Below are 57,671 nucleotides of genomic sequence, written 5' to 3' on the forward strand. Positions count from 1 at the left end.
GCGCGCTTTCCAGCACTTGCAGCAGGCCGCCGATACGCGGCAGGCGCAACAGCCATTGATCGCGGCGCAGGCACCAGTGCGCTTTGCGCAGCAGCCAGCGGCTGATCACGCTGAATAGCACGACCGCCGCCAACAGCCAGGGCCCGGCGCTGACCAGGCCCTGGCTGAGGCCGATCAGGATCGAGGTCACCAGCGGCAGGCTCTGTCCGGAATGGGCAAATTGTTCGGTGAGTTTGGGCACCACGAAGGTCATCAGGCCGACCACTACGGCCAGCGATACACCCATCAGCACCGCCGGATAGATCAACGCCGTACGCGCCTTGTGTTGCTGGCGCTGGACCTGTTCGAGGTGATCTGCCAGCCGCGTCAGCACCTGCGCCAGCCGTCCGGAACGCTCACCGGCTTCGACCAGCGCGCAGTAGAGCCCAGTGAACGGCGCGCCCTGCCTTGCCAAACTCCGGGCCAGCCCAAGGCCCTCGGCCAACGCCCCGCGCACACCGACCAGTACCGCTTGCAGCGCCGGCTGGCGCAACTGCCGCTCCAGCGTGGCGAGCGCATCGACCAGAGGGATACCGGCGCCAGTCAGGGTTGCCAGTTGGCGGGTCAGCTCGCACAGCTGCGCCCGGCTGAGGCGCTGGTGACGGGAGCGTCCGGGCGCGTTGTCGTGACGCTTGAGGTCTTTGGCGAACAAGCCCTGCTCGCGCAACAACTGCCGTGCATGGCGCTCGCTGTCGGCCTGCAAAGTGGCGGCGTGGCGTTTGCCGGCAAGGTCGACGGCCTGGTAGCGATAGGTCGGCATAGGTTAGCCCTGGACCACGCGCAACACTTCGGCAAGGCTGGTCTGGCCGCGCTGCAGGCAGTCACTGGCCATGCTCACCAGGCTGCGCCGACGGTCGCTCAGGTAGGCGTGCATGGCCACTTCGCTGGCGCCCTCGTACAGCAAGGCAATCAGCCCGGCATCCAGTTCAACGAATTCGTACAGGCCCATCCGCCCGGCATAGCCGCTGCCCTGGCAGGCTTCGCAGCCGACCGCGTGAAAGGTCTCGCGCAACGCGCCCAGTTCGGGGAACAGTTGTTTTTCTGCGGCCTGCAGCGGCTGCGCGACAGCGCAGCTGCACAGTTGCCGGACCAGCCGCTGGGCCAATACGCCGCGCAGGCACGAGGCAATCAGAAACGGCTCGATGCCCATGTCGCGCAGACGGGTAACGGCGCCCACGGCGCTGTTGGTGTGCAAGGTCGACAGCACCAGGTGGCCAGTGAGGCTGGCCTGCACGGCAATTTGTGCAGTCTCCTGGTCGCGGATTTCGCCGAGCATGATCACGTCCGGGTCCTGACGCAGAATCGCCCGCAGGCCGGCGGCAAAGGTCAGCCCGGCGCGTGGGTTGATCGCGGTCTGGCCAATGCCGGCGATGGCGTATTCGACCGGGTCTTCCACGGTGAGGATGTTGCGGCTGCCGTCGTTGAGGCTGTTGAGGCTGGCGTACAGGGTGGTGGTCTTGCCCGAGCCGGTCGGGCCGGTACTGAGGACAATGCCATTGGGCCGCGCCAGGCAATTGCGCAAGCCCTGCAACACGGCGGCGGGCATGCCCAGATTGTCCAGCGCCAGCAGGCTGGCCTGCTTGTCGAGCACGCGCATCACCACCCGCTCACCGTGGATGCCGGGCAAGGTCGAGACCCGCACATCGATCTCGCGACCAGCGGCACGCAGGGTGATCCGGCCGTCCTGTGGCTGGCGTTTTTCGGCGATATCGAGGCGGGCCATGACCTTGATCCGCGACACCAGCATCGCCGACAGTGCCCGCGGTGGGCGCAGCACTTCGCGCAGGTGGCCGTCGACGCGCAGGCGTACCACCAGGCTTTGCTCGAAGGTTTCGATGTGGATGTCCGATGCACGCAGGCGCATGGCCTGGCCGAACAGGCCGTTGATCAGGCGGATCACCGGCGCTTCGTCATCGCTTTCGAGCAGGTCTTCGATGCGTGGCATTTCGCTCATCAGGCTGTCGAGATCGACCTGCTCGCCGATGCCTTCGATCAACGCCTGGTTGGCCGCGCTGCCAGCTTGATAAAGCTGGCCGAGGCGTTGATCGAAGTCTGCCGCCGGCAGGTACTCGACCGCTACCGGCTGGCCGTGCACGCGCAGCAGTTCCTGCAACTGCGCGCTGTCGGCGTCGGCCCGCAGCCACAGCTGCCAACCTTCGGCGAGTGGCGCCAGGGCCAGGCCGGACTGGCGCGCCAGGCGATAGGGCAGCATCACCAGTTACCGCCTTCGAGCCGCGCGCGGCTGGCCGGAAACACCTGCAACAACTGCGAGCCTTCGGCCAACGCTGGCAATTGCAGCGGCGTGCTCTGCTGCAGGCTGCGGTACTTGTCCTGGCTCAGACCGGCGAGGCTTGGGCCGTCACGCAGGATGCGCGGGCGGATGAACACCATCAGGTTCTGCTTGGTATTGCGGCTGGCATCGGAGCGGAACAAGCGGCCCAGCACCGGGACATCCCCAAGCAGCGGCACACGCTGGTTGCTGGTGCTCAATTCATCGCTGATCAGGCCACCGAGAATCACCAGGCCGTTGTCCTCGACCATGACCTTGGTCTTGATCTCGCGCTTGTTGGTAATGACGTCACTGGCGCTGCTGCTGTCGGCAATCGACGAAACTTCCTGGACGATATCCAGGCGCACACTGTTGTCGACGTTGACCTGCGGTTTGATCCGCAGCTTGACCCCGACCTCCTTGCGCTCGATGGTCTGGTACGGGTTGGCGTTGTTCTGGGTTACCGAGCCGGTCACGAACGGCACCTCCTGACCGACCAGGATCGACGCCTCGGCGTTGTCCAGGGTCAACAGGGTTGGCGTCGACAGCAGATTGAAGCCGCTCTTGCCCTTGAGTGCGTTGACCAACATGGCGAAGTTGAAGCCGCCGCCGAAGTTGCCGATGCCGGCAGTCACCCCGGTGGTGGCCGACAGCAGCTTGCCCAGCGCACTGGTATCGCCCTCGGCGGCCGCGCCGGCAATACCAGCGATGTTCACTCCGTTGCTGCCAAAGTTGACCACGCCAGCGCCAAACTTCTCGTCGGCGAACAGCCACTGCACACCCAGCTCTTGGGCCTGAATGTCCGAGACCTCGGCAATGATCGCCTCGACCACCACCTGCGCACGGCGGATGTCCAGCTGCTCGACGATGTTGCGATAGGCCGCCAGCTCGCTGTCCGGGCCGACCATCACCACAGCGTTGGTGCCCTCCTCGTATTCCAGGCGAATACCAGAGTCACTGGCCATCGCCACAGGCTGATCCTTGCCCTCGCCCTGCCCTTCGGCCGGCACCGCGCCGGTCTGGCTCAGGCCGCGCAAGACCTTGACCACTTCGCTGGCATTGGCGTGGCGCAGGTAGATCACCTGGGTATTGCTGCTGTGCAGGTTGTCACCGGGCCGATCCAGCTGCGCCAACAAGGCGCGCACGCGCTCACGGCTGTCGGCGCTGCCGCGCACCAGCAAGGCATTGCTGCGCGGGTCGGCCACCACCTGGGCACGGTCGGCGGCCTGTTCACTGGCCAGCAGCCGCGTGACCAACTGAGCGGTATCGGCAGCGCTGGCGTGCTGCAGTTTCATCACCTGCAGTGGCTCTTCGCTGACCTGGTCGAGTTCGCGCAGCAGGCTGTCGATGCGTTCGAGGTTGCTGCGCCAGTCGGTCACCACCAGCAGATTGGCCGCAGGGTACGGCGTGATCACGCCCACCCGGGGATCGATCAGCGGCTTGATGATGCCTAGTATCTGCTCGCTGCCCGCATTGCGCACATTGAACACGCGGGTGGCGACACCATCGCTGCCGGTATTCTTGCTGGCGGCGTTCTCGACCGGCACCGGCTCGAGCCGCGCGGCTTGATCGGGGACGATCTTGACGCTGCCATTGGGCAGGTCGACTGCGGCGTAACCCTGCGCGCGCAACTGGGCGAGGAAGATATCGTAGATGGCGTCAGCGTCATGCCGGTCGACGGTGCGCACGGTGACCTTGCCTTTGACCCGCGGGTCGACGATGAACGTGGTGCCGGTGATCCGCGACACGCTGTCGATGAACTCGACCAGGTCAGTGTCGACGAAATTCACTTCGTACATCGGCGTGCCGCCTTCGTCGAGCACCTCGGGCTCTTCGGCCCAGGCCAATGACAAGCTCAGGCTCAGGCTCAATGCAGCCGCTGCGCAGTATCTAGCAAACATCAACTCATCCTTGCCGCTTGAAGCCGGTCACGGCGGGCCGTGGCGGCCAGGGCAGGCGTTCGCGCCGCCCCTGGTTGTCGATAATCAGGCCTGCGCCATCGATGTCCTGCAGCACGATCCCCGGCGCGAGCCGCTGACCGCGGCCCAAGGTGCGAATCTGCTCGCCGAAGCGCAGCACCACCACCGTCGCCGACAGCGGCTGGGCACGCAGCCCGCCGAGGTACTGCAACGGCAGCCGGGTCAGAGGGATCTCGCCTGTGTCGAGCGGGGCTTGCCAGTGCCCCGCCATCAGCCCTGGAATGGCCGCGTGTTCAGGCTGGGCCGTCGTGGCCGGCAGCGGCTGACGGCTAAGCTGCAGCACACATTGCGCCGCCAGCCAGCCGGCGAGGGTCAACAGCAAAAACGCGCCGAAGCGACTGCTCCAGCTCACGCCGCGGCCTGCCGTGGGTGCCAGCCGGGGTGCCCCTGTACATAGCGCACCTCAGGCAACTGCAGCGGTGCCAGGCGCCAGTCGCTGGGCTGACGACGCAACCAGGCTTCGAGGGTTTGCCACAGCGGTTCACCGGCATCGGCGGCGAACTGCAGGCCGAAAGTGCGGCACTGGCCCTGCACGGTGGCAAAGTCAACGATACGTTTGCCCTGCGGGCTGTAACTGACGCGCCAGGCCTGGCCTTGCCAGCGTGGTAGATCCTGGCTGTTGTCGAGCAGCAGCGGGTCGCCGAACAACTGCTCGGCGGCGTTTTCCAGCACCTGTTCAACCTGCCGTGCCGGCGCCTCGACCACGGGCGCCGGGTAGCCACCGGTAAGGCTTATCAGGTGCTCGCGGGTGATCATTTCACCGCCTGCCAACGGATAGTCGTAGCGCAGCCCCGGCAACAACACCGGCATGGCGCTGCTGTCAGACAACGCTTGCTGGAGCAAGGCATCCCAACTGCCGCCGCGCGTATCGCGCCGCCACAGGGCTTGCGGCGCTCGCGCCAACGGTAGGTCGAGCCAAGCGGCATGGCCGGCACGCTGCGCCCGCACCACACTGCGCAGTTGTGCGGCACGCGCCTGGGCAGCGGGCGTCAACTGCTGCTCGAAGGCGGGAAAGAAACGCGCCTGAAACTGCCATTGACCCGCCACCTGCTGGCAACGCAAACGGAACGCGCCGCTGCCACGGCAACCGGCGAACAGCACCGGCACCTGCCGGCCGCTCGCCTGGCTGGCCAGCACTGGCGCCGGCCACAAGTCCTGGCCACGGGCGCACAGCAGCACGTCGATTTCAGGCACGCGCTCGGCCAGCCACAGGCCCGGGCCGGTGCCGACATCGGCCAGCGCGACGACCAGATCAGCCTCGCGCCGCGCCTGCTGAAAGACCGCCTGCAGTGACTGATACCATTGCTTCAGAGAGGCTTTTTGATCCTGCGCATAAGGGTCGGTCACGCCGACCACCGCAATCCGCACACCTGCGCGCTGGAACACCCGCAGGCTGTCGATGCCCAGCGCCTTGCTCTGCTCGGCAGACAGGCCTGCGCCCAGTGTCGCCGCGGCAGACTGCTGATACAGCGCCGCACAGCGCTGTGGCCAGAGCACACGTTCATCGCTGCTGACGCGGACATCGCTGCACAGTAGCTGGCTGCCCTGCACGCCGCTTTCGCCCTGGCTTAGATAAGCCAGGCCGCTGCCATTCCAGCCCTGGCCGTTCTCCAGGGTCAGGCAGTTGTCTGCGCCGGCTTCGTTGCGCAGTTGCTCGAGCAACGCGGCCAGCACCGGGTACCCACCCAGCTGTGCACGGCTGCTCTGGCTGGCATCCAGCAAAGGCGCAAGCTCCGGGGATGCGGCACTGGCGCTGGCGCCGGTCATCCACGGCGCGCGGCCGAGGTGGCTGACCGGCCCCAGGCGCGTCGCCGGCACCACCGCCTGGCCGGGTTGTCGGGCATCCAGGGTGTCGGCGAGATACAGCAGGTCCAGCGGCGCGCCGCCGCCACGCTGGCCGGGCAGCGCCGAGCAGGCGCCAAGCAACGGCGTCAACGCCGCGACACCCATCCAGCTGATTACCTCGCGTCTGCCCACACTGCTAACCATCAGGCCCGCATCCTTTTCCGAGTTCACGTTGGGGTTCGGATATTGCGGCGCTCAGATGACAGTTTCATGGCAGATATCCGACAGTAATCGCCGATTGATCTGTAAAGACGTACTGGTAAGAACTGCTAGTTTTAAGCAGACCTTAATATTTCTGCCAAGGAATCATCACACTTGAGCACTACAGTCGCGGTTTCCTCCAACTCAGCCACTATAAGGACACCCTGATGAGTCGAGACACCGGCGACAACCTGGACCGCAACCAAAGCGGCAACCTGCCGATGGCCAGCGTCATGGACACTTACCTGAGCCGTCGCACCGTGATGCGCGGCAGCCTTGGCGCAGCCATCGCAATGATCGCCGGCACCGGTCTGACAGGCTGTTTCGACAGTGGTGGCGGTTCCGACAACGACTCGCCGTCGACCCCGGAGCCGGTCAAGCTCAAGCTCGGTTTCGACTCCATCGCCGGCTCGCGCACCGATGCCTGCGTCGTCGCTGCCGGTTACAGCGCATACGTGCTGGCGCCCTGGGGCACTCCGCTGAACAGCAACGCCAATCCGTGGAAGTCCGATGGCAGCAACACCTCCACCGACCAGGCCAACGCGATGGGCATGCACCACGACGGCATGCACTTCTTCCCTATCAACGGCAGCTCGGATGACGGCCTGCTGGCGATCAACTTCGAGTACATCGATGCCGCCGCACTGCACCCGGCCGGCCCCACCACCGACGGCAGCGGCAAGCGCCCGGTGGAAGAAGCACGCAAGGAAATCAACGCCCACGGCGCCGGCGTGGTCCGCCTGAGCAAGGTCAGCGGGCGCTGGCAGGTGGTCGACAACGACCCGCTCAACCGCCGCTTCACCACGGTGTCGCTGATGGATATCGCCGGACCACTGCGCGGCAGCGACCACGTCAAGACCAAATTCTCCCCAGCCGGTACCCAGTGCCGCGGCACCAACAACAACTGCGGCAATGGCTACACGCCGTGGGGCACCTACCTGACTTGCGAAGAAAACTGGCCAGGCATCTTCGTCAACACTGCGACCCGCCCGGCGGATCAGGTGCGCATCGGCGTCAGCGCCACCCGTGGCCAGTACCGCTGGGAAACCTGTGCCGGTGATGCCAGCGAAGTGGACGATGAATTCGGCCGTTTCAACATCACCCCAAGCGGCGCCAGCGCCACTGACGACTACCGCAACGAAGCCAGCACCTACGGCTACATCGTCGAGATCGACCCATACAACGCCAGCACCCTGGCAGTGAAGCGCACCGCATTGGGCCGCTTCCGCCACGAGGGCTGCTGCCCGGGCCTGCCGGTCGCGGGCAAGCCGCTGGTCTGGTACACCGGCGACGACTCCAACAACGAATACCTGTACAAGTTCGTCTCCGACGCGGTCTGGGACCCGGCGGACGCCACCCCGGCCGATCGCCTGGCTACCGGTGCCAAGTACATGGACCAAGGCAAGCTGTACGTGGCCCGCTTCAATGCCGACGGCAGCGGCAACTGGCTGCTGCTCGACGTCGCCACCGCCACCACCGGCGGCAGCACCCTGGGTGCGCTGTTCGGGGACCTGCCGGGGATCATCATCAATACCCGCGGCGCCGCCGATGCTGTTGGTGCAACGCCGATGGACCGCCCTGAGTGGACCGCGGTACACCCGGTCAACGGTGACGTCTACCTGACCCTCACCAACAATAGCGCGCGCACTGCGGACAAGGTCGATGCCGCCAACCCACGCGGGCCGAACCGTCATGGCCACGTGATCCGCTGGCACGACAGCGACGACCAGTTGAGCTTCAACTGGGACATCTTCGTGTTTGGCGCCAACGCTGCCGGCACTGCCGATATCAACCGCTCCGGCTTGACCGAACTGAACCAGTTCGCCAGCCCCGATGGCATGAGCTTCGACAGCCGCGGCGTACTCTGGATCGAAACCGACAACGGCGAGTCGACCCTCACCGACTACACCAACGACCAGTTGCTGGCGGTGATCCCGACCGATCTGGTCGATGCTGCTGGCAAGCAGATCCCGGTGAACGCGCAGAACCAGTCAGCCCTGCGCCGTTTCTTCGTTGGCCCGAACGGCTGTGAAGTGACCGGGATTGCCTTTGCCCCAGACAACAAGTCGATGTTCGTCAACATCCAGCATCCGGGCAACTGGCCGTACAACGATGTCGCTACCGACGCCACTCCGGCAGGTGCCACGGTGCGCCCGCGAGCTTCGACGGTAGTCATTCAGCGTAATGATGGCGGCGAGATCGGCACTGCCTGATCGAACCTGAGCAACGCCCCGGTTGCAGCGCCGCCCTGGCACTGCGACCGGGGCGTTCTCGATTGTGGGCTCACAACAACGGTTCGCGCGCCTTGACGCGCACCTGCTGCGCCGGCACCCGCGCATGCCACTGCACCACACCCAGAGCCTCGATCTGCAACTGACTGCGCAAGCTCAGACCCTCTTCCTCGAACGACAGCTGCAACAGGTAATGGCCGCTGTTGAGCAGCAAGCCCTCACTCAAGCGCTCGAACGTTTCATCATCGACCGCACCCAGCGCCTGGCGCAGATCCGCTGCATCGGCATAACCGGTCGCAGGCCGGCCACTGACAATGCGGCTGAGCAGTGAACGCGGATACTTGCCTTCGTACAACGCATCGAGCAGCTCCAGGTGTTCCAGGCCCAAGGCGTTGGCGTTCAAGCGCCAGCCGCTGGTCTGCGCGATCGCACACAACATCGGATAGCGGCGCTGGCGGGTCGCGTCCGGCTCCAGCAGCAGGTTCAGTTCGCTGCTGTCGAGCATCGGCTGATTGGCCGCCAGCCGCGGTGGCTGCTGGCGCAGATACTGGGCACTTTCGGCGCCTTGCAGGCGGGCATCGCTGTCACTGTCGAGCCAGTCCGCCAGGCCGTGCACCAGCCGTTCGGCCGCCATGTTGTCGCCCAGCAAGTAGCGCAGCTGGCGCTCGGCGCGCGCGGCGTCGTTGCCAAGCAGGGCATTGACGTTGAAGCAGGTGTGCTGATCGCGTACCCGCAACTGCGCCGTGCCGCCGGCAAAATCGTAATTCAGTGGCTGTCCGCGCAGGGCCTGCCAGAACAGCGGGCTGAGCCGCCAAGCGGGATCGCGCAGGGCTTGTTTGGCATAGGCCAGACCGGCCTGTTGCATCGCCCGCGCCTGCACCCGCTGCTGCAGCAGGCGCACTTCATCGACCTGACGACGGCCACCTTCGACCAGCCAGGTCAAGCCCGCAGCCAGCATCGCCAGCGCCACCATGACCATCAACAGTGCCGCACCCTGCTGTTGCTTACCGCCCATTGCCGCCTGCCTTTTCATCACCGAAAGCCGCCAGTCAACACCGTGCGTGTTGCAGGCAGATGGCAGCCGTTCCACCGTCATCCAGGCGTCATCTAGGACAGGCAGGATTGCTTCTCTTTTCATGGCCTTACAGGAGTGCGCTGACATGGGTGGTATTGGAATCTGGCAACTGGTGATCGTGCTGTTGATCGTGTTTCTGCTGTTTGGCACCAAGCGCCTCAAGGGCCTGGGCAGCGATGTCGGCGAGGCGATTCAGGGCTTTCGCAAATCCATGGGCGGCGATACCAATGCCAACAACGCTGCCAATGTTCAGGCCGAGCAGGCGCCAACGCTGAACGGGCAGAGCGTGCCGCAGGCGCACACGGACCGTCAGGCCTGATGTTCGAGATCGGCTTCACCGAGCTGATGCTGGTCGGCATCGTCGCCCTGCTGGTGCTCGGCCCCGAGCGCCTGCCGGTGGCGGCGCGCGCGGTCGGCCGCGTGCTGGGCCAGGCCCGTCGCGCGATGCACACGCTGCGCACCCAGGTCGAACGCGAGATCGACCTGCCGGCACTGGACAGCGCGCCGCTGCAACGCCTGGAACAGGATCTGCGCCAGGGTATCCGCCTCGACACGCAGCCGGCCAATGATGCCGCTGCGCCGGTCATCGCCAAGGAGAATGCATCATGAGCATTGCTGTGCCTGAGCAGCCTCGCATGCCGATCACCGAGCATCTGCGCGAACTGCGCAAACGCCTGCTGCGCGCCCTGCTGATGATCGGCCTGCTGTTCGCCGCGCTGTTCCCGTTCGCGCAGACGCTGTACACGCTGATTTCCGAACCGCTGCGCAGGTACCTGCCGGAAGGCACCAGCATGATTGCCACCAGCGTCACCTCGCCGTTTCTGACTCCGTTCAAGCTGACCGCGATGTGCGCGTTGTTCATGGCCATGCCATTGCTGCTGCATCAGGCCTGGGGCTTCATAGCGCCCGGCATGTACCAGCGCGAGCGGCGCATCGCCCTGCCACTGTTGCTGTCGAGCATCGTCCTGTTCTACAGCGGCATGGCCTTCGCGTTCTTTCTGGTATTTCCGATGATGTTCGGCTTTTTCGCCAGCGTGACGCCTGATGGCGTGGCGATGATGACCGACATCAGCCTGTATCTGGATTTCATCATGGCGCTGTTCCTGGCGTTTGGCCTGGCGTTCGAGATCCCGGTGGCGACCTTCATCGTGGTCTGGGCCGGTTTGACCGATGTGGCGACGCTACGCAAGAGTCGGCCCTACGTGATCGTCGGCTGCTTTGTGGTGGGGATGATCCTGACGCCGCCGGATGTGTTCTCACAGACGATGCTGGCGGTGCCGATGTGGATCCTGTTTGAAGTCGGGCTGTTGGCCTGCACTTCTCTACCCAAGTCACGCAGCCGCGACTGAGGGGACTGAGGCGCTTACGGCAGGACAGGTTGCCTGCTCCCAGTACCCGGCGAGGGCTCACATGCTAGCGCTGCGCCACTTTCCTGGCCTGCAAAGCGGGATCGCGGCAAACCCGGCTACGGTGAATGAATGTGCCTGAACGTGAAAAGCCCTGGCAGTTGCCCGCCAGGGCTTTTCATTAGTACGACAACGACAGCTCAGAAGTCAGCCAATGGCCAAACCTCATAAGCAGGCGTTTCGTACGGGTGGCTGTGCTTCAAGGCAGTGACAACCTGCTGAATCAGCTCGTCGGCCACCACCAGCTCGACCTTCCACTCCTCGACCTGCTCGACCTCGCCAGCCTGCCCGAGAAACGGCTGGCTGCCGGCCATCGGCCGGAACTGGCCTTGGCCAAGGGTCTGCCAGGCGCAGTGCTCATAGCCACCGATACGGCCGCCACCGGCGGCAAACACGGCGGCCTTGACCACTTCGACATGGCTGGCCGGGACGAAGAAGGCGAGCTTGTACACCGCTTAGTTCACCCAAACCCGCGCGTTGCGGAACATGCGCATCCACGCCGCATCTTCCTGCCAGTCGTCTGGACGCCACGAGTTCTGCACTGCGCGGAATACCCGCTCAGGGTGCGGCATCATGATCGTCACGCGGCCATCGCGGCTGGTGAGACCGGTGATGCCACGCGGTGAGCCGTTCGGGTTGGCCGGGTAGGCTTCGGTGACCTTGCCGTGGTTGTCGACAAAGCGCAGCGCCACGCAGCCAGACTGGTCGGCTGCAAGCAGCGCGGCCGGGTCGGCGAACTCGGCGTGGCCTTCACCGTGGGCGATGGCGATCGGCATATGCGAACCGGCCATGCCCTGCAGGAAGATCGAGTTGGACTTCTGCACCTCGACCATCGCCACACGGGCTTCGAACTGCTCGGAGCGGTTACGCACGAAGTGCGGCCACAGCTCGCTGCCCGGGATCAGCTCGTGCAGGTTGGACATCATCTGGCAACCGTTGCACACACCCAGGGTGAAGCTGTCGTCACGCTCGAAGAATGCCTGGAAGGCATCCCGCGCGCGGCTGTTGAACAGCGCCGACTTGGCCCAGCCCTCACCGGCACCGAGCACGTCGCCGTAAGAGAAACCGCCGCAGGCAACCAGGCCTTTGAACGCTTCCAGGTCAACACGACCGGCAAGGATATCGCTCATGTGCACGTCGACGGCGTTGAAGCCGGCACGGTCGAACGCCGCAGCCATCTCGACCTGGCCATTGACGCCCTGCTCACGCAGGACTGCCACTTGCGGGCGGATGCCTTTTTTGATGTACGGCGCCGCGATGTCATGGTTGACGTCGAAACCAAGCTTGACGTTCAGGCCTGGGTTGTCTTCAACCAGCAGGCCGGCGTATTCCTGATCAGCGCAGTCGACGTTGTCACGCAGGCGCTGGATCTGATAGCTGGTCTTGGCCCACTCGCGCTGCAGCTGGCCGCGATCACCGGTGAATACGGCTTCGCCGGCGAGCTTGATCAGCACTTCGCTGTTGTTGATCGGCTGACCGATCACGGCCACGCAATCATCGCCCAGGCCAGCAGCGCTGAACTGCGCCAGCACGTCCGGGGTGGCATCTTGGCGAACCTGGATGACCGCGCCGAGCTCTTCGTTGAAGAGAATCGCCGCGACTTTTTCGCGCTTGCTGGTCAGGGTGTCGAGTTCAAGGTCCAGACCGCAATGGCCGGCGAAGGCCATTTCCAGCACGGTGGTCAGCAGGCCGCCGTCGGAACGGTCGTGGTAGGCCAGCAGGTGACCATCGGCGTTGAGGCCCTGGATCACGGCGAAGAAGGCCTTGAGGTCTTCAGCGTCGTCGACGTCCGGTGCTTGCGCCGCCAGCTTGCCGTGGGTCTGCGCCAGGATCGACGCGCCCATGCGGTTTTTGCCGCGGCCCAGGTCGATCAGGATCAGGTCGGTTTCGCCCTTGTCCATGCGCAATTGCGGGGTCAGGGTCTGGCGTACGTCGACCACCGGGGCGAAGCCGCTGATGATCAGCGACATCGGCGAGGTCACGCTTTTTTGCGCGCCCTGCTCGCTCCACTGGGTCTTCATCGACATGGAGTCCTTGCCCACTGGAATGGTCAGACCCAGCTCAGGGCACAGTTCCATGCCGACGGCACGTACGGCGTCGAACAGGCGGGCATCTTCACCCGGGTGGCCGGCAGCCGACATCCAGTTGGCCGACAGTTTGATGTCGGACAGCTTGTCGATGCGCGCAGCAGCCAGGTTGGTCAGCGCCTCACCGACCGCCATGCGGCCGGAGGCCGGGGCATCCAGCAGGGCCAGCGGGGTACGCTCGCCCATCGCCATGGCTTCGCCGGTGTAGACGTCGAAGCTGGTCGCGGTTACGGCGCAATCCGCTACCGGAACCTGCCATGGGCCGACCATCTGGTCGCGTGCAACCAGGCCGGTGATGGTGCGGTCGCCGATGGTGATCAGGAAGCTCTTGCTGGCCACCGCCGGGTGGTGCAGCACGCGCTCGACCGAGTCGGCCAGGTCCAGCGTGCTTGGGTCGAACTCATCGCCAAGCTCTTCTTCGCGAGTGACCGAACGGTGCATGCGCGGCGGCTTGCCGAGCAGGACGTCGAGCGGCATGTCGACCGGGGTGTTGCCAAAGTGGCTGTCGGTAACAGTCAGGTGCGGTTCGGCAGTGGCTTCGCCGACCACCGCAAACGGGCAGCGCTCACGTTCGCAGATGGCCTTGAAACGCTCGAAGTTGGCCGCATCGACCGCCATCACGTAACGCTCTTGCGATTCGTTGCTCCAGATTTCGTGCGGGGCCATGCCCGGCTCGTCGTTGGGCACGTTGCGCAGTTCGAAGCGGCCACCACGACCTCCGTCGTTGACCAGTTCCGGGAAGGCGTTGGAAATGCCGCCCGCGCCGACGTCATGGATGAAGGCGATCGGGTTGTCGTCGCCCAGCTGCCAGCAGCGGTCGATGACTTCCTGGCAGCGGCGCTCCATTTCCGGGTTTTCCCGTTGAACGGAAGCGAAGTCGAGGTCAGCCGAGCTGGCGCCGGTGGCAACCGACGACGCCGCGCCGCCACCCAGGCCGATCAGCATGGCTGGGCCGCCGAGCACGATCAGCTTGGCGCCCACGGTGATCTCGGCCTTTTGCACGTGATCTTCACGAATGTTGCCCAGGCCGCCGGCCAGCATGATCGGCTTGTGGTAGCCGCGCACTTCTTCACCGTGAGGGGTCTGGATCGACTGCTCGAAAGTACGGAAATAGCCGGTCAGGGCCGGACGGCCGAATTCATTGTTGAACGCGGCGCCGCCGAGCGGGCCTTCGACCATGATGTCGAGGGCGTTGACGATGCGCTCTGGCTTGCCGTATGGCTTCTCCCACGGCTGTTCGAAGCCTGGGATACGCAGGTTGGACACGGTAAAGCCGGTCAGGCCAGCCTTGGGCTTGGCGCCGCGACCGGTCGCACCTTCGTCACGGATCTCGCCACCAGAACCGGTGGACGCGCCGGAGAATGGCGAAATGGCGGTCGGGTGGTTGTGCGTCTCGACCTTCATGAGGATGTGCACCGGCTCCTGCACCGCGCCGTACTGGCGGGTTTCAGGGTTCGGGAAGAAGCGCCCGGCCACGCTGCCGACGATCACCGAGGCGTTGTCCTTGTAAGCCGACAACACGCCTTCGCTGTGCATCTGGTAGGTGTTCTTGATCATGCCGAACAGGCTCTTGTCCTGCGCCTGGCCGTCAATGTCCCAGGTGGCATTGAAGATCTTGTGTCGGCAATGCTCGGAGTTGGCCTGGGCGAACATCATCAGTTCGATGTCGTTCGGGTTGCGCTTGAGCCCCTGGAAGGCGTTGACCAGGTAATCGATCTCGTCTTCGGCCAGGGCCAGACCGAGGTCGATATTGGCCTGCGCCAGAGCTGCACGGCCACCGCCGAGCACGTCGACCGAGGTCATCGGCTTGGGCTGGGCATGGCTGAACAGATCGCCTGCCTGCTCCAGCTGGGTCAGCACGCGCTGGGTCATGCGGTCATGCAGCGCGGCGGCAACTTCTTGCGCGTCGGCCTCGCTGAGGTCACCGGCCACGTAGAAGGCAATGCCGCGCTCCAGGCGCTGAATGCTCTGCAGGCCGCAGTTATGGGCGATGTCACTGGCCTTGCTGGCCCAGGGCGAAATCGTGCCCAGGCGCGGCACTACCAGGAACAGGCGACCAGTCGGCTCTTGTACCGGCACGCTCGGCCCGTACTTGAGCAGACGGGCCAACACTTGCTGCTGGTCGGCGGTCAGCTCACCATCGACGTCGGCGAAGTGGGCAAATTCGGCATACAAGCCGGTAACAGCGGGGACTTTCTGGCTCAGTTGCTCGAGTAGCTTACCGTGGCGAAAGGCAGAAAGGGCAGGAGCGCCGCGCAGGATCAACATCGTCGGGACAGCCTCAGGAAGGGGTGTGCTTAGAGGCCGTGCATTCTAGCGTAATTCGCGCGATTGGGCACCCGCTGCAAGGCAATGCTGCCGGGCGGCTGAACCGGACTCCGGGGTCAGAAAAGTCAGGGCTTTTTGCCGGTTTTGCTCGGCCATCAATAAATCCCTGGCCAATCTGCTAGCAGACCTGCCCAACGTTGTCGAGATATGGCAGTTGCGGCCCTTTGCGTATACTGCAAGCTATGTTCGCCCCCACTGCTTTGCGCAAGCGTTGCGCCCAATGGCTCTTCGCAACCGGCCTCTTCCTGATGCTCGGTGCCTGTGTTGAAAAACCCAGCACCCTCGAGCGCGTCAAGGAAGACGGCGTGCTGCGCGTGATTACCCGCAACAGCCCGGCCACTTACTTCCAGGACCGCAACGGAGAAACCGGCTTCGAATACGAGCTGGTCAAGCGTTTTGCCGATGACCTAGGGGTGAAGCTGGAGATCGAAACCGCCGACAACATCGACGAAATGTTCGATCAACTTGGCAAACCGTCCGGCCCGGTACTGGCAGCGGCGGGCCTGGTCAGCAGCGAAAAGCGCAACATCCAGGCAAAATTTTCGCATCCGTACCTCGAAGTCACTCCGCAGGTCATCTACCGCAATGGCCGCTCGCGGCCAACCCAGGCCAAGGGCCTCATCGGCAAGAAGATCATGGTGCTCAAGGGCAGCAGCCACGCCGAGCAGCTGGCGGCGCTGAAAAAACAGTACCCGACCCTGGAATACGAAGAATCCGACGCCGTTGAAGTAGTCGACCTGCTGCGCATGGTCGATGAAGGCCAGATTGACCTGACCCTGGTCGACTCCAACGAGCTGGCGATGAACCAGGTGTACTTCCCCAATGTACGGGTTGCCTTTGACCTGGGCGACAGTCGTGATCAGCGCTGGGCAGTCGCCGCGGGCGAAGACAACAGCCTGCTCAACGAGGTCAACGAGTTCCTCGACAAAGCACAAAAAAACGGCACCCTGCAGCGCCTCAAGGATCGTTACTACGGCCACGTCGACGTCCTCGGTTACGTCGGCGCCTACACCTTCGCCCAGCATTTGCAACAGCGCCTGCCCAAGTATGAAAAGCACTTCAAGGCCTCGGCCAAGGTCGAGCAGGTCGATTGGCGCCTGCTTGCAGCAATCGGCTATCAGGAGTCGATGTGGCAGCCTGAGGTGACCTCCAAGACCGGCGTGCGCGGGCTGATGATGCTGACCCAGCGCACCGCGCAGGCGATGGGCGTGTCCAACCGGCTGGATCCCAAGCAGAGCATCACCGGCGGCGCCAAGTACTTCATGCTGGTCAAGGAACAGCTCGACGACAGCATCAAGGAGCCGGACCGTACCTGGTTCGCCCTGGCCGGCTACAACGTCGGCAGCGGCCATCTGGAAGACGCCCGCACCTTGGCCAAGCGCGAAGGCCTGAACCCGAACAAATGGCTGGACGTAAAGAAGATGCTGCCGCGCCTGTCGCAGAAGCAGTGGTACAGCAAGACCCGCTATGGCTACGCCCGCGGCGGCGAGCCGGTGCATTTTGTCGCCAACATCCGCCGCTACTACGACATCCTGACCTGGGTGACCCAGCCGCAGCTCGAAGGCCAGGTCGCCGAGGGCAACCTGCATGTGCCAGGGGTCAACAAGGACAAGCCGGCGGAACAGTCACCGCCGATGTAACCGGCTCAGCTCGAAGCTTTTGCCCGCCGCGCCTTGAAGAAATCGCTGAGTATCTGCCCGCATTCCTGCGCCAGCACCCCACCTTCGAACAGCACCCGATGGTTGAGAAAGCCCTGGGTAAAGAACTGCCCCTGGCTCTGCACGATCCCCGCTTTCGGTTCCAGCGCCCCATAGACCACCCGCGCCACCCGCGAATGAACGATCAAACCTGCGCACATACTGCACGGCTCCAGGGTCACGTACAGCGTGCTGCCGGGCAGCCGGTAGTTGCTGGCCGCCTGCGCTGCGGCGCGAATGGCGACCATCTCGGCGTGGGCGCTGGGGTCGCTGTCGGTGATCGGTCGGTTGAAGCCGCTGCCGATCACTTCGCCACCCTGCACCAGCACCGCGCCAACCGGCACTTCGCCCAACGCCGCACCTTGTGCAGCCAGCTCCAGGGCCATCTGCATAAAGGCCTGATCACGGCTGCGATCGATAATCTGCGCGCGCATCAGACCACCGCAATCGCGGCCATCAGGCCGGTTTCCATGTGGTCGATGACGTGGCAATGGAACATCCAGGTACCCGGGTTATCAGCCACCAGGGCCACCTGGGCGCGCTCGTTCTTGCCCAGCAGGTAGGTGTCGGTGAACCACGGCTCGGTGATTTTGTGCCGGTTGGAGCTGAGCACCTTGAAGCTCATTCCATGCAAGTGAATCGGGTGCTGGTACTGGGTCATGTTCTTCAGCTCGAAGATGTAGCTCTTGCCCTTTTCCAATGTGGCGATCGGGCGGTCGGCGCAGGTCTTGTCGGTGATGTCCCAGGCCTTGCCGTTGATCTGCCAAAGGCTAGGCGGGCGGCCGCTGTCGGTATCGACCGAGACCTTGCCGACCCACTCGAAATTGAAGTTGATCTTCTCGGCGTTGGCCAGGTCTGGTTCGGCGATCGGGTTGGCCGGTAATGCCGGCGGCCATTCGCCAGGGGCGTCGCTGCTGGCAACCGAGCGCAGGGTGCCGAGGCGCACAAAGCCGTCGCGCAGGGAGATCTCCTCGCCGGCTTCAGGGATGCGGATCGCCAGGCAGATGCGCATGCCAGGGCCCAGCCAATAGTCATCGTCCAGTGGCCGCGGCGTGACCGGGTTGCCATCGAGGGCGTAGATCATCGCCTCGCAGTTGCCACGCAGGTTGATGCGGTAGGTCCAGGTATTGTCGAGGTTGAGCAGGCGCACGCGCACGACCTGCCCGGCCGGCAGCTCGGTGACCGAGTCGGCCTGGCCGTTGATGGTGATCAAGCGCCCAGCGGTGCCATTGCGCGCAGCTTCACGGGGGATGCTGAAAGGCAGCCACCCGCCCTGCTCGTCGACGTGCCAGTTTTTCAGGCTCAGCGTGCGCTCATGCTTGAAGCCGGTGGGCTCGCGCTCTTCGACGATCAGTGGGCCGACCAGGCCTCGACCAAGCTCCTCGGAGCTGCTCACGTGCGGGTGATACCAGTAGCTGCCGGCGTCCGGCACGCGGAACTTGTAGTCGAAGTACTCGCCGGGCTTGACCGGCAGTTGCGAGACATAGGGCACGCCGTCCATTTCCAGCGGCAGGCGGATACCGTGCCAATGGATTGTGGTTTCGACCGGCAGGTGGTTGATGAAGCGCACCCGCAGCCAGGTGCCCTGGCGGACCCGCAGCTCGGTGCCCGGCGCCGTTGGGCCAAAGGCCCAGGCCTCGGTCTTGAATCCCGCTACCAGCTCGACTTCAAGCGGCGCGGCGATCAGCTCGTAGTCATGTCCGGCGTTGTCGTCCTCGACCTTGCCCAGCCAGTAGCGCGCTGCGCCTCCAGCGCCCAGGCCAACCACGACCAGGCCAGTCAGGCCCTTGAGCATTTGTCGACGGGTAAAGGACATCGGTGGAGGTACCTCGTTATACGCGATCAGTCTGCCAGCACGGGGCGGGCAATGAAGGGCGAATACGATACACCTGCAAATGCGAAAGATTAAGTGAAGTGTTGCTGGTCTTCACCTTCGAACCCCAGCTGGTCAGGCTTTACAACTTCATGTTGAGCGAGACAAACGCCGAGCGGCCCGGTGCTGGCGAAAACATCGGCTGATCGTCGCCGCCCCAGAAGAAGTTGTCGTACCAGACGTATTCGTACTCGCGATCAGTAAGGTTCTTCAGTTGCAGGTCGACACTGGTCGCGCTGGAGATACGGTAGCGCACGCTGGCATCCAGCACGGCAAAGCCACCGTACTTGCCTTGCTGATTCTGCGCATCGATGTAGTAGTCGCCCTGGGCCCGGGCCTGCAGGCCAAAGCGCCAGTCATCGTTGTACTGGTAGTCGGCGCCGAGGTTGCTGATGTAACGCGGCGTCGAAAATACCTCCTTGCCCGCCAGCGACTCGCCAGTGTCGGCGAAGGCCTTGACCACCTTGGCCTCCTGAATCGAGTGCGAGCCCCACAGCGTCCACTGTTCGTTCAATTGCGCGTTGAGCTGCAGGTCGATGCCGCGCCGCCGGGTTTCGCCAAGCCCCACCGAGGTGCCGGTGGCCGGCATATTGGCCACTTCATCGGTAGCATCCTGCTGCCACACGGAAACGCGCGCCTCAGCGCCGTAGAACGGGCGGAACTTGACCCCCAGTTCTTTGCCGGTATTGATCGACGGATCATAGCTGGCCTGGCCGGCGCTCAAGTAGGCCGGGAAACTGCTACCGGTAAGAATCTGGAACGTGCGGCCCCAGTTGGCGTAGACGTCGACGCTTTCGCTGACGCTGTAGACCACGCTCAGCTTCGGCTGCTGGATCCAGCCGTAGTCCTGCAACGAGGCCTTCTGGCCGCCGAGGGTGGTGGTATTGCCGTCGAACTTGTCGACACGCATGGCCGGGATGATCTTCAGTGACTCGGTCGGCTGGATGATCGCCTGCATATAGCCACCGAGGTTGCGCAGGGTGTAGTGGTCGTCGTCCTGAATGCGCGCGGGGGCTGCATCGAAATCGGTCGGCACGCCAAAGCTGTAGCGTTGCCGGCGATAAGTGTTGTCCTGCTCTTCTACGTTAATACCGCCGTCCAGGGTCAACAGGTCGTTGGCGCGCCAGGTCAGCGTGCTCAGCAGGCCAGTCTGCTGCTCGTCCCACATGCGCCGCTGGCGCGGGGCGTTGCCCAGCGGGTAGTCGGTGAAGGTGATGGTGCGATCATCGTTGTAACTGTTGTAGTAGAGCTTGTTGCTCATGCTCAGCTGATCGTTGAGTTGCCAGTCCATGTGCAGGCTCAGCTGCTTCATGTCGCGGTCATCACCGTCGTTGGCGTTCTTGGCCGGAGATTGGGTGCGGCTGGCGCGCAGTTCATCACGGGTGAGAAAGCCGCTTTCCTCGGCCTGGTGGTGATACAACCGGGCGATCAGGCCAACGCGCAGGGTCTGCTCGTCATCGGTGACGAACCACTTGCCGCCAAGGGCGTATTTGTTGGAGTTGCTGTTGTCGCGAAAGCCGTCCGAGTCCTGCTTGGCGAGAATGTAGTTCTGGGCGAAGTTGCCTTCTTCACGGCCGATTGCCAGCTGTACTTCACGGGTATCGAAACTGCCGTAAGTGACTCGGCTGTCAATGTAGTTGCCACCCTGGCGGGTGACGTAGTTGATGTTGCCGCCGATGTTGTGCAGGCCGTAGCGCGGGTCGTTGGTGCCGCGGACCACTTCGATGTAGCTGATGTCGAGCGGGAACACCATGTCGACAAAGCGCTGGTTGCCGCTGTTGACATTGCTCGGGATGCCATCGATGAGCATCTTGATGCCGTTGATGTAACCCTCACCGTTGAAGGCGCGGAAGGTCGCCTTGCCCGACTCGGCGCCCTGCCCTGTCTCAGTCAACTGGATGCCCGGCATCTGCCCGAGCAACTGCCAGCTGTTCATTACGTTCTTGTCTTCGACCTGATCGCCGCCCAGCACATCGACCGAGGTCAGCACGTTCTCGGTGCGCAGCGCCGTGCCGGCTGCCTGCGAGACCTTGATCTCGCCCAAGGTAATAACCGAGCTACCGGTTTGATTGGCATGAAGGTCGGTCATGACCAGCGCGGTCAGCGCGGCGAGTGATAGCGGGGCGGTTCTCATTACTACTCCTGATCGAGGGCGAGCGTGGCCAAAGACGAGGAGCGATTCTACGGTTGTTATAACATAACAATCCACAAGAACTTTTCACTCAGGGATACCGCGCCCTGCGTAGGAGCGGCCTTGTGTCGCGAAAGGCCCGCAAAGCGGGCCCGGCGATCTTGCGGTGCTGCATAAATCCTGGGGCCGCTGCGCGACCCTTTCGCGAAACAAGGCCGCTCCTACGCAGGGCCGCGTGGCGCCTGATCAGCCGTTGGCAAACGCGATCAACGCCGCCCCGCTCAGGCGATAGCCAATCCACTCATCCTGCGCCTTGGCGCCAATCGACTCGTAGAACTCGATCGCAGGGGTATTCCAATCCAGCACCGACCACTCAAAGCGTCCGCACCCGCGTGCCACTGCCATCTTCGCCAGATGGCGCAGCAATGCTTTGCCCGCGCCTGCACCACGCTGTTGCGGCGACACGTACAGGTCTTCCAGATACAAGCCGTGCTTGCCCAGCCAGGTCGAGTAATTGAAGAAATACACGGCAAAACCAATCGGCTCGCCGTCCAGCTCGCAGATCAGGCCATGGGTCGTACTGTGCTCGCCGAACAGGCTGCTCTCGATCCCGGCGACGTCGGTCTTGACCTCGTGTTCGGCCTTTTCATAGATCGCCAGTTCAGTGATAAAACGCAGGATCAGCGCAGCGTCAGCGCGCGCGGCAGGGCGGATAGTCAGCGTCATTGCAAGGGTTCCGGTAGGGAGTGACGGCTCAAGCTTAATTGAAAACGCTGCCGACAAGCGCTTGCCAGTCACCTGCATACCTCCATGCAAGTGACTGGCAAAGTTCAAGCCCTAGTGTTCACGGCTTACAGCTTGAAGGTGCTGACCAGCTGATTGAACGATACCGCCAGTCGCGACAGCTCCTGGCTGGATGCGCTGGTCTGGTTGGCGCCTGCTGCGGTCTGGGTGGAAAGATCCTGAATGTTGACCAGGTTACGATCCACTTCCCGCGCGACGTTGGCCTGCTCTTCGGACGCGGTAGCGATCAGCATGTTGCGGTCGTTGATGCCAGCGATGTTCTGAGCGATACGCTCAAGCGATTCGCCAGTGGCCTTGGCCAGTTCCTGAGTATTGCTGGCCAGGGCACGGCTGTTGCCCATGGCCTTGACCGCGTCGTCGGCGCGCGATTGCACACTGACGATCATCGCTTCGATCTCGCCGGTGGAGGCTTGGGTGCGCGCGGCCAGGGCTCTGACTTCGTCCGCCACCACAGCAAAACCGCGGCCCTGCTCACCTGCTCTCGCCGCCTCGATCGCCGCATTGAGCGCGAGCAGGTTGGTCTGCTCGGCGATACCACGGATGACGTCGAGGACTTTGGCGATATCGCGCACGCTGCCTGCCAACTCATCGACAATCACAGTCGACTGGCCGATCTCGGCATTCACACTGGTGATCGCCTTGACCGCCTCTCGCGCCTGATCGCGGCCGCTGGCTGCTTCATTGCTGGTGTGGCGGGAAGCCTCGGAGGTCGAGGTGGCGTTGCGCGCCACTTCGTCGACTGCAGCGCTCATTTCGGTGACGGCGGTAGCCGCCAGCTGGATTTCGTCATTTTGACGGACCAGGCCGCGGCTGCTCTCTTCGGTTACCGCGTTGAGTTCTTCGGCTGCCGAAGCCAGTTGATCTGCCGCGCTGGCAATCTGCTGGATAGTGCCCTTGAGCCCGCTTTGCATCGCCCCTAACGCCGCGAGCAACTGGCCGCCTTCGTCGCGATGGCCGCTTTCAATGGTTTTGCTCAGATCGCCACCGGCGATTCGCTGTGCGTTGCCGACCGCCAATGCGATCGGCGCGCTGATCACCCGGCTGATGAAAATACCCAGCAGCAGCGCAGCGACAAAGGCGGCGCCGACGCCAAGGTAAAGGTTGAGCTTGGCAGCAGCTTCACTGTCGCGAGCATCCTGGGCACCTTCGCCGATCTGGCGGTTGTTGGACTTGACGATGATCCCCATCTCGTCCATCACGGTGCGATACGCCTGGTGCAATTCTCCAGCCATCAGCTGCTTGGCTGCGGCCAGATCACCACGCTCGATGGTCGCCACCACACGATCAATGATGGCCTGATACGCTGGCCAGTCCTTTTCCATGCGATCGCCCGCGGCACGCTCGTCATCCGCCAGCGTTGTGGCGCGGTAAACGGCGAAGGCGCGCTCGCTGGTTTGGCGGTTTTCATTCATGGAAGCAACAATGGCGCTGCGTTCAGCGGCGTCGCTGCCTGCGATGGAAGCTGCCAGCAGACGATACAAATCGCGGTTTTGGGCAATGGCATCGGACCGCGCCTCTGCGGTCTTGGACACAGAAACCAGGTTGTTGTTGAAGACCGATTGCAAGTTTGTAGACAACGAGCCAATTCCCTGGCTACCGATAATCCCAACGATCAACGTGATGGAAGCGCATAGCGCGAATGCAACATACAACTTGGTTGAAATCTTGGCGTCGTGGAACCAGTTCATATACGGACCTGCACGGGGGAGAACGAGCTGCGATCGCCGCGGCGGGCGCATCGTCAGGCTATCGACCGTTCCCAGCAAGCCTGAAGCCCGTGGCGGGCTGTTTATTTCAATCCTGAGCGGGGCGTGTTGGCGTGCCAGGGATCATCTGGCTCTGTAGTATCGGAAGACGTCGCGCAACTTGCACCAACCGAACCAGACTGCCACTCCAAGCAACCATAGAAGTACCTTGTCGAACTTGGCCATGCTTCCCTTCAATCCTTTATCCAATATCAGCCATGGTAATCCACAACCGATGAGCAATAGATACGCCCCCTACTCTCAGGCACTGGTCCACATCGGTAAAGCCTGGCTGGTGGTCATAAGCGCGCTGCTTGTGGCCTGCCAATCGCCGCGCGAGGCGTTGCAGCACCTAGCTGACGCACAGGGTCGCCAGGTTGAGGTGCTGCCGGGACGCGCCTTCCCGCTGCTGATACTGACACCGCACGCTGCAGGCAACCAGACTCGCCTGCGCGTCTACCTCGAAGGCGACGGCCATGCCTGGGCCACGGCCAGCCAACCCAGCCTGGATCCGAGCCCGCACAATCTGTTGGTGGCCCGGCTGGCGCTGGCCGACCCGGCACCAAACGCCTACCTGGCACGCCCTTGCCAGTTCGTCATGAGCGCGGCGTGCCGCCCAGAACTGTGGACCAACAGACGGTTTTCTCAGGTCGTGGTCACTCGCCTCAGCCAGGCGCTGGACCAATTGAAACAGCGCTATGGCAACCAGGAATTCGAACTGGTGGGGTATTCAGGTGGCGCCGCGCTTGCCTTGCTGTTGGCAGCCCAGCGGACTGATGTGACCCAGGTGCAGACACTGGCTGGCAATCTCAGTCCGCGCTTGTGGGCCGCAATGAAAAACCTGTCGCCACTCGACGGTTCGCTGGAGCCACTGGACTACCGGTCTCAGCTCGCCTCTGTTCCACAGCGGCATCTGGTTGGAACAGCAGACCAGATCATTCCAGCGACTCTGGCTGACAAATACCAACAAGCGCTTGATTCCTACCTCTCCCACACGGTCCGCATTGACGGCGCCAGCCATGACCAGGGCTGGGAAGCGGCATGGTCTGAGTGGCTTGAAACTCCGCTGACAAATGAGGCTTGGCAAAAAAAGACCACTGTTGACCATCTAACGAACGGCAAAGTTCCGCTTATTGCTAACTAATCCTTTATTGCTCTAGAAAATAGCTATCTGGTCGCATTTATTGGATTTTTCCCCTTAAAAAATCCGATCAAGGATGAATCATCCTAATGGTTTGGTGTAAATTCGCTCGCGCTTGACTCAGCACTTCACTGACAAGCTGGCAGGGATGCCTGAAACAGACGCTGACGCGTAGGTCCTCCCATGTCAGTTTCCGCCCTGTAAGGATACTGCCTTGAACATTTCTCCTATGCGTCGCTCATTGCTCGCGCTCGCCATTGCGGCTACCACTACTACCGCAGCCAATGCCGTTCCCATGGCCGACGTCAATTATGACCTGAGCACCGGCCAATTCATCAGCATCGATGAGACCTTTGGCAACGCCACTTTCACCGGAACGTCGACGGGCGCGGGTGTCTACCTGCAAGATGTGACCCTGGGTGGCAATCTGGTCAATCAGGGCAATATCAACCTGACAACCAAGAGCCTGACCGACTACGCGGGCGGTATCTCCATGACCCTGAGTTCCACCGTCGCTGGTGACGTGGTAAACCAGGGCAACATCACGGTGGACGGTCCCGGCGCGATGGGCTTGGATCTGTACGGAGCGGTCATCGCCGGTGAAGTGAACAACAGCGGCAACATCAGCGTCACGGGTGAAAACGCCAACGGCATGATGATCACCTCGACCCAGGCACGCATCAACAACACCGGCATCATTACCGCGCGCGGCCTCGACTCCGCCGGTATCGAGATCGACCACGCTCAGTTCACCGGTCAGATCACCGACAGGTTTCAGACCGACCTCAACAACAGCGGAACCATCTCCGGCGAAGGCATCGGCATTCACTTCGTCGGCCTGGATCCCGCTGCCGGTTTCGACACCTTCGCCATCACCCAGACAGCTGGCCTGATCGAAGGCGGCGAGGCTGCAATCAAGGCCAATGACGATGCAGCTCCATCGTATTTTTACTGGCAAGGCGGCCAGGTAAAGGGTGATGTACTGGGCTTGAGTGGTGTGCTGGTGCAAGGCGAGGCGATGTTCGATGGCTCGACCATCCGCGCCGGCTTCGTCGATATCGACGGCGGCCGCCTGACCCTGCTGCGCCCGCAGACGACGATTGACGGCGACCTCGACATGGACAGCGACACCGCCCGCCTGCGCCTGCTGCTGGACAACGATACCCTGCCGAACAGGCCGATCCTGACTGTCACCGGCAATACCTTCTTCTCCGCCGGCAGCCAGATCGAACTGCAGGCGCGCTCCGACGACTTCCGCACCTCAGCCCAGGGCACCCGCTATACCCTGCTCAACTCCGGCACTTGGGAAGACCCAGAGAACCTCTCGGTGGTCTCCTCCTCGGCGCTGCTTGAAGTGAAGAACTTCGGCATCGAAGGCCAGGATGTGAAAGCCCTGGTTGCCACCCGCAGCGATGAGGTGATCACGGAAAACCTGCTCGAAGCGCGTGGTTCGCGCAACGCAGTGAACGCCATCAAGCCGTTCAAGAACACCGTCATGGGCCAACTGGACGAAAGCGACCCGGTGTTCCAGCGTTTCGCCAACGCCGCCACCAGTGAAGAGCTGGCCAAACTGGCCGAAACCCTGACCCCAGACGTCAGCGGTGGCGCAATCCACGCCGCCACCAACAGCCAGAACCTGGTCGCCGGTGCCATCAACCGCCGTGCCAGCAAGGCGCGTAGCGGTCTGTCCTCCGGTGACGTGCTGGCCGAGCAAGGCGTATGGCTGCAAGCGCTGACCAGCGATGCCAACCAGGACCGCCGCCACGGTATCGACGGCTACGACGCCAACACCAACGGCATCGCCGTGGGTGCGGACGGCAAGCTCAACGCCGACACCACCGTGGGCCTGGCCTACAGCTACCTGACCAGCGACGTCAAATCCGACCTGGGCAGCAAAACCGATGTCGAAGGCCATGCACTGACCTTGTACGGCAACTGGACCCACGACAACTTCTTCGTCGACACCTCGCTGATGTATGGCTGGAACGACAACGAGTCCAAACGATACATTGCCGGCACCCGCGCCAAGGCCAGCTTCGACAGTGAGATCTTCGGCGTAAACGCCCTGGCCGGCTACACCTTCCAGCTCGACAAACAATGGCTGCTGGAACCTCAGGTCGGTGCACGCTATGCAAACGTGTCGATTGATTCGTACCGTGAAAAAGGCAGCTCGGCCGCCCTCAACGTCGGCAGCCAACGCTACGAAATCGGCGAAATGGGCCTCGGCGCTCGCCTGGCAGCAGCCTTCGATGTAGGTGTGGGTACGCTGGAACCAGAAGCCAAGCTGATGGCCTGGCACGACTTTATCGGCGACAAGACCGCCACCACGTCCACCTTCGTCCTCGGCGGTACGCCGTTCACCACCACCGGTGCGACACCTGCGCGTGATAGCTACGAGCTGGGCCTGGGCGCCAACTACCGCGTCGGCGCGTGGAGCGTGGGCGGTAACTACAGCTACCTGACCAGCAGTGGGTTCGACGCGGATACCTTTACCGCAAACGTGCGTTACGACTTCTGATAGAGGCCTGCGCCTGAAACGACAAAGCCCGCGAATGCGGGCTTTGTCGTTTCAGGCTGTGGTTGACTTGAGGACGCCAGGGCTGCTTCGTAGCCCTCGCTTACCGCCCGCAGATAGAGAAAAACCGGCCTAAGCCGGTTTCTCAATCGCTGCGCTAGCAGATCATTCCCACTCAATCGTCGCCGGCGGCTTGCTCGACACGTCATAAGTAACGCGCGAGATGCCCTCGATCTCGTTGATGATCCGGCCGCTGACCGTTTCCAACAGCTCGTAAGGCAGGTGTGCCCAACGTGCGGTCATGAAGTCCACGGTCTCGACGGCGCGCAGGGCGACGACCCAGGCGTAGCGACGGCCGTCACCGACCACACCAACCGACTTGACCGGCTGGAACACTACGAAGGCCTGGCTGGTCTTGTGATACCAGTCGGCTTTGCGTAGTTCTTCGATGAAGATGTGGTCAGCACGACGGAGGATGTCGGCGTATTCCTTTTTCACTTCACCAAGGATACGTACGCCCAGGCCCGGGCCTGGGAACGGGTGGCGGTAGACCATGTCGTACGGCAGGCCGAGTTCCAGGCCGAGTTTGCGCACTTCGTCCTTGAACAGCTCACGCAGCGGCTCGACCAGCTTGAGGTTCATTTCCTCTGGCAGGCCGCCGACGTTGTGGTGCGACTTGATCACGTGGGCCTTGCCGCTCTTGGCGCCAGCCGACTCAATCACGTCGGGGTAGATGGTGCCTTGGGCGAGGAACTGGATGTTTTCCAGTTTGCTGGCTTCGGCATCGAACACGTCGATGAAGGTGCGGCCGATGATTTTGCGCTTTTTCTCCGGGTCGGCTTCGCCTTCCAGGTTGCCCAGGAACTGAGCTTCGGCGTTGGCGCGGATCACCTTGACGCCCATGTTCTCGGCGAACATGGCCATCACTTGCTCACCTTCGTGCAGGCGCAGCAGACCGTTGTCGACGAATACGCAGGTCAGCTGGTCGCCAATGGCGCGGTGCAGCAGCGCCGCAACCACCGACGAGTCGACGCCGCCGGACAGGCCGAGCAGAACGTTGGCAGTGCCGACCTGGGCGCGAACCTGAGCGATGGCATCTTCAACGATGTTGGACGAGGTCCACAGCGCTTCGCAGCCGCAGATGTCGAGGATGAAGCGCGACAGGATGCGTCCGCCCTGCTTGGTGTGGGTCACTTCAGGGTGGAACTGCACGCCGTAGTAGCCGCGGCTGTCGTCGAACATGCCGGCGATCGGGCAGCTTGGGGTGCTGGCCAGAACGTGGAAGTTCTCTGGCATGCGGGTGACCTTGTCACCGTGGCTCATCCAGACATCGAGACCGAATACGCCGTCGGCGTCTACATGGTCTTCGATGCCGTCGAGCAGGCGGCTCTTGCCGACCACGTCAACGCGGGCGTAGCCGAATTCGCGCAGCTCGGAGCCTTCAACCTTGCCGCCCATCTGCTCGGCCATGGTCTGCATGCCGTAGCAGATGCCCAGCACCGGTACGTTGAGGTCGAACACCGCTTGCGGCGCACGTGGGCTGTTGGCTTCGTGGACCGACTCTGGGCCGCCAGCGAGGATGATGCCGCGCGGGTTGAATTCGCGGATCGCTTCATCGTCCATGTCGAACGGGTGCAGCTCGCAGTAGACACCGATCTCGCGCACGCGGCGGGCGATCAGCTGGGTGTACTGGGAACCGAAGTCGAGGATCAGGATGCGGTGAGCGTGAATGTCGAGGGCCATGACTCAATCTCGTCAGTGGAAATCGGAAACAACACGGGGCTGTCGTAACAGCCCCGCTTGCTAATGATGCTGGAAGCCTCAGCCTACGCGGTAGTTTGGCGCTTCCTTGGTGATCTGCACGTCATGCACGTGGGACTCGGCCATGCCGGCACCGGTGATGCGTACAAACTCAGGCTTGGTGCGCATCTCTTCGATGGTGGCACTGCCGGTGTAGCCCATGGACGAACGCAGGCCGCCCATCAGCTGGTGAATGATTGCAGCCAGTGCGCCCTTGTACGGTACGCGGCCTTCGATGCCTTCCGGGACCAGCTTCTCTGCGCCGGCCGAGGAATCCTGGAAGTAACGGTCGGACGAACCTTGCGCCTGAGCCATTGCACCCAGCGAACCCATGCCGCGGTAAGCCTTGTAGGAACGCCCCTGGAACAGCTCGACTTCGCCTGGTGCTTCTTCAGTACCGGCAAACATCGAACCCATCATCACGCACGAGGCGCCAGCGACGATGGCCTTGGACAGGTCACCGGAGAAGCGGATGCCGCCGTCGGCGATCAGTGGTACGCCGGTGCCTTCAAGGGCAGCGGCAACGTTGGCGATGGCGCTGATCTGCGGCACACCGACACCAGCGACGATACGCGTGGTGCAGATCGAGCCTGGGCCGATACCGACCTTGACTGCGTCAGCGCCAGCTTCAGCAAGGGCCTTGGCAGCAGCGCCGGTGGCGATGTTGCCGCCGATCACCTGCACGTGTGGATAGGTTTCCTTGACCCAGCGAACGCGGTCGATCACGCCTTTGGAGTGACCGTGGGCGGTGTCGACCACCACCACGTCAACGCCGGCAGCAACCAGCGCAGCAACGCGCTCGCCGGTGTCCTTGCCGGTGCCGACCGCAGCGCCGACGCGCAGACGACCCTGGTCGTCCTTGCTCGCCAGCGGGTAGGCCTTGGCCTTTTCGATGTCCTTGACGGTCATCATGCCCTTGAGGCTGAAGTTGCCGTCAACGATCAGAACTTTTTCCAGGCGGTGCTTGTGCAGCAGCTCGCGGACTTCGTTCTTGTCGGCGCCTTCGCGGACGGTGACCAGACGCTCTTTTGGCGTCATCACATCACGCACCTTGGCGTCCAGACGGGTCTCGAAGCGCACGTCACGGGAAGTGACGATACCGACCAGGTCGCCGTTGGCCAGCACCGGAACACCAGAGATGTTGTTCAGGCGGGTCAGGTCGAACAGGTCACGCACGGTGGCGTCGGCCTCGATGGTGATCGGGTCCTTGACCACGCCAGCCTCGAACTTCTTGACCTTGCGCACTTCGCTGGCCTGTTGTTCGATGGTCATGTTCTTGTGGATGATGCCGATACCGCCTTCCTGCGCCATGGCGATGGCCAGGCGGGCTTCGGTAACGGTGTCCATGGCAGCGGATACCAGCGGAATGTTCAGCTCGATGCCACGGGTCAAACGGGTCTTGAGACTGACTTCATTGGGCAGTACCTCGGAATAACCAGGTACAAGGAGAATGTCGTCGAAGGTCAGTGCTTCTTGGCTGATACGCAGCATCGCGGGGGCTCCCGGGCGGGAAAATTGGAAGCGCGCCATTATACTCATCCACGGCGCACCGCTCAATGCAAAATAAGGGCCTTCGGTCAGGCCTGTGGCAGTTTTACCTGCACCACAGCTACCGGATGGTCGAGCCAGTCGGCAAACGCGGCGAGGAAGGTCGAGGTAAAACCGGCCTCGCCCCAGTTGTTGAAGATGAACCCCAGGTTGGAAAAGGCACATGGCTGCAGGAACAGAAAGCCATTGATGTCGTCTTCGAAGGCGCACAGCGGGCAGGTGAAGTTGTCGCTCACCCCCGGCATCCACTCCTCCAGGCTGTCGAACAGCGGCTCGCCGACTTCGCGCCGGCACTCCGGGCAGCCGGCTTCTTCAAGAAAGCCTTCGGTCGGCGTGTAGATGCAGCGCTTGAGCATCACTTCCAGGCCGTTGACCGGCTGATCGAACGGCAGCAGCTCGGGCCGCAGGGCGATCTTGCGCGCGCCTGGCGCCAGCGCGTAGGCCATGCGGTTGCCGCTGCGCCCACAGGTGCTCAACTGCTCCTCGACTATTTTCTCCCTGACCAGCCAGCGCAGGATCGCCCGCGCGCGGGCCTCGTGCACCGGGACGGTGGACAGCTTGGGGACGATGATGCTCTGGGTGTTCATGAACAAGGCAGGCCTGGGACTTCGATAATGAGCCAATTCTACCCCCTGCTCAGCTCGTCAGGTAGCGAACAATCAAGGCCACACCGCTGGCCAGCACCAGCCAGGTCACCAGCCGCACGAAGGCTTCGCGGGAGAGTTTGAAGCTCAACCGACGGCCAATCCAGGTGCCCAGAAACATCACTGGCAGCAAGCACGCCGCCAGCAACAGCAGGCTTATGTCGGCATACACCCCGGCGATAACGAACAACGACAGGCGCACGATGGTGCTGCAGCTGATCAGCGCGCACTGCGTCGCGCGGGCCTCATCCTTGGAATCCAGCCGTGCATTCAGGTAGATCGCATAAAGGAAACCACCACTGCCGAACATGGCGCCGAACAGCCCGCCGACGGTTCCCATGGGCACCGCCCAGAGCGGATTCAGACGTGTCGGCCGGGTTTTGATCGCCAGGCCATAAATGGCATAGGCGGTAACAAACACGCCCATCAGCAGCAACAGCAGGTCTGATTTCAGCTGCAATAAAAACACCACGCCCAAAATGCAACCGATGGCCATGAACGGCAGCAGCCGCAGCAACTCGGCGCGGGCGACGTCCTTGCGCGAAGGCAGCAGGTTGCCAAACGCCGCGATGAAATCGAGCAGCACCAGCAGCGGCACCACCTTGGACAGCGGCATGAAATGAATCAACACCGGCGCTGCAATCAACGCCGTACCAAAGCCGGCAATGCCGAACACGATGTAAGCCGCGCTGACCGCGAGTAACACAGGAATCCAGTCAAGGCCGGTAAACGGCAATTGAGCGAGCATGCAAGTCCCTCCCTGGGCAATGCGCAAAGGTAGCACTCCAGCGCATGCTCGGTGCAGAGGGCGATGCACAAGCCGGCCTTGTCCTTTATGATGCCGAACATGATCAAAGACCCTTTCGAACGACTCGGCCTCGACCGCGAGGTCCTCACCGTCAGCCAACTCAACGGCCGCGCTCGCGTGCTGCTCGAGGACGTGTTCCGCAACGTCTGGGTTGAAGGCGAGATTTCCAACCTGGCCCGGCCCGCCTCTGGCCACATCTACTTCACCCTCAAGGACAGCGGCGCGCAGGTGCGCTGTGCGCTGTTCCGGCAGAACGCCACGCGCGTGCGTCAGGCACTGCGCGATGGCCTGGCAGTGCGGGTGCGCGGCAAGGTCTCGCTGTTCGAGGGGCGTGGCGACTATCAGCTGATCCTCGACACGGTCGAACCGGCTGGTGACGGCGCCCTGCGTCTGGCCTTCGAAGCGCTGAAAGAGAAACTCAGCGCCGAAGGCCTGTTCAGCACCGAGCGCAAGCAGCCACTACCGGCGCACCCACAACGCATCGGTATCATCACCTCGCCGACCGGCGCGGTGATCCGCGACATCATCAGCGTGTTTGGCCGGCGCGCGCCGCAGGTCGAGCTGAACCTGATCCCGACTGCCGTGCAGGGCCGCGAGGCGATCAACCAGATCGTGCGCGCCCTGCGCCTGGCCGACAGCCGCGGCTTCGACGCCCTGATCCTGGCCCGTGGCGGCGGTTCGCTGGAAGACCTCTGGTGCTTCAACGAAGAAGCGGTAGCGCGTGCGATTGCCGCCTGCGTGACGCCCATCGTCAGTGCTGTAGGCCATGAAACCGACGTTTCGATCAGTGACTTCGTCGCCGACGTCCGCGCACCCACGCCGTCCGCCGCCGCCGAGCTGCTGGCCCCGGACAGCAGCGGTTTGCAACTGCGCCTTGAGAGCCTGCAACGGCGGCTGTTGCTACGGATGCAGAATCGCCTGAGCCATGACCGCCTGCGCGTCGAAGGCCTGGCCCGCCGCCTGCGTCATCCCGGCGAACGCCTGCGCCAACAGGCGCAGCGTCTGGACGATCTGGACATGCGCCTGCGCCGCGCCTTTGCGCTGAACATGCGCGCACGTCAGGAGCGCCTCGGCCGCCTCGACACGCGCCTGGCCGCGCAGCATCCGGGGCGCACGCTGAAGTTGCTCGGCCAGCGCCTGGACAGCCTCGCCGAGCGCCTGCCACGAGCCATGCGCGAAACCCTCAAGGATCGCCGGCAACGCTTCCAGGCCCAGTTGCAGACCTTGCAGGTGGTCAGCCCGCTGGCGACCCTGGCGCGTGGCTACAGCATCCTCCTGGATGAGCGCGGCCAGGCCATTCGCAGCGCGGCGCAGACGCGTAACGGTCAACGCCTGACCGCTCGCCTCAACGAAGGCGAGCTGCAGGTGCGGGTCGAAGACAACCACCAGACTCCGGTCACCCTTTCGCTATTGGATTGACACATGCCCCGTTTGCTCGCCCCGCTGCTTGCTCTGTCCTTGCTGCTGCTGACCACTGCGGCCCAGGCCAGCTACATCACCCGCACCCTCAACAAGCCAGTGCCGGGCGGCGTCGCCGTGGTTGACCTGGGCCCTGCTGCCAGTGCCCCACAGGCGCGCTTTGACGGCAAGCCGGTGCTGGTGGTCAAGGAGCAGGACAACTGGCTGGCGATCGTCGGCATCCCGCTGACACAGAAACCCGGCACTGCCTCCCTCAGCCAGGGCAACCGCAGCCTGCCGTTCACCGTCGGCAGCAAGAAGTACCCCGAGCAGCACATCACCCTGAAAAACAAGCGTCAGGTCAACCCAGACCCGGCCGACCTCAAGCGCATCGACCGCGAGCTGGCCGAGCAGATCAAGGCCTACCGCAGCTTCAGCCCGGCCCTGCCGAGCAACCTGATCCTCGACAAACCGGTCAACGGGCCGCTGTCGAGCAAGTTTGGCGTGCGCCGCTTCTTCAACGGCGAAGAGCGCAACCCGCACGCCGGGCTGGACTTCGCCGTTCCCGCCGGGACGCCGATCAAGACCCCGGCCAACGGTACAGTGATCCTGATCGGTAACTACTTCTTCAATGGCCAGACTGTGTTCGTCGACCACGGCCAGGGCTTTATCAGCATGTTCTGCCACATGTCGAAAATCGATGTGAAAAATGGCCAGCAGCTGCGCCGTGGCGCCGTGGTTGGCCGGGTCGGCGCGACCGGTCGCGCCACCGGCCCGCACATGCACTGGAACGTCAGCCTGAACGATGCGCGGGTCGATCCGGCGATTTTCATCGGGGCATTCCAACCCTGAGAGGTTCAACGCGGTGCTGTGCGTGGGCGTAGGAGCGACCTTGTGTCGCGAAAGGCCCGCAAAGCGGGCCCAGCAATCTTGCTGTGCTGCATAAATCCTGGGGCCGCTTCGCGACCCTTTCCGACCGGTGCGGCGCTCCGGCAAGGCCGCTACAGAGGATGCGTTTCAAACGGGCGACCAGTTTGAGCGAGTTGCGTGATGGAAAAATACTGCGCAACAAATATGAATCACTCAAGCAATAACAGCCATAAAATCTCGCTAGCACGCACTTTTTAAGCATTTATCTCAATTTTTTTTCAAGGCTTGCCAACCCTCACCGCTGTGGTTAGGGTTGAGGTCATGAAAACCTCTAGCACCCTCATTTTGCTTCGCCAACACCGCAGCCTCTGCCTGGTCAGTGCCCGACTACCAGGGTGAATCGCGTCGCCTCGCCTATTCATCTCGTTATCGTCCGGCAGGCCCGATCTCGGCCGCACCCAAAAGGATTATTCGCATGACCATGCTCAAAGACCCGTCGAAGAAATATCGCGCCTTCCCCACCATCGATTTGCCCGACCGCACCTGGCCGTCCAAGACCATCACCGAAGCGCCGATCTGGTGCAGCTCGGACCTGCGTGATGGCAACCAGTCGCTGATCGAGCCGATGGACGCGGAGAAGAAGCTGCGTTTCTGGAAGACGCTGGTGCAGGTTGGCGTGAAAGAAATCGAAGCGTCGTTCCCGTCTGCCTCGCAGACCGATTTCGACTTCGTGCGCACCTTGATCGAAGGCGGCCACATCCCGGATGACACCACCATCCAGGTACTGACTCAGGCGCGCGAAGACCTGATCGCACGCACCTTCGAGTCGCTGCGTGGGGCGAAAAAGGCCATTGTCCATCTGTACAACGCGACCAGCCCGTCGTTCCGCCGCATTGTCTTCAACCAGGACAAGCAAGGCGTCAAGGACATCGCCGTGAATGCCGCCAAGTTGTTTGTCAAATACGCAGCGCAGCAGCCTGAGACGCACTGGACATTCGAGTACTCGCCAGAGACCTTCAGCGCCACCGAGCTTGAGTTCGCCAAGGAAGTCTGCGACGCCGTGACCGAGGTGTGGAACCCGACGCCTGAGCACAAGATCATCTTCAACCTGCCAGCTACCGTTGAAGTGGCCACGCCGAATATCTACGCCGACCAGATCGAGTGGTTCTGCCGCAACGTCAATCGCCGCGACAGCGTGATCATCAGCCTGCACTGCCACAACGACCGTGGCACTGGCATTGCTGCCACCGAACTGGGCCTGATGGCCGGTGCCGACCGCGCCGAAGGCTGCCTGTTCGGCAACGGCGAGCGCACCGGCAACGTCGACCTGGTGACCCTGGCGCTGAACCTCTACACCCAGGGCATCGACCCACAGCTGGACTTCTCCGACATCGACGGCGTGCGCAAGGTCGTCGAGGAATGCAACCAGCTGCCAGTGCACCCGCGTCACCCGTACGTCGGCGACCTGGTTCACACTGCGTTCTCCGGCTCGCACCAGGACGCTATTCGCAAAGGCTTCAGCAAGCAGCAGGAAGGCGAGCTGTGGGAAGTGCCGTACTTGCCGATCGACCCGGCCGACATCGGCCGCAGCTACGAAGCGGTGATCCGCGTCAACAGCCAGTCGGGCAAAGGCGGCATCACCTACTTGCTTGAACAGGAATACGGCATCAGCCTGCCGCGCCGCATGCAGATCGAGTTCAGCCAGGTCGTACAGGGTGAAACCGACCGCCTGGGCCTGGAAATGACCGCCCAGCAGATCTACAAGCTGCTGCACAAGGAATACCTCCAGGCCAACGCCCCGTACGCGCTGGTCAGCCACCGCCTGCAGGAAGAGAACGGCAGCAGCAAGGTCGAAGTGGAGGTAGCCGGTGAAGGCGAAACCAACCTGCACTGGCACGGCAAGGGCAACGGCGCGCTGGAAGCGCTGGCTGCCTGCATCCCGGTCGCCGTGGAAATCATGGACTACAACGAGCACGCCATCGGTGCCGGCACCAACGCCAAGGCGGCCGCCTACATCGAGCTGCGCGTTGCCGGTGGCCGCCCAGTGCATGGTGTAGGTATCGATGAAAACATCACTACTGCAAGCTTCAAGGCGCTGTTCAGTGCCCTGAACCGTTCGCTGAGTCAGGAAGAGGCCAAGGCGGCATAAAACACCGTCGGGTTACAGAGAAACCGCATCCTAGGATGCGGTTTTTTTTGGCCAGCAGTTCAGCGCCGTCCGTAGGAGCGGCCTTGTGTCGAGAAAGGGGTGCGAAGCGCCCCAACATTTCAGCTTCGCCCCGGACATCGCCGGGCCCGCTTTGCGGGCCTTTCGCGACACAAGGCCGCTCCTACAGGGATGCGCGTATGGCGAAAGCAAAGTTTGATGATCGAACCAATTATTTTTTATGTTGTAATTAATTAATCATGCACTGACATGGATCAACACTTTGTTTATTGCACTAACGTTGGGCAGCAAATTCTCCGACGAAATACGTCGCTTATTACCTTCGTTTTATTTGATTAAACATTTAACATAGTGGCTGCGTGCCACCAATGACAACAACAGCTTCGGCACTCGCCATAGTTAATTCTGCTCACAAGGATATCGAGGCCAAAGCCAATGTTGACCAACGCACCGCTACGCCAGAAACTGCTGCTGATATTGCTGTTCCCCCTGCTCGGCTTTCTAGTACTCGCCGGCCTGTTTCTGAACGACAACCTGCGCACCCTGCGGGACATGCAGGCCACCGTCAGCGCGAGCGGCACCGCCCAGTCGATCAGCCAGCTGGTTACCCGCCTGCAACGCGAGCGTGGCGCCAGCGGTGTGTTCATCGGTAGCCAAGGCAAGAACATGGGCGATCGCCTTGGTCAGTTTCGCCAGGACAGCAGCGCTGCACTGGAAACACTGCGCAACCTGCCGGAAAAATCCGCTGAGTTGAGCCAGACACTAAGCAGCCTCGAGCAACTTTCAGCGCTGCGTGGCCAGGTCGACGGTTTGAGCATCGACAGCACGCAATCGAGCCTGCGTTATACCGAACTTATTCAAAAGCTGATCGGCTATACCCATTCATTGGAAAACCGTGTCACCGATACATTAGTGGTGCAAGCACTCAGCGCGCTCAATCAATTTATCGAACTCAAGGAGCGCGCGGGCCGTGAGCGCGTCATCCTCGGCCTGGCATTCAATCAGGATCACTTCGATGCGGCACTGTTATCCCGCTTTAGTCGTAACCTGGGTGAATTCACCGCTTATAGCGAAGGCTTTATGCGCAAGGCACCCGCCAGTGTACTGAGCCAATACCAGAACGTTATTCAGAGTCCAGCGGCGCTGGAAGTGGCAAAACTGCACAAGCTCGGTTTCGACGTGCCATTGGGTCAGCCCCTGAATACCAAGCCTGAAGCTTGGTTCGAACTGGCGACCCAACGCATCGACCAAATGAGCGAAGTCGAAACCAGCCTGGCGCAGACCGTCGGCCAACTTGCCGAGCAGGCCCGCAGCGGCGCCGCCCGCGCGCTCTGGCTGACCGCTATCGGTGCAGCGCTGGCGCTGCTCTGCGTGGCTCTGCTGGCATCGCTGATCATCCGCAGCATGGGCCGGGCGGTGCATGACATCAACGCTACCCTGAATGCCCTGGCCGGTCGCGATCTGACCGCACGCACCCACTATCGCAGCCAGGACGAATTTGGCCAGATCGCCGCCAACCTCAACCGCATGGCCCAGGAGATCACCGAGATCGTCCAGGAGATCGGCAGCGCGACTGCTCAGGTGGCCACGGCTGCCGAAGAGTCGTCGACCGTCACCCTGCAAACCAGCCGCAGCGTCGAACAGCAACGCCAGAGCACCGAACTGGTCGCCACCGCGATCAATGAAATGAGCGCCACCGTACGCGACGTGGCCCAGAGCACCAGCGATGCAGCCAACCTCTCCCAGCAGATCCATGGCAGCACCGTGGTGGGCCGCGAGGAGATCGAAACCACCATCATGCTGATCCGCGAGTTGTCCAGCCAGGCCCAGCAGACCGCCACCATCATCGATGAGCTTAAGGACGAGAGCGACGCCATTACCTCGGTGCTGGACGTGATTCGCGGTATCGCCGAGCAAACCAACCTGCTCGCCCTCAACGCCGCTATCGAGGCCGCCCGCGCCGGCGACCATGGCCGTGGCTTTGCTGTCGTCGCCTCGGAAGTGCGCACGCTGGCTCAGCGCACTCAGGAGTCGACCGGCAATATCCAGCAGATGATCAGCAATCTGCAGGCAGGCTCGGACCGCGCCAACGCCTCGATGCTGGAGACCCTGGGCAAGGCCCAGTCAGGCGCCGAACGTATCGGTCGGGCCGGCGAATTGCTCGGCAATATTGCCGAAGGCGTAGCCACCATCAACGACCGCACTATCCAGATCGCCTCGGCCGCTGAAGAGCAGAGTGCGGTCTCGGAAGACATCAGCCGCAACGTCAACGAGATCAACGACCTGGTTATCCAGGTCAGCGCCGGCGCCCAGCAGACCGCCGTCACCAGCCAGGAACTGGCGCGCCTGGCCGAGCATCAGCAGCAACTGGTCAGCCGCTTCCGCCTGGCCTGACTGCCAGCAGCTTTATCCAAGGCAAAAAAAGGGGCGCTGACCAAGCGCCCCATAAGCCGTGTAGCACACAACGAATTCAATCAGTCGAACAATGCCAGCGCCTCGGCGCTGCATTCAGTGATGCGGTTCCAGTCGCCGTTCTTGATCCAGCTGCTATCGAGCATCCAGGTGCCACCCACGCACATCACGTTGTTCAGCGCCATGTAGTTGCGCACATTGCCTGGATTGACGCCGCCGGTTGGGCAGAAGCGGATATCGCCAAACGGCCCGCCAAAGGCCTTGATCGCTGCCACGCCACCGCTGATTTCGGCCGGGAACAGTTTGAAGCGGCGGTAACCGAGGGCGTAGCCCTGCATGATCTCCGACGGTGTGCTGATGCCTGGCAACAGCGGAATGTCACTCTCTACACCAGCAGCGAGAATGTCGGCAGTGATCCCCGGGGTCACCACAAACTGTGCGCCTGCGGCCTGGACAGCATTGAACATGCCGCGATCGAGCACAGTGCCGGCGCCGATGCACAGTTCCGGGCGCTGCTCGCGCAGCACTTCAATGGCCTTCAAGCCATGCTGCGAGCGCAGGGTTACTTCCAGCGTGCGAATGCCGCCAGCGGCCAGAGCATCGGCCAGCGGCAGGATGTCCTGCTCACGGGCGATGGTAATCACCGGCAGGATCCGTGCAGCGGCGCAGATCGCATCGATCCGCGCGGTTTTTTCGGCCATCGACAGCAAAGGCTGGGGGCGTTCAAGGGTGGTCATGACAGTGGATCCTTGGCTCATGGGCACCAGTAGATGCTCAGGGGGTCGTGAAGAAAGGCGCGAATCGGCATTTCGCTGGGGTCATCGCCCGCCAGCGCGGTGCGCAGGGTCGCCAGCTTGCCGGCCCCCTGCACAGACAAAGCAGTAAAGGCAGCGCTGCCCAGCAAGGCGCGGGTCATGCTCAGGCGCTGATGCGGTACGCTTGGCGCAAGCATCGGCAACACCCGCTGCTCGCCGACCTTGGCCAGGCCCTGGCGCAACAACGGGCTGGCCGGGAACAGCGAGGCGGTATGGCCATCGTCACCCATACCCAGCACCAGTACGTCGATCGGCGGCAACTCGGCGAGGGCTTGATCGGCCTGCTCGGCGGCGGCCTCAAGGTTGCCGGCGTTTTGATACAGGCCGATGAAACGGGCCTTGGCCGCCGGGCCTTTGAACAGGTGCCGGGCCAACAGGCCAGCATTGCTGTCGGCATGCTCGACCGGCACCCAGCGCTCGTCGGCGAGGCTGACGGTGACCTTGGTCCAGTCCAGCTCGGCGCTGGCCAGCTGTTCGAGAAACGGCACCGGGCTGCGCCCGCCAGACAACACCAGGCAAGCCCGGCCTTTTTTGGCAATGGCTTGGCGCAGACGCTCGGCGACATCCGCCGCCAGGCGTGCAGCCAACGCCTTGGCATCAGCCAGTTGGTGCGTCGTGACGACGCTTGGCAGTTGCAGTTCAGATATCGCCATACCATGACCTCCCATCACGTGTGATCAGTGCAATCGAGCTCATCGGCCCCCATGAACCGGCCGCATAGGGCTTGGGCGCGTCGCCGGCGTTTTTCCAGCCAGCGATCAGCTGATCGCACCACTTCCAGGCATATTCGATTTCGTCCTTGCGCACGAACAGGTTCTGGTTGCCGCGCATCACTTCCAGCAGCAAGCGCTCGTAGGCATCCGGAATCCGCGCACTGCGCCAGGTATCGGAAAAATTCAGTTGCAGCGGGCCGCTGCGCAGTTGCATGCCCTTGTCCAGGCCCTGCTCCTTGGTCATCACCCGCAGCGAAATACCTTCGTCCGGCTGCAGGCGGATGATCAGCTTGTTGCCGATCTGCAAGCGCTGTTCCGGAGCGAAGATATAGTGCGGGGTTTCCTTGAAGTGGATGACGATCTGCGACAGCTTGCCGGGCATGCGCTTGCCGGTGCGCAGGTAGAACGGCACCCCCGACCAGCGCCAGTTGCGGATATCGGCACGCAGGGCGACGAAGGTTTCGGTATCACTCTGGGCGTTGGCATTGTCTTCTTCGAGGTAGCCCGGCACTGGCTTGCCATCGCTGTAACCGGCGATGTACTGGCCGCGGACCACGGCGGTGCTGAGGGCCTCGCCGGTGATCGGCGCCAGAGCCTTGAGCACCTTGACCTTCTCGTCGCGGATACTGTCGGCCGAGAGGTCGCTGGGCGGGTCCATGGCAATCAGGCAGAGCAGCTGCAGCAAGTGGTTCTGGATCATGTCGCGCAGCTGGCCGGCCTTGTCGAAGTAGCCCCAACGGCCTTCGATACCGACCTTTTCGGCCACGGTGATCTCCACATGGGAGATCGAATTCTGGTTCCACTGAGTCTCGAACAGGCTGTTGGCGAAGCGCAGGGCGATCAGGTTCTGCACCGTCTCCTTGCCCAGGTAGTGGTCGATGCGATAGACCCGGCTCTCGGGGAAGAACCGCGCCACCGCGTCGTTGACCCGCCGCGATGACTCAAGATCGTGCCCGATGGGCTTTTCCAGCACCACCCGGGTGCGCTCGACCAGGCCGGCCTTGTCGAGGTTCTCGCAAATCGCGCCGTATACCGCCGCCGGGGTGGCAAAGTAGGCGATCAGAGGCACGCCAGGGGCGGCCTGTTCAGCCAGGGTCTGATAGCCCTCGGGTTGGAGGAAATCCAGATGCAGGTAGCTCAGCCGGGCCAGAAAGCGCCCAAGCGTAGCCGCTTCGATATCGGCATCGGGCACAAACCGGCGCAAGTGCGCTTCGATGTTGGCCAGGTGCTGCTGGCTGTCACCGGCCTCGCGGGCCAGCGCCAGCAAGCGCGAATCGGCGTGCAGGAGGCCGGCACGGTCGAGCTGATAAAGCGCGGGGAACAGCTTGCGCAGTGCCAGGTCGCCCAAGGCGCCAAACAAGGCAAAGGTGCAAGGTTCAACACTGATCGCAGCCATGATGTTGGTTCTTTCCTAAAGTTGACCTAGGAATATCGTTTTCAACCGCACTTTTCAAGAGGTAATGTAGTAAAAACCACAACATTGCCGACAAGTGTTACAGACAAGTGGTAGATCAACCCCTACCGACAGTACGATAGACAACCCTGCAAAAAGCCTGCTGTAACGCCAGCCGGCTGTCTTCTCGACCCAAGGACATACCATGGACCGCGTGCGCAACCTCCTGGAACAGATCCAGGGACGCCTCGATGAGCTGAACAAGGCCGAACGCAAAGTCGCCGAAGTCATCCTGCTCAACCCGCAACAGGCCACCCGTTTCAGCATCGCCGCACTGGCCCAGGCGGCCAAGGTCAGCGAGCCGACCGTCAACCGCTTCTGCCGCTCGTTCGGCGTCAGCGGCTACCCGGAACTCAAGCTGCAGCTGGCGCAAAGCCTGGCCAGCGGCGCCGCCTACGTCAGCCGTGCGGTCGAGGCTGATGATGATCCGGCCGCCTACACCCAGAAGATCTTCGGCAGCGCCATCGCCTCGCTCGACAGCGCCTGCCAGCAGCTCGACCCGCAGCAGGTCAGCCGCGCCGTCGACATGATGATCCAGGCCCGCCAGATCCACTTCTTCGGCCTCGGCGCCTCGGCCCCGGTGGCACTGGACGCCCAGCACAAGTTCTTCCGCTTCAACCTGGCCGTGTCGGCCCACGCCGACGTGCTGATGCAGCGCATGCTCGCCTCGGTAGCACACACCGGCGACCTGTTCGTGATCATCTCCTACACCGGGCGCACCCGTGAGCTGGTCGAGGTTGCCCGCGTAGCTCGCGAAAACGGCGCCTCGGTGCTCGGCCTGACCGCCGCCGGCTCGCCGCTGGCCAATGCCTGCAGCATGAGCCTGCATATCCCGCTGCCGGAAGACACCGACATCTACATGCCGATGACTTCGCGGATCATCCAACTGACCGTGCTCGACGTCCTGGCCACCGGCATGACCCTGCGCCGCGGCGTCGACTTCCAGCCGCACCTGCGCAAGATCAAGGAGAGCCTCAACGCCAGCCGCTACCCGATCGAGGACGACGAGCTCAATTGAGCCGGTGCGCCTGCAGGCTCAGGTGCGCCTGCTCGCCCGGCGCCAGGCTCAGGCCAGCGGTGCTGCCGCTGGCGGCTTCGACACAGACGAAGCGCTGACTCTCGCGGCCACTGACGCCCATCAGCGGGCGGCTGCCGGGGTGCCAGACCACGGTGTCGTCGCTGTCGCCGGTATCGATACACAGCTCGCGGTCCCAGGTCGGGTCGTGCAACTGCACCGATGAGGTGCCTGGATACACTCGCTGGCAGCCGCCACCGACCTTCAAGGCGCCCTTCTGCCGGCAGCTCTGCCGGCTCAGCTGGTCATAACCTTCAATGTTTTCGAGCCCAGACAGCGCTATCTTGGCAACGTCACTAATACGCCAGTAAGCCAGCAGAGCGTGACTCAATTGGCAGGTTTCGCTGTCCTGATGCACGGTGCTGAGCTTGAGCTCCATGTTCTTGCCGAGCCGCGCGTGCAGGTCGACCTGCCACTCACACAGCTGCAACTGCCACACCAGGGTCACACCGTCATCGTCGGATGTGCTGCTCAGCAGCTTCCAGTCCAGTAGCCGGGCCCAGCCATGGGTAGGCCACAGGTCTTCGCTGGGGTGGCGCCCGTACCAGGGCCAGCACACCGGCACTCCCCCGCGGATCGCGCCAACTTGCGGCCATTGCTCGGCACACCACAACCACGGCCGTTCGCCGCTCGGCTGAAAGTGCAGCAGTTGCGCACCCTGACGGCTGAACACCGCCTGGCAGTGCGGGTGATCGATGATAAGGACATCGCGCTGTTGATGACGCTCCCACTCGAAGACGGACCTGGGCCGCTGCGGGGTGAACAAGCAGTAGAGCGGATGTTCGGGCATGGCTGGTAACTCTTGTTGTCATTAGGGCCGCGGTTGCCGGCCAAACGCGTCGCCACGCACTGCTGAAACAGCCTGCGTGACAACGGCTGGGCGACAAGCGACCGCAGTGCGGTCGCTACGATGGCGTAAATTTACAACATTTAGTCTCAGAATGACGACTGAATCTTCAGCCCTGCGACCAGCGCGTTGTCGACTTCATCAACCCCACCTGGGCTTTTGATGTACTGCAGGTTGGGCCGCACGGTCAGCCAGTTGGTGACGTGGAAGCCGTAGTACAGCTCGGCGGTGTACTCGGTGCGCTGCAGCGGCACAAAGCCCATGTCGTTGTAATCACTGATACCGCTCTGTGCGTTGAGCTGCTCGGCGCGCTTTTTCACGTCATCGTTGACGTGGATCCGGGCGATGCCGAAGCCGATGTCATCCTTGGGCCGTGAATCGAAAGCACCTTTGTAGACCATGCCGACTTGCTGGTAGTTGTCGACCACGTTGGTGGCCTTGTCGTGCACGGTGAAGTTGGCGAACAGGCTCAGGCCACGATTGACGTCACCGGCATGTGCGGTGACTTGCTGCTGGGCCACCACCCACCAGCCGTGCTTGCTCGAGTGCGACTTGAAGCCGGCGCCGCTGATGCCCTGGGCATTGCCGTTGACATCCTTGTAGACGTCATCGGCCGAGGCCGTGCTGTAGTAATAACCCAGGCGGTATTCACCCGGCAGGCCATTGACCTTGGGCTGCCAGACCGCCTCGACCGGAATGATCGCGCCTTTGGTGCCACTGCCGCTGAGCTTGAAGCCGTTGCCGGTTTCGAGGTTGGACGGGTTCTGCTCGAACGCACCGACCTGCACGAAGACTTCCGGGGTGATGTTGTACTTGACCCGCAATGCCCACTGGCTGACGGGCCAGTTGTACCAGATGCCGCCGACCCAGTTACCCACCTGCGAGCCGCAGAACGCCAGGTTCTGGAAGTCGCAAGGGAAGCTGTTGAAGTCCTCGCCCGGGCCGTAGCGGCCGAATTTGACGTCCAGCGCGCCATCGAAATACTTCTGCTTGATCCACATCTGGGTCAGCCGCCAGGTCTGGCCGCGGCCCCAGACTTCCTGCACCGAACTGAACTGACCGGCGCGCGGGTCGCTGATGCGGTCGTTGGACAGGTTGCGGCCGCTGCGCTCGGTGACCGCCAGCTTGAACTCGGTGTCGTGCCAGCCGAGGATCTTCTCCAGGTCCAGGTGCATGCCGAGGGCGAACTGGTCGCTGTAGCGCGCAGTCTTGTCGTCGTTGTAACCGCCATTGAGGTTGCCGGCGACCTCACCGACGTAGTCGAGGGTGAAGTCGTAGCCCTTGTCGAGCAGCTCGGTGCGGGTGCCGCCCCAGTCGCCACTCATCCATTTCGATTCGCTGGAGAAGGCCTCGGCGGCCTGTACGCTGCTGCTGCCGACCACGGCCAGCAAGGCCAGCGAACCCAACGTGCTGATGCGATTGCGATGTTCCATCCCTGTGCGTCCTCTTTTCTTGTTATGAAGGGGCCAATCAACGGCCCGCGATGTGGGCAACGTTATCTTGCAAGGGTGCGGCGTGGCGAGCCAGGTGCAGGCGCTCACCGGTTTGCGCGTCGAACAGCAGCACCCGTGCCGGGTCCAGCTGCAGGTTGAGGGTGTCGCCGACCTGGCAGCTGATATCCGGCGCCAGCCGGCAGCACAGCTTGGTCTGGTTGACGGTGACGAAGACCAGCAGGTCCGGCCCGGTCGGCTCGGTGATCTGGACTTCGGCGCGCAACAGCGACAGGCCGTCGCCCCCCCCTGCACCGAGGCTGATCTGCTCGGGACGAATGCCGAGAATCACTTCACGGCCATCGAAGCCTTGGCTGGCCGCGCCCAGCGCCAGCTCGCAGCGCGCCTGGCCACTGTCGAGCAGCGCCAGCACACGGCCGCCCTGCTCGCGCAGGCGCACCGGCACGAAGTTCATCGGCGGCGAGCCGATGAAGCTGGCGACAAACTGGTTGGCCGGGTCGTTGTAGATCTGCTGCGGGGTGCCGAACTGCTGGATGATGCCGTCCTTCATCACCGCCACTTTGTCGCCCAGGGTCATCGCCTCGATCTGGTCATGGGTGACGTACACCGTGGTGGTTTTCAGCCGTTGATGCATCAGCTTGATTTCGGTGCGCATCTCGACCCGCAGCTTGGCGTCGAGGTTGGACAGCGGCTCGTCGAACAGGTAAATCTTCGGCCGCCGTGCCAGCGCCCGGCCCATCGCCACGCGCTGCTGCTGGCCGCCGGAGAGCTGGCCCGGCTTGCGCGTGAGCAGGTGTTCGATCTGCAGCAGCTTGGCTACCCGCGCCACTTCTTCGTCGATGGCTGCCTGGGGCAGCTTGCGGATCTTCAGGCCGAAGGCGATGTTGTCGCGCACGCTCATGGTCGGGTACAGCGCATACGACTGGAACACCATGGCGATGTCGCGATCCTTCGGGCTCATGCCGCTGACGTCGTCGCCATCGATCAGGATCGCCCCGCCGCTGATGCTCTCCAGGCCAGCGATGCAGTTCATCAAGGTCGACTTGCCGCAGCCGGAAGGGCCGACCAGGATCAGAAACTCACCGTCCTTGATCGCCAGCTGGATGTCTTTGAGTGTGTCTGGCACACCAGTGCCGTAGGTCTTGTTGACGTTGCGAAGTTCGAGTGTGGCCATGACTTACCCCTTGACTGCGCCGGCGCTCAGGCCACGCACGAAATACTTGCCTGCGACCACATAGACCAGCAGGGTTGGCAGGCCGGCGATCATTGCCGCGGCCATGTCGACGTTGTATTCCTTGGCCCCGGTGCTGGTGTTGACCAGGTTGTTGAGGGCCACGGTGATCGGTTGCGAGTCGCCGCTGGAGAACACCACGCCGAACAGAAAATCGTTCCAGATCTGGGTGAACTGCCAGATCAGGCAGACCATGATGATCGGCGTCGACATCGGCAGAATGATCCGCCCGAAGATGGTGAAAAACCCGGCACCATCCAGCCGCGCTGCCTTCACCAACGCATCGGGGATGGTCACGTAGTAGTTGCGGAAAAACAGCGTGGTGAACGCCAGGCCATACACCACATGCACCAGCACCAGGCCAGCCGTGGTGTTGGCCAGGCCGAGCTTGCCGAGGGTGAACGAGGCTGGCAGCAGCACGGTCTGGAACGGCAGGAAGCAGCCAAACAGCAGCAGGCCGAAGAACACCTGCGAGCCACGGAAACGCCACATCGCCAGGACGTAGCCATTGAGTGCGCCGAGCGCGGTAGAGACCAGCACCGCCGGTACGGTGATCATGATCGAGTTCCAGAAATAGCCACTGACCGTGGCCCAGGCCTTGGCCCAGCCGATGCTGGTGACCACCGCCGGCCAGCTGAGCAGGTTGCCGCTGCCGATGTCTTCCGGGGTCTTGAAGCTGGTCAGCAGCATCACCACCAGCGGCACCAGGTACAGCAGCACGGCAAACAGTAATACCGCATGAATGGCCAGCCGGCTGAGGCTGATGGCCGGTTTGTCGAGGCGGCTAGTCATGGCGTTTGTTCCTCAGCTCCGAGTACAAGTAAGGCACCAGAATCGCCAGGATCGCGCCCAGCATGAGGATCGCGCTGGCCGAACCCATGCCCATCTGGCCACGGCTGAAGGTGAACGAGTACATGAACATGGCCGGCAGGTCGGACGAGTAACCCGGGCCGCCAGCGGTCATCGCCGCCACCAGGTCAAAGCTCTTGATGGCGATGTGCGAGAGGATCATCACCGCACTGAAAAATACCGGGCGCAGGCTGGGCAGAACCACCTGCCAATAGATCCGCGGCAAGCTCGCACCGTCGATCTGCGCAGCGCGGATGATCGACTGATCGACCCCGCGCAGGCCGGCCAGAAACATCGCCATGATGAACCCGGAGGCTTGCCAAACGGCAGCGATCACCAGGCAGTACACGACCCGGTCGGGGTCGATCAGCCAGTCCAGGCGAAAGCCCTCCCAGCCCCAGTCGCGCATCAGCTTGTCCAGGCCCATACCGGGGTTGAGCAGCCACTTCCAGGCCGTGCCGGTGACGATCATCGACAGCGCCATCGGGTACAGGTAGATGGTGCGGATAAACCCTTCGCGGCGGATACGCTGGTCCAGCAGGATCGCCAGCAGTACTCCGATGACCAGGCTGATGCCGATGAACAGGCTGCCGAACACCAGCAGGTTCTTGCTCGCCACCCACCAGCGGTCGTTGTCGAGCAGGCGTGCGTATTGCGCCAGCCCTGCCCATTTGTAATTGGGCAAAAAGGTCGAGGTGGTGAACGAGAGGACAAAGGTCCACAGGATATAACCGTAGAAGCCCACCAGGATGATGACCATGGTCGGCGCCAGTACCAGTTTAGGTAACCAGCGCTGCACGGCGTCCAGGGGTGAGGCCCGCAATTGCGCGGTCGCAGTAGTCATGGCAGCGATACCTGTCAGTACAGAACGTTAACTGAGGGTGGCGTGCAGCCGCCGCGAGGACGGCTGCGCCGGACCAGCCGTTACTGGGCGGACTTGATCGCCGCGCCGAGCTTTTTCGCGGCATCGGCCGGGTCGGCCTTGGGGTCGTTGATGTAGTTGGTGACCACATCGAAGAACGCGCCCTGCACTGCCAGGTTGGTCGCCATGTTGTGCGCCATGCTTGGTTGCAGGCCGCCGGTCTGGGCGTCGGCAAGGAAGTCCTTGGCCGAGGTCTGCGCGCAGGCATCGAAGCCATGCTTGGCCATCTCGACGAGCATGTCCTTACGGACCGGGATCGAGCCCTTGTTGGTGCTGAACAGCTTCTGGAAGTCCTGGCTCATCACCACTTTGGCGATGTCCTGCTGGCCAGCCGAAGTGCCGACGTCCTTCTGCTTGAACACCACCAGCGAGTCGATGTTGTACGTGAAGGCCTTGTCGGTACCCGGAAACGGCACGCACTGGTAATCCTTGCCGGCGACCTTGTTGGCCAGGGTCCACTCGCTCTTGGCCCAGTCGCCCATGACCTGCATGCCGGCCTTGCCGTTGATGACCTTGGCTGCTTCCAGGTTCCAGTCCTGGCCTTTGCCGTCAGCGTCCATGTAGGTAGCGACGCGCTTGAGTTCGGTCAGCGCCTTGACCATGCCCGGTCCGGTCAGCACCTTTTGGTCAAGATCAACCAGCGCCTGCTTGTAACCGTCGGCGCCCATTACCGACAGCACCACCGCTTCGAACACGGTGCTGTCCTGCCATGGCTGGCCGCCATGGGCGAGCGGGATGAAGCCGGCTGCCTTGAGTTTTTCGGCTGCGGCGTAGAACTCGTCGAGGGTGGTCGGCGCCTTATCGATGCCGGCCTTCTTGAATACTTCGGGGTTGATCCACAGCCAGTTGACGCGGTGGATGTTGACCGGCACAGCGACATAGTCGCCCTCGTACTTGACGGTGTCGGCGACTTTCTTCTCCAGCAGGCCGTCCCAGTTCTGCTCTTTGGCCACGTCCTTGAGCACGTCACTGTCGAGCAGGCCGGTGGAGGCCCACTCCTGGATGTCCGGGCCCTTGATCTGGGCCACGCCTGGCGGATTGCCGGCCACGGCTCGGCTCTTCAGTACGGTCATTGCGGTGGCACCGCCGCCCCCGGCAACAGCGCCATCTTTCCAGATGAAGCCGTCTTTTTCGATTTGAGCCTTGAGTACATCGACAGCAGCCTTTTCACCACCAGAGGTCCACCAGTGCACCACTTCGACCGAGCCTTTGGCATCGGCGGCAGACGCGCTCAGGGGCAGCAGGGAGGCGAGGGAAATCGCGGCGGCGAGACGCAGAGTGGAGTTCATCGCAATACCTTTCTTGTTGTTATGCAGGGCAAGACTGTCGCTTGCATTGCACAGGAGTGTAATAACCCGGCAAGGCCCCTCAGGTAACGAAGCGCTGCGCGATTGTCATCAGTTGGTTACATTCGCCGGGCGAGGCCCGTGGCAAGGCTTGGCGCCAGTGCCAGGGTGGGCAACAGCACAGCCTGATAAGCGTGATAGAGGTCCGGTTTGCCCGCCCATATCGTCGCACTGGGGAGGTTGTCCGGGCTCAGTTCGTGGTGCCAGCTGCCGGCGTCGTTATCGATCAGATGGGCCTGGATGAACGCCCAGAAACGCCCGTACCAGCACTGGTATTGCGCCTCCCCCGTGCGCTGCCACAACGCAGCGGCAGCGGCGCTGGCCTCGGCATGCACCCAGTGCAGGCGCTGGCGTACTACCGGGCGTTGTTGCCAGTCGAGGGTGTAGACGATTCCGGGGGCGCCGTCGGTGTGCCAGGCGTGCTCACAGGCGCTGGCAAACAGGCCGCGTGCGTCGGCCAGTAGCCAGTCGGGTGTCGGTAGATCGGCCAATTGCAGCGCAGCTTCAAGGTGCAGCAGCAGCCGCGCCCACTCGAAGCCGTGGCCGGGAGTAACGCCGTAGGGTCGGTAGCCATCGGCGCGGTTGTCGCTGTTGTAATCGGTGAGCGGCTGCCAGTGCAGGTCGAAGTGCTCGATCACACTGAAGCCATTGGCACGCGCATGGCCGTGGATCACCCGCTCGACGATGCGCAGCGCACGCTGCAACCAGATCGGCTCGCCAGTCACGTCGGCAAGGGCCAAAAACGCTTCGGTTCCATGCATGTTGCTGTTGGCCCCGCGATAGGCCTCCTGCTGCTGCCAGTCGCGACTGAAGCTTTCGCGCAGGGCACCCTCGCTTTCACTCCAGAAATGCGCCTCGATGATCTCGATGGCTTGCGCCAGCAAGGCCGGCGCAGCAGCGCTGCCGGCCACCTGCGCAGAACTCGCAGCGAGGGCAACGAAGGCGTGCAGGTAAGCGGCTTTGATGCTGTCGCCAGCGGGAGCGGCGCTGGCGTACCAGCCGCCATGCTCGACATCGCGCAGCGTGCCGGCCAAGGCGGCGATGCCGAGCTCAACCAGCTCCAGACAACCGGGCCTGCCTTGTAGATGAGCCAAGGCAAAGCTGTGGGTCATCCGCGCGGTGGTAATGGTGTCGGCAATTGCGTCGGCGGCGAGGTGGCCGTAGCTGTCGAGATTGCCGAAGCCGAGTTCCAGCTGTGAGGCTCTGGCGAAGACCAGCAAACGCTGCCCTTCGGCATCCAGCCAGGCACTGTGCGGCCCGTCGATCAACGGCGATTGAGCATCATTCATCGGCCTGCTGCATCCTTGTCGAGAACAGGCACGGCGCCTGTCGTGGCGGTCAAGTCTAGCCAGAGTGCTACGGCCAATAGGTCACAAAGGCCGCCATTGGTGTCACTGGCCGGTGACCAAGCGTTGCTCACTCGGCGCTGCGCGGCAGGCACAGGGTAACCCGCAGGCCGCCCTCGCGCAGGTTGAGCAGACTGACTTCACCGCCATGACTGTGGGCAATATTGCGCGCGATGCCCAGGCCCAGGCCATAGCCTTGCTGCTGCCCGGCCAAACGAAAATGCGGCTCGAACACCTGCTCCATTTGCTGCTGCGGCACACCCGGACCGTGGTCATCGACCTGCAGCACAAAGCCCTCCGGGCCATCGATGATGCGCAGGTGCGCGCGCTCGCCGTACTTGATCGCGTTGTCGACCAGGTTGCCGATGCAGCGGCGCAGGGCCAAGGCCTTGCCCGGATACGGTGCCAACGCCCGCCCCTCGACAGTGATACGGCCGTCACGCAGGTACGGTTCAGCGAGAATTTCCAGCAGCTGGTTGAGATCGATCGGCTCGATGTTCTCGTGGATATCCGTGTCTTTGACGCACTGCAGTGCGCCTTTGACCAACAGCTCCAACTCGTCCAAATCACGGCTGAACTGCGCTTGCAGGCGTTCGTCTTCAAGCAGCTCGACGCGCAGGCGCAGGCGCGTGATCGGCGTGCGCAAGTCGTGCGAGATCGCGCTGAATAGCTGGCTGCGCTCGGTCAGGTAACGGCTGATGCGCTCGCGCATACTGTTGAAGGCGCGACCTACCTCGACCACTTCGCTGCCGCCACCCTCGGTCACCGGCACCACATCGGCGCCCAGCGACAGATCGCGGGCCGCGCGGGCCAGACGCTTCAACGGTCGACTTTGCCAGTGCACCAACAGGCCGATGAACAGCAGCAACATGGCCGTGGTCAGGGCAATGAAGCCGATCTGCTGACGCGGCAGGCGCTCGGCCTCAAGGCTGGTGTAGGGCTCCGGCAGCAGCGAGGCGATGTACAGCCACTCGCCTTCGGCCAGGCGGATCTGGTTGACCAGCACCGGCGGGTTGAGCGGTTCCAGGGTCAGCGAATAATGCGCCCACGAGCGCGGCAGCTCATCGAGCTTGAGGCCGCTGTTGAAGATGCGCAGCTGATCGGGGCTGACGAACTCGACCGAGACTTCCACCTGCTGGCCGAGGCGCTCGTGCAGCACTTGCTGGAACACGTCGATGACTGCCTGCTTGCGCGGAGTGATCGGCAGCGTGGCCATGTCCAGCGGCTTGTCGTTGAGCGATACGAAAAAGCGCGTGCCGCCCATGCTGCGCAATTGGTCGAGGACCATTGGCCGATAGGCCACCGGCAACGAGCGGAAGTAACTGACACTGGCGCTCATCGAGTGGGCCAGGCTCTGCGCGCTGGCGCGCAGGCCCTGCAACTGGCTGGCGCGCAACTGCGCCACCCAGATCAAGCTCGACAGGCCCTGCGCCAGCAATACCACCAGCAGGGTCAACAGCAGCATGCGCCCCAGCAGAGAGCGCGGCAGCAGGCGCCAGCGACGCTCAGTGGCTGCGGTTGACATGTGCCGCCAGCAGGTAGCCACTGCCGCGCACGGTGCGGATCAGCCGTGGCGGTTTGTCGGTATCGCGCAGGCGTGAACGCAGGCGGCTGACGGCCATGTCGACGATACGGTCGAGCGGCATCGGCTCGCGGCCACGGGTAGCATTGCCAATGGTGTCGCGGTCGAGGATCTGCTGCGGGTGGTCGAGAAACAGTTTGAGCAAAGCGAAGTCGGCGCCCGATAGAATCACCTCTTCACCGTCGCGGTGGAACAGTCGATGGCTGACGGTGTCCAGCTGCCATTCGTCAAACGCCAGCACGGCACTGGCGGGCGCTACCTGGCCAAACTCAGCACGGCGCAGTAAGGCCTTGATCCGTGCTTGCAACTCCCGTGGGCTGAACGGTTTGCCGAGGTAGTCATCGGCGCCCAGCTCCAGGCCGATGACCCGATCGGCCTCGTCGGAACTGGCGGTGAGCATGATGATCGGCACCCGCGACTGGCGCGGGTGCTGGCGCACCCAACGGCATAAGCTGAAGCCGTCTTCGTCGGGCAGCATCACGTCGAGAATCACCAGGTCACACGTCGTGCTGTCCAGCGCCTGGCGAAAACCCTGGCCATCGGCCTCGGCGCGCACCTGAAAACCCGAACGGCTCAGGTAGGTCTGCAGGAGTTCGCGGATGTCATGGTCGTCATCGACCATCAGGATCGATCGGGCGGCAGTGCTCACTAAAATACCTTCCTCTGGTGCACGCGGGTCTAGCTGCCCGCTGTTATTGAGGTCGTCTTGCCTGGGGCGGTGGTCAGTTGCGGGGCAAACTCATCGTCTGCTGCAGCGCCACACCGGCACCCAGCAAGCCGGAAAACTCAGCGGTGACCAACCATACCGGGATCCCGTCAAAATAGCCGCTCATGCAGCCCTTGTCGGCAAAGCTGGCAGCAAAACCGCTGCGCAGGAACAGCTCGGCAAACCGCGGGATCACGCCACCGACGATATACACCCCGCCGCGCGCGCCGAGGGTGAGTACGTTGTTGCCGGCAACCCGGCCAAGGAAGCAGCAAAACTGTTCGATCACGGCCAATGCCTGCGGCTCACCAGCCAGCGCAGCCTCGGTGACTTCAGCTGGGCTCAGGTGAACTGGCTGAACACCATCCAGCGCGCACATCGCCTGATACAAGCGCACCAGGCCGCCGCCGCTGAGCACGGTTTCGGCACTAACATGGCCAATCTGGCTCTGGATCTGCTGATGGATCGCCGCTTCACGCGCGTTACCCACGGGCAGGTCGACATGGCCGCCCTCGCCCGGCACCGCCATCCACTGTTGCTGGTTGAGGTGCAACAAGCTGCCGACGCCCAGCCCGGTGCCAGGGCCGATCACCAGCGCCGGACGGGCTGGGTCGGCGTCACCGGCGCATACCGCCTGGAATTCACCTGGCAGCAAACGGGTCATGCCCAGCGCCATCGCCGAGAAGTCGTTGAGCAACAGCAGCTGCTTGACCTGAAGCATGTCGCAGAACGCCCGGCGGCTCAGCCGCCAGTGGTTGTTGGTGAACTGGAACTCATCGCCATCCACCGGCCCGGCAACCGCCAGGCATACCGCCGCGAGCTCACCGCGTGCGATGCCCTGCTCCTGCAGGTACGCCTGGATCGCCTGCTCCAGGCTGGTGTAGTCAGCCGTCGGCAACACCCGCACGGCGTGCAGCTGGTTGTCGCGCCAAAGGGCAAAACGTGCGTTGGTGCCACCGATGTCGCCAACCAGCAACTCATTCACTTGAGATTCTCCAGGCCAGAGGTAAAGGCGCTGGCGCCCTGTTCCGCTGAACTGAACGCCATGCGCATGAAACCAAACAGTTCGCGTCCGCAGCCCAGGTCATTGCCCTGGGGTGCAGGCGGCAGATCGCGGCTGGCCAGCTCTTCGGCCGAGACCATCACCCGCAAGGTGCCTTCGACACCATCAACGCGCACCATATCACCATCGCGCACACGTGCCAGCGGGCCGCCGTCGAACGCTTCCGGGCAGACGTGGATCGCCGCCGGGATCTTGCCCGAGGCGCCAGACATACGCCCATCGGTCACCAGCGCGACCTTGAAGCCGCGGTCCTGCAGCACGCCGAGAAACGGCGTCATCTTGTGCAGCTCGGGCATGCCGTTGCAGCGCGGGCCCTGGAAGCGCATCACCGCGACGAAATCGCACTCCAGCTCACCGGCCTTGAACGCATCGGCCAATGCCTGCTGATCTTCGAACACTCGCGCCGGCGCTTCGACCACGCGGTGCTCGGGCGCCACGGCGGAGACTTTCATCACGCCGCGGCCGAGGTTGCCTTCCATCACCCGTAGGCCGCCCTCGCTGGAGAATGGCCGCGAAGCCGGGCGCAGGATGTTCTCGTCCAGGCTTTGCAACGGGCCCTCGCGCCAGACCAGCCGGCCATCTTCAAGGAACGGCTCCTGGGTGTAACGGCGCAGGCCATGCCCGGCCACGGTATTGACGTCGTCGTGCAGCAGGCCGGCATCGAGCAGCTCGCGAATCAGGAACGACATGCCGCCGGCGGCCTGGAAGTGGTTGATGTCGGCTTTGCCATTGGGGTAGACGTTGGACAGGGTTGGCACGACCTCGGACAGGTCAGCCATGTCCTGCCAGGTCAACTGGATGCCGGCAGCCTGGGCAATCGCCGGGATGTGCAGGGTGTGGTTGGTCGAGCCGCCGGTGGCATGCAGGGCGACGATCGAGTTGACCAGGGCCTTTTCATCGACGATTTCGCCCAGCGGCATGAAGCTGCCGCTGGCTTTGGTCATGCGCGTGACCTGCTGCGCAGCTTCGGCGGTGAGGGCATCACGCAACGGCGTGTAAGGATTGACGAACGAGGCGCCGGGCAGGTGCAGGCCCATCACTTCCATCACCAGCTGGTTGGTGTTGGCGGTGCCGTAGAAGGTGCAGGTGCCGGGGCTATGGTAGGAGTTCATTTCCGACTCGAGCAGCTCTTCGCGGCTGGCCTTGCCTTCGGCATAGCGCTGGCGCACATCGGCCTTTTGCTTGTTGGAAATGCCCGACGGCATTGGTCCGCCAGGGACGAAGATGGTCGGCAGATGGCCGAAGCGCAACGCGCCCATCATCAGGCCAGGGACGATCTTGTCGCAGATGCCGAGCATCAAGGCGGCGTCGAACATGTTGTGCGACAGGGCAATGGCAGTGGACATCGCGATCACTTCGCGGCTGGCGATGGCCAGCTCCATGCCCGGCTCACCCTGGGTGACGCCATCGCACATGGCCGGCACACCACCGGCAAACTGGCCGACCGAGCCGATCTCGCGCAGCGCCTGTTTGATCTGCTCGGGGAAATGCTGGTACGGCTGATGCGCCGAAAGCATGTCGTTATAAGCCGAAACAATTGCCACGTTGGCGGCATTCATCATGCGCAGACTGTGTTTGTCTTCGCTACCGCAGCCGGCCACGCCGTGGGCGAAGTTGGCGCACTGCAGGCTGGCGCGCATCGGGCCGTCACTGGCCGCACCGCGAATCAGTTGCAGATAACGTTCACGGGTAGGACGGCTACGTTCGATCAGCCGTTGGGTGACCTCTAGGATGCGCGGGTGCATGTACTGAACTCCAGTCTGACGGTAAGGGTGATCTGAAGCGGGATTTCCCCTCCCCCCGATTGCGACCTAGGCTCAAGTGAAACCTGCCTGGTGCACCGTGGAAGCAGCTCGCCCGACCACTCGTTGTATGTTTACACAAAATACTGCCATCAAAAGGGCTTGTTTTCTATCCCATAACGCATAATCTTGTAATTCCAATAACAAAATCGTTTCAGTGAATGCGTGCTCCGCGGCAACAGATCTTGTGCCACAGCCTTCACCCGACTGCCAGAGGTATTACCATGACCCTACGCATCGCCATCAACGGATTCGGCCGTATCGGGCGCAACGTCCTGCGCGCACTGTATACCCAAGGCTACCGGCAAGACCTGCAGGTCGTCGCCATCAACGATCTGGGCGACAGCGCGATGAACGCCCACCTGCTCAAGTACGACAGCGTCCACGGCATTTTCGATGCACAGGTCGAGGCCGATCATGAAAGCCTGACCGTCAACGGCGACCGCATCGCGGTCAGCGCCATCCGTAATCCGGCCGAGCTGCCGTGGAAGGCCGAAGCCATCGACGTCGTGTTCGAATGCACCGGGCTGTTCACCGACCGCGCCAAGGCTGCAGCACATTTGAGCGCCGGCGCCGGCAAGGTGATCATTTCGGCGCCAGGCAAGGGCGTTGACGCCACCATCGTCTACGGGGTCAACCATGATGTGCTGCGTGCCTCGCACCAGATCATCTCCAGCGCCTCCTGCACCACCAACTGCCTGGCGCCGATTGCCCAGGTGCTGCACCGCGAGTTCGGCATCGAGCAGGGTTTGATGACTACCATTCACGCCTACACCAACGACCAGGTCCTGACCGACGTGTACCACAGCGACCCATACCGGGCGCGTTCAGCCACCCAGTCGATGATCCCGAGCAAGACCGGCGCCGCCGAAGCGGTCGGCCTGGTGCTGCCAGAACTGGCGGGCAAGCTGACCGGCATGGCCGTGCGCGTGCCGGTGATCAATGTGTCGCTGGTGGATCTGACCGTCAACCTCAAGCGCGAAGCCAGCGCCGAGCAGGTCAACCAGCTGTTCCTCGAAGCCAGCCGCCACTCGCGGGTACTGGGTTACAACGCCCTGCCGCTGGTGTCGTGCGACTTCAACCACAACCCGTTGTCGTCGATCTTCGATGCCAACCACACCCGCAGTAACGGTCGCATGCTCAAGGTGCTGGCCTGGTATGACAACGAGTGGGGCTTCTCCAACCGCATGCTCGACAACTGCCTGGCGCTGCACAACGCGCAGTAAGGTGGCTCGCCCAGCAGGCAGCGCAGACATTGCGCTGCCTGCTGGGGCCGGACATACGCCTCGCAAGGGATCAGTTTTAACGCTTGACCAATATGGGTGATGATAAGCATTATCATTAACCTCCGTATCGGCCAGGTCGCCCGTGAGTCAGTCACGCTTCAATATCGTCTTCCTAACCCAACGCCTCAGCCTGCTGCGCACGCTGCAAGGCATGGTGGGCAACCCCAGTAC

The 57,671-nt window shown here is 62.8% G+C and carries 45 protein-coding genes and 1 pseudogene (2 of these 46 cut by a window edge); 15 read left to right on the forward strand and 31 right to left on the reverse strand.

Features of this window, described 5'->3' with window-relative positions; translation table 11 throughout:
* The 5 genes in view from gspF to FW789_RS09175 are tightly spaced (at most 4 nt apart) and all read right to left on the reverse strand, a layout consistent with a single transcriptional unit that may run on beyond the window.
* Positions 1–799: the 5' portion of a type II secretion system inner membrane protein GspF gene (gene gspF, locus FW789_RS09155; protein ID WP_446431354.1), read on the reverse strand. Its footprint begins 404 nt before the window's first position; only the first 799 of its 1,203 coding nucleotides appear in the window; its start codon is at positions 797–799; the stop codon falls past the left edge of the window.
* A 3-nt stretch (positions 800–802) separates the two neighbouring features.
* Positions 803–2,251: a GspE/PulE family protein gene (locus FW789_RS09160; protein ID WP_411563223.1), complete on the reverse strand. Its 1,449-nt coding sequence runs from the start codon at positions 2,249–2,251 to the stop codon at positions 803–805.
* Positions 2,251–4,209 carry a type II secretion system secretin GspD gene (gene gspD / locus FW789_RS09165; protein WP_340612335.1) on the reverse strand — a complete coding sequence of 653 codons (1,959 nt, stop codon included), beginning with the start codon at positions 4,207–4,209 and terminating at the stop codon, positions 2,251–2,253. Before gspD ends, FW789_RS09160 begins: the two co-directional genes overlap by 1 nt.
* Positions 4,210–4,213: 4 nt before the next feature.
* The gene (locus FW789_RS09170; protein WP_103436253.1) at positions 4,214–4,639 is read right to left on the reverse strand and encodes a pilus assembly protein PilZ; all 426 of its coding nucleotides are present in this window, start codon (positions 4,637–4,639) and stop codon (positions 4,214–4,216) included.
* Entirely contained in the window at positions 4,636–6,276 is a 1,641-nt protein-coding gene (locus FW789_RS09175; RefSeq protein ID WP_446431355.1) for a lipoprotein UxpA, read from the reverse strand. The genes FW789_RS09170 and FW789_RS09175 overlap by 4 nt, the downstream gene beginning before the upstream one ends.
* A 224-nt stretch (positions 6,277–6,500) precedes the next feature.
* Here FW789_RS09175 and FW789_RS09180 point away from each other — a divergent pair, with 224 nt between their 5' ends.
* Positions 6,501–8,546 carry a PhoX family protein gene (locus FW789_RS09180; RefSeq protein ID WP_186697586.1) on the forward strand — a complete coding sequence of 682 codons (2,046 nt, stop codon included), beginning with the start codon at positions 6,501–6,503 and terminating at the stop codon, positions 8,544–8,546.
* Positions 8,547–8,616: 70 nt separating this feature from the next.
* Here FW789_RS09180 and gspK read toward each other — a convergent pair whose 3' ends face one another.
* Complete coding sequence (gspK, locus tag FW789_RS09185; RefSeq protein WP_340612338.1) at positions 8,617–9,579, reverse strand: type II secretion system minor pseudopilin GspK; 963 nt, start codon at positions 9,577–9,579, stop codon at positions 8,617–8,619.
* A gap of 145 nt (positions 9,580–9,724) precedes the next feature.
* Here gspK and tatA point away from each other — a divergent pair, with 145 nt between their 5' ends.
* The 3 genes from tatA to tatC are packed head-to-tail and all read left to right on the forward strand — an operon-like array spanning position 9,725 to position 10,988.
* Positions 9,725–9,958, forward strand: coding sequence for a twin-arginine translocase TatA/TatE family subunit (gene tatA / locus FW789_RS09190; protein ID WP_347402101.1), 234 nt, complete (start codon positions 9,725–9,727; stop codon positions 9,956–9,958).
* Complete coding sequence (gene tatB / locus FW789_RS09195; protein WP_101317037.1) at positions 9,958–10,248, forward strand: Sec-independent protein translocase protein TatB; 291 nt, start codon at positions 9,958–9,960, stop codon at positions 10,246–10,248. The genes tatA and tatB overlap by 1 nt, the downstream gene beginning before the upstream one ends.
* A complete protein-coding gene (tatC, locus tag FW789_RS09200; protein ID WP_207072481.1) occupies positions 10,245–10,988 on the forward strand; it encodes a twin-arginine translocase subunit TatC in 744 nt (247 codons plus the stop codon). The genes tatB and tatC overlap by 4 nt, the downstream gene beginning before the upstream one ends.
* Positions 10,989–11,185: 197 nt before the next feature.
* On the opposite strand, the gene cutA is transcribed toward tatC, so the two are convergent.
* Both cutA and purL read right to left on the reverse strand, forming a co-directional pair.
* A complete protein-coding gene (gene cutA, locus FW789_RS09205; RefSeq protein ID WP_103436248.1) occupies positions 11,186–11,497 on the reverse strand; it encodes a Nif3-like dinuclear metal center hexameric protein in 312 nt (103 codons plus the stop codon).
* 3 nt (positions 11,498–11,500) lie between these two features.
* Positions 11,501–15,400 (reverse strand): phosphoribosylformylglycinamidine synthase, encoded by a 3,900-nt coding sequence (purL, locus tag FW789_RS09210; RefSeq protein ID WP_411563718.1) that lies wholly within the window; start codon positions 15,398–15,400, stop codon positions 11,501–11,503.
* Positions 15,401–15,642: 242 nt separating this feature from the next.
* Here purL and mltF point away from each other — a divergent pair, with 242 nt between their 5' ends.
* Positions 15,643–17,100, forward strand: coding sequence for a membrane-bound lytic murein transglycosylase MltF (mltF, locus tag FW789_RS09215; protein ID WP_427118510.1), 1,458 nt, complete (start codon positions 15,643–15,645; stop codon positions 17,098–17,100).
* Between the two features lie 5 nt (positions 17,101–17,105).
* Here the strand turns inward: mltF and tadA are convergent, their stop codons facing one another.
* The 5 genes from tadA to FW789_RS09240 all read right to left on the reverse strand — a co-directional run bounded on the left by tadA (position 17,106) and on the right by FW789_RS09240 (position 23,653).
* Complete coding sequence (gene tadA, locus FW789_RS09220) at positions 17,106–17,591, reverse strand: tRNA adenosine(34) deaminase TadA (RefSeq protein ID WP_101317025.1); 486 nt, start codon at positions 17,589–17,591, stop codon at positions 17,106–17,108.
* Positions 17,591–18,973, reverse strand: coding sequence for a multicopper oxidase family protein (locus FW789_RS09225; protein ID WP_411562112.1), 1,383 nt, complete (start codon positions 18,971–18,973; stop codon positions 17,591–17,593). Before FW789_RS09225 ends, tadA begins: the two co-directional genes overlap by 1 nt.
* Before the next feature lie 139 nt (positions 18,974–19,112).
* Positions 19,113–21,164 carry a TonB-dependent receptor gene (locus FW789_RS09230; RefSeq protein ID WP_446431356.1) on the reverse strand — a complete coding sequence of 684 codons (2,052 nt, stop codon included), beginning with the start codon at positions 21,162–21,164 and terminating at the stop codon, positions 19,113–19,115.
* Between the two features lie 243 nt (positions 21,165–21,407).
* Positions 21,408–21,887, reverse strand: a complete 480-nt coding sequence (locus FW789_RS09235; RefSeq protein ID WP_103436242.1) for a GNAT family N-acetyltransferase — start codon at positions 21,885–21,887, stop codon at positions 21,408–21,410.
* Between the two features lie 125 nt (positions 21,888–22,012).
* Complete coding sequence (locus FW789_RS09240) at positions 22,013–23,653, reverse strand: methyl-accepting chemotaxis protein (RefSeq protein ID WP_186697577.1); 1,641 nt, start codon at positions 23,651–23,653, stop codon at positions 22,013–22,015.
* 292 nt (positions 23,654–23,945) lie between these two features.
* Here FW789_RS09240 and FW789_RS09245 point away from each other — a divergent pair, with 292 nt between their 5' ends.
* Together FW789_RS09245 and FW789_RS09250 are read left to right on the forward strand one after the other, a co-directional pair.
* The gene (locus tag FW789_RS09245; RefSeq protein ID WP_411564976.1) at positions 23,946–24,854 is read left to right on the forward strand and encodes an alpha/beta hydrolase; all 909 of its coding nucleotides are present in this window, start codon (positions 23,946–23,948) and stop codon (positions 24,852–24,854) included.
* Positions 24,855–25,065: 211 nt separating this feature from the next.
* Positions 25,066–27,369, forward strand: coding sequence for an autotransporter outer membrane beta-barrel domain-containing protein (locus tag FW789_RS09250; RefSeq protein ID WP_446431357.1), 2,304 nt, complete (start codon positions 25,066–25,068; stop codon positions 27,367–27,369).
* 162 nt (positions 27,370–27,531) lie between these two features.
* Here the strand turns inward: FW789_RS09250 and guaA are convergent, their stop codons facing one another.
* The 4 genes from guaA to FW789_RS09270 all read right to left on the reverse strand — a co-directional run bounded on the left by guaA (position 27,532) and on the right by FW789_RS09270 (position 32,106).
* On the reverse strand, positions 27,532–29,109 hold the full coding sequence (guaA, locus tag FW789_RS09255) for a glutamine-hydrolyzing GMP synthase (protein WP_103436237.1): 1,578 nt from the start codon (positions 29,107–29,109) through the stop codon (positions 27,532–27,534).
* 78 nt (positions 29,110–29,187) lie between these two features.
* A complete protein-coding gene (guaB, locus tag FW789_RS09260) occupies positions 29,188–30,657 on the reverse strand; it encodes an IMP dehydrogenase (protein WP_446431358.1) in 1,470 nt (489 codons plus the stop codon).
* A gap of 86 nt (positions 30,658–30,743) precedes the next feature.
* Positions 30,744–31,301: a sugar ABC transporter ATPase gene (locus FW789_RS09265; RefSeq protein ID WP_101317006.1), complete on the reverse strand. Its 558-nt coding sequence runs from the start codon at positions 31,299–31,301 to the stop codon at positions 30,744–30,746.
* Between the two features lie 49 nt (positions 31,302–31,350).
* The gene (locus FW789_RS09270; protein ID WP_103436236.1) at positions 31,351–32,106 is read right to left on the reverse strand and encodes a sulfite exporter TauE/SafE family protein; all 756 of its coding nucleotides are present in this window, start codon (positions 32,104–32,106) and stop codon (positions 31,351–31,353) included.
* Between the two features lie 99 nt (positions 32,107–32,205).
* Between FW789_RS09270 and xseA the strand changes: the two genes are divergently transcribed.
* From xseA to FW789_RS09295, 5 genes and pseudogenes are all read left to right on the forward strand, one after another.
* Entirely contained in the window at positions 32,206–33,585 is a 1,380-nt protein-coding gene (xseA, locus tag FW789_RS09275) for an exodeoxyribonuclease VII large subunit (protein WP_150571054.1), read from the forward strand.
* A 3-nt stretch (positions 33,586–33,588) separates the two neighbouring features.
* A complete protein-coding gene (locus tag FW789_RS09280; RefSeq protein WP_186697564.1) occupies positions 33,589–34,416 on the forward strand; it encodes a M23 family metallopeptidase in 828 nt (275 codons plus the stop codon).
* 493 nt (positions 34,417–34,909) lie between these two features.
* Complete coding sequence (leuA, locus tag FW789_RS09285) at positions 34,910–36,583, forward strand: 2-isopropylmalate synthase (RefSeq protein WP_103436234.1); 1,674 nt, start codon at positions 34,910–34,912, stop codon at positions 36,581–36,583.
* A gap of 570 nt (positions 36,584–37,153) precedes the next feature.
* Positions 37,154–38,134, forward strand: a pseudogene (locus tag FW789_RS09290) (nitrate- and nitrite sensing domain-containing protein); the annotation flags it as partial.
* Positions 38,129–38,995, forward strand: coding sequence for a methyl-accepting chemotaxis protein (locus tag FW789_RS09295; protein ID WP_371411602.1), 867 nt, complete (start codon positions 38,129–38,131; stop codon positions 38,993–38,995). The pseudogene FW789_RS09290 and the gene FW789_RS09295, both read left to right, overlap by 6 nt.
* Before the next feature lie 80 nt (positions 38,996–39,075).
* On the opposite strand, the gene FW789_RS09300 is transcribed toward FW789_RS09295, so the two are convergent.
* The 3 genes from FW789_RS09300 to zwf are packed head-to-tail and all read right to left on the reverse strand — an operon-like array spanning position 39,076 to position 41,937.
* Positions 39,076–39,750 carry a bifunctional 4-hydroxy-2-oxoglutarate aldolase/2-dehydro-3-deoxy-phosphogluconate aldolase gene (locus FW789_RS09300; RefSeq protein WP_181088623.1) on the reverse strand — a complete coding sequence of 225 codons (675 nt, stop codon included), beginning with the start codon at positions 39,748–39,750 and terminating at the stop codon, positions 39,076–39,078.
* A 17-nt stretch (positions 39,751–39,767) separates the two neighbouring features.
* Positions 39,768–40,481, reverse strand: a complete 714-nt coding sequence (gene pgl / locus FW789_RS09305; protein WP_446431359.1) for a 6-phosphogluconolactonase — start codon at positions 40,479–40,481, stop codon at positions 39,768–39,770.
* Positions 40,468–41,937 (reverse strand): glucose-6-phosphate dehydrogenase, encoded by a 1,470-nt coding sequence (gene zwf / locus FW789_RS09310; RefSeq protein WP_101316985.1) that lies wholly within the window; start codon positions 41,935–41,937, stop codon positions 40,468–40,470. The genes pgl and zwf overlap by 14 nt, the downstream gene beginning before the upstream one ends.
* A 211-nt stretch (positions 41,938–42,148) precedes the next feature.
* On the opposite strand from zwf, the gene hexR reads away from it, so the two are divergent.
* A complete protein-coding gene (hexR, locus tag FW789_RS09315) occupies positions 42,149–43,012 on the forward strand; it encodes a DNA-binding transcriptional regulator HexR (RefSeq protein ID WP_178080816.1) in 864 nt (287 codons plus the stop codon).
* Here the strand turns inward: hexR and FW789_RS09320 are convergent.
* The 11 genes from FW789_RS09320 to edd all read right to left on the reverse strand — a co-directional run bounded on the left by FW789_RS09320 (position 43,005) and on the right by edd (position 56,157).
* Positions 43,005–43,859, reverse strand: a complete 855-nt coding sequence (locus FW789_RS09320) for a D-hexose-6-phosphate mutarotase (RefSeq protein ID WP_446431360.1) — start codon at positions 43,857–43,859, stop codon at positions 43,005–43,007. The two genes, hexR and FW789_RS09320, sit on opposite strands and share 8 nt — an antisense overlap.
* Positions 43,860–44,005: 146 nt before the next feature.
* Complete coding sequence (locus FW789_RS09325) at positions 44,006–45,349, reverse strand: carbohydrate porin (protein WP_446431361.1); 1,344 nt, start codon at positions 45,347–45,349, stop codon at positions 44,006–44,008.
* A gap of 37 nt (positions 45,350–45,386) precedes the next feature.
* Positions 45,387–46,541 (reverse strand): ABC transporter ATP-binding protein, encoded by a 1,155-nt coding sequence (locus FW789_RS09330; protein WP_103436229.1) that lies wholly within the window; start codon positions 46,539–46,541, stop codon positions 45,387–45,389.
* 3 nt (positions 46,542–46,544) lie between these two features.
* A complete protein-coding gene (locus FW789_RS09335; RefSeq protein WP_340613204.1) occupies positions 46,545–47,390 on the reverse strand; it encodes a carbohydrate ABC transporter permease in 846 nt (281 codons plus the stop codon).
* Positions 47,383–48,291: a carbohydrate ABC transporter permease gene (locus tag FW789_RS09340; RefSeq protein WP_101316973.1), complete on the reverse strand. Its 909-nt coding sequence runs from the start codon at positions 48,289–48,291 to the stop codon at positions 47,383–47,385. The genes FW789_RS09335 and FW789_RS09340 overlap by 8 nt, the downstream gene beginning before the upstream one ends.
* A gap of 80 nt (positions 48,292–48,371) precedes the next feature.
* Positions 48,372–49,658 carry an ABC transporter substrate-binding protein gene (locus FW789_RS09345; RefSeq protein WP_446431362.1) on the reverse strand — a complete coding sequence of 429 codons (1,287 nt, stop codon included), beginning with the start codon at positions 49,656–49,658 and terminating at the stop codon, positions 48,372–48,374.
* A gap of 116 nt (positions 49,659–49,774) precedes the next feature.
* Positions 49,775–51,004, reverse strand: coding sequence for a D-mannose isomerase (locus tag FW789_RS09350; protein WP_411563726.1), 1,230 nt, complete (start codon positions 51,002–51,004; stop codon positions 49,775–49,777).
* 127 nt (positions 51,005–51,131) lie between these two features.
* The gene (locus tag FW789_RS09355; protein ID WP_103436225.1) at positions 51,132–52,586 is read right to left on the reverse strand and encodes an ATP-binding protein; all 1,455 of its coding nucleotides are present in this window, start codon (positions 52,584–52,586) and stop codon (positions 51,132–51,134) included.
* On the reverse strand, positions 52,567–53,292 hold the full coding sequence (locus FW789_RS09360; protein WP_103436224.1) for a response regulator: 726 nt from the start codon (positions 53,290–53,292) through the stop codon (positions 52,567–52,569). The genes FW789_RS09355 and FW789_RS09360 overlap by 20 nt, the downstream gene beginning before the upstream one ends.
* A gap of 73 nt (positions 53,293–53,365) precedes the next feature.
* Positions 53,366–54,334: a glucokinase gene (locus tag FW789_RS09365; protein WP_446431363.1), complete on the reverse strand. Its 969-nt coding sequence runs from the start codon at positions 54,332–54,334 to the stop codon at positions 53,366–53,368.
* Positions 54,331–56,157, reverse strand: a complete 1,827-nt coding sequence (gene edd, locus FW789_RS09370) for a phosphogluconate dehydratase (protein ID WP_103436222.1) — start codon at positions 56,155–56,157, stop codon at positions 54,331–54,333. The genes FW789_RS09365 and edd overlap by 4 nt, the downstream gene beginning before the upstream one ends.
* A gap of 281 nt (positions 56,158–56,438) precedes the next feature.
* Here edd and gap point away from each other — a divergent pair, with 281 nt between their 5' ends.
* Positions 56,439–57,440, forward strand: coding sequence for a type I glyceraldehyde-3-phosphate dehydrogenase (gene gap / locus FW789_RS09375; protein WP_101316958.1), 1,002 nt, complete (start codon positions 56,439–56,441; stop codon positions 57,438–57,440).
* A gap of 142 nt (positions 57,441–57,582) precedes the next feature.
* Positions 57,583–57,671: the start of an RNA polymerase sigma factor gene (locus FW789_RS09380; protein ID WP_103436221.1), read on the forward strand. Its footprint extends 424 nt past the window's final position; the window shows 89 of its 513 coding nt (coding positions 1–89); the start codon lies at positions 57,583–57,585; its stop codon lies beyond the right edge, outside the window.

It is taken from the genome of Pseudomonas sp. 1121_17 (assembly GCF_052850745.1).

Bases quoted from the DNA above. Each gene is read 5' to 3' on its own strand.
- FW789_RS09180 (WP_186697586.1), top strand. From the start codon at position 6,501: ATGAGTCGAGACACCGGCGACAACCTGGACCGCAACCAAAGCGGCAAC.
- FW789_RS09245 (WP_411564976.1), top strand. From the start codon at position 23,946: ATGAGCAATAGATACGCCCCCTACTCTCAGGCACTGGTCCACATCGGT.
- FW789_RS09295 (WP_371411602.1), top strand. From the start codon at position 38,129: ATGGCCCAGGAGATCACCGAGATCGTCCAGGAGATCGGCAGCGCGACT.
- FW789_RS09345 (WP_446431362.1), bottom strand. From the start codon at position 49,658: ATGAACTCCACTCTGCGTCTCGCCGCCGCGATTTCCCTCGCCTCCCTG.
- FW789_RS09320 (WP_446431360.1), bottom strand. From the start codon at position 43,859: ATGCCCGAACATCCGCTCTACTGCTTGTTCACCCCGCAGCGGCCCAGG.
- edd (WP_103436222.1), bottom strand. From the start codon at position 56,157: ATGCACCCGCGCATCCTAGAGGTCACCCAACGGCTGATCGAACGTAGC.
- purL (WP_411563718.1), bottom strand. From the start codon at position 15,400: ATGTTGATCCTGCGCGGCGCTCCTGCCCTTTCTGCCTTTCGCCACGGT.
- FW789_RS09240 (WP_186697577.1), bottom strand. From the start codon at position 23,653: ATGAACTGGTTCCACGACGCCAAGATTTCAACCAAGTTGTATGTTGCA.
- FW789_RS09175 (WP_446431355.1), bottom strand. From the start codon at position 6,276: ATGGTTAGCAGTGTGGGCAGACGCGAGGTAATCAGCTGGATGGGTGTC.
- tatB (WP_101317037.1), top strand. From the start codon at position 9,958: ATGTTCGAGATCGGCTTCACCGAGCTGATGCTGGTCGGCATCGTCGCC.
- gap (WP_101316958.1), top strand. From the start codon at position 56,439: ATGACCCTACGCATCGCCATCAACGGATTCGGCCGTATCGGGCGCAAC.
- gspK (WP_340612338.1), bottom strand. From the start codon at position 9,579: ATGGGCGGTAAGCAACAGCAGGGTGCGGCACTGTTGATGGTCATGGTG.
- tatA (WP_347402101.1), top strand. From the start codon at position 9,725: ATGGGTGGTATTGGAATCTGGCAACTGGTGATCGTGCTGTTGATCGTG.
- tadA (WP_101317025.1), bottom strand. From the start codon at position 17,591: ATGCGCGCGCAGATTATCGATCGCAGCCGTGATCAGGCCTTTATGCAG.
- guaB (WP_446431358.1), bottom strand. From the start codon at position 30,657: ATGCTGCGTATCAGCCAAGAAGCACTGACCTTCGACGACATTCTCCTT.
- tatC (WP_207072481.1), top strand. From the start codon at position 10,245: ATGAGCATTGCTGTGCCTGAGCAGCCTCGCATGCCGATCACCGAGCAT.
- guaA (WP_103436237.1), bottom strand. From the start codon at position 29,109: ATGGCCCTCGACATTCACGCTCACCGCATCCTGATCCTCGACTTCGGT.
- zwf (WP_101316985.1), bottom strand. From the start codon at position 41,937: ATGGCTGCGATCAGTGTTGAACCTTGCACCTTTGCCTTGTTTGGCGCC.
- FW789_RS09160 (WP_411563223.1), bottom strand. From the start codon at position 2,251: ATGCTGCCCTATCGCCTGGCGCGCCAGTCCGGCCTGGCCCTGGCGCCA.
- mltF (WP_427118510.1), top strand. From the start codon at position 15,643: ATGTTCGCCCCCACTGCTTTGCGCAAGCGTTGCGCCCAATGGCTCTTC.
- FW789_RS09350 (WP_411563726.1), bottom strand. From the start codon at position 51,004: ATGAATGATGCTCAATCGCCGTTGATCGACGGGCCGCACAGTGCCTGG.
- gspD (WP_340612335.1), bottom strand. From the start codon at position 4,209: ATGTTTGCTAGATACTGCGCAGCGGCTGCATTGAGCCTGAGCCTGAGC.
- FW789_RS09300 (WP_181088623.1), bottom strand. From the start codon at position 39,750: ATGACCACCCTTGAACGCCCCCAGCCTTTGCTGTCGATGGCCGAAAAA.
- FW789_RS09330 (WP_103436229.1), bottom strand. From the start codon at position 46,541: ATGGCCACACTCGAACTTCGCAACGTCAACAAGACCTACGGCACTGGT.
- FW789_RS09235 (WP_103436242.1), bottom strand. From the start codon at position 21,887: ATGACGCTGACTATCCGCCCTGCCGCGCGCGCTGACGCTGCGCTGATC.
- pgl (WP_446431359.1), bottom strand. From the start codon at position 40,481: ATGGCGATATCTGAACTGCAACTGCCAAGCGTCGTCACGACGCACCAA.
- FW789_RS09270 (WP_103436236.1), bottom strand. From the start codon at position 32,106: ATGCTCGCTCAATTGCCGTTTACCGGCCTTGACTGGATTCCTGTGTTA.
- FW789_RS09340 (WP_101316973.1), bottom strand. From the start codon at position 48,291: ATGACTACTGCGACCGCGCAATTGCGGGCCTCACCCCTGGACGCCGTG.
- FW789_RS09265 (WP_101317006.1), bottom strand. From the start codon at position 31,301: ATGAACACCCAGAGCATCATCGTCCCCAAGCTGTCCACCGTCCCGGTG.
- xseA (WP_150571054.1), top strand. From the start codon at position 32,206: ATGATCAAAGACCCTTTCGAACGACTCGGCCTCGACCGCGAGGTCCTC.
- FW789_RS09225 (WP_411562112.1), bottom strand. From the start codon at position 18,973: ATGTCCTTTACCCGTCGACAAATGCTCAAGGGCCTGACTGGCCTGGTC.
- FW789_RS09335 (WP_340613204.1), bottom strand. From the start codon at position 47,390: ATGACTAGCCGCCTCGACAAACCGGCCATCAGCCTCAGCCGGCTGGCC.
- FW789_RS09280 (WP_186697564.1), top strand. From the start codon at position 33,589: ATGCCCCGTTTGCTCGCCCCGCTGCTTGCTCTGTCCTTGCTGCTGCTG.
- leuA (WP_103436234.1), top strand. From the start codon at position 34,910: ATGACCATGCTCAAAGACCCGTCGAAGAAATATCGCGCCTTCCCCACC.
- FW789_RS09355 (WP_103436225.1), bottom strand. From the start codon at position 52,586: ATGTCAACCGCAGCCACTGAGCGTCGCTGGCGCCTGCTGCCGCGCTCT.
- FW789_RS09230 (WP_446431356.1), bottom strand. From the start codon at position 21,164: ATGAGAACCGCCCCGCTATCACTCGCCGCGCTGACCGCGCTGGTCATG.
- FW789_RS09325 (WP_446431361.1), bottom strand. From the start codon at position 45,349: ATGGAACATCGCAATCGCATCAGCACGTTGGGTTCGCTGGCCTTGCTG.